This is a genomic window from Enterococcus sp. FDAARGOS_375 (genome assembly GCF_002393265.1).
Lineage (GTDB): Bacteria > Bacillota > Bacilli > Lactobacillales > Enterococcaceae > Enterococcus_D > Enterococcus_D innesii.
Map to the genome: position 1 here is coordinate 57,672 of NZ_CP023514.1, position 57,671 is coordinate 115,342.

54 protein-coding genes and 7 pseudogenes (1 of these 61 only partly in view) are annotated in these 57,671 nt (G+C 35.4%); 48 read left to right on the forward strand and 13 right to left on the reverse strand.

Annotated elements, in window-relative coordinates; translation table 11 throughout:
• Positions 1 to 181: 181 nt before the first annotated feature.
• A complete protein-coding gene (locus tag CO692_RS00460; RefSeq protein WP_016629602.1) occupies positions 182 to 553 on the reverse strand; it encodes a hypothetical protein in 372 nt (123 codons plus the stop codon).
• A 1-nt stretch (position 554) separates the two neighbouring features.
• Complete coding sequence (locus tag CO692_RS00465) at positions 555 to 1,466, reverse strand: ParA family protein (protein WP_007209347.1); 912 nt, start codon at positions 1,464 to 1,466, stop codon at positions 555 to 557.
• Positions 1,467 to 2,018: 552 nt separating this feature from the next.
• On the opposite strand from CO692_RS00465, the gene CO692_RS00470 reads away from it, so the two are divergent.
• From CO692_RS00470 to CO692_RS00495, 5 genes are all read left to right on the forward strand, one after another.
• Complete coding sequence (locus CO692_RS00470) at positions 2,019 to 3,518, forward strand: primase C-terminal domain-containing protein (protein ID WP_096741222.1); 1,500 nt, start codon at positions 2,019 to 2,021, stop codon at positions 3,516 to 3,518.
• Positions 3,519 to 3,654: 136 nt separating this feature from the next.
• Positions 3,655 to 3,942: a type III secretion system protein PrgN gene (locus CO692_RS00475; protein WP_096741223.1), complete on the forward strand. Its 288-nt coding sequence runs from the start codon at positions 3,655 to 3,657 to the stop codon at positions 3,940 to 3,942.
• Positions 3,943 to 3,945: 3 nt separating this feature from the next.
• Positions 3,946 to 4,260: a hypothetical protein gene (locus tag CO692_RS00480; RefSeq protein WP_096741224.1), complete on the forward strand. Its 315-nt coding sequence runs from the start codon at positions 3,946 to 3,948 to the stop codon at positions 4,258 to 4,260.
• 1,296 nt (positions 4,261 to 5,556) lie between these two features.
• Complete coding sequence (locus CO692_RS00490; RefSeq protein WP_029486047.1) at positions 5,557 to 5,991, forward strand: hypothetical protein; 435 nt, start codon at positions 5,557 to 5,559, stop codon at positions 5,989 to 5,991.
• A 344-nt stretch (positions 5,992 to 6,335) separates the two neighbouring features.
• A complete protein-coding gene (locus tag CO692_RS00495; RefSeq protein WP_096741225.1) occupies positions 6,336 to 6,689 on the forward strand; it encodes a nucleotidyltransferase family protein in 354 nt (117 codons plus the stop codon).
• A 573-nt stretch (positions 6,690 to 7,262) separates the two neighbouring features.
• Here CO692_RS00495 and CO692_RS17550 read toward each other — a convergent pair.
• Positions 7,263 to 7,349, reverse strand: coding sequence for a type I toxin-antitoxin system Fst family toxin (locus CO692_RS17550; protein WP_115224856.1), 87 nt, complete (start codon positions 7,347 to 7,349; stop codon positions 7,263 to 7,265).
• Between the two features lie 121 nt (positions 7,350 to 7,470).
• Between CO692_RS17550 and CO692_RS00500 the strand changes: the two genes are divergently transcribed.
• Entirely contained in the window at positions 7,471 to 7,695 is a 225-nt protein-coding gene (locus CO692_RS00500) for a hypothetical protein (protein WP_096741226.1), read from the forward strand.
• A gap of 535 nt (positions 7,696 to 8,230) precedes the next feature.
• Here CO692_RS00500 and CO692_RS00505 read toward each other — a convergent pair.
• Positions 8,231 to 9,187, reverse strand: a complete 957-nt coding sequence (locus tag CO692_RS00505) for a S41 family peptidase (RefSeq protein WP_029486046.1) — start codon at positions 9,185 to 9,187, stop codon at positions 8,231 to 8,233.
• Positions 9,188 to 9,472: 285 nt separating this feature from the next.
• On the opposite strand from CO692_RS00505, the gene CO692_RS00510 reads away from it, so the two are divergent.
• The 17 genes and pseudogenes from CO692_RS00510 to CO692_RS00595 all read left to right on the forward strand — a co-directional run bounded on the left by CO692_RS00510 (position 9,473) and on the right by CO692_RS00595 (position 23,305).
• The gene (locus tag CO692_RS00510) at positions 9,473 to 9,850 is read left to right on the forward strand and encodes a hypothetical protein (RefSeq protein ID WP_096741227.1); all 378 of its coding nucleotides are present in this window, start codon (positions 9,473 to 9,475) and stop codon (positions 9,848 to 9,850) included.
• Positions 9,851 to 10,043: 193 nt separating this feature from the next.
• Positions 10,044 to 10,382, forward strand: a complete 339-nt coding sequence (locus CO692_RS00515; protein WP_002337564.1) for a hypothetical protein — start codon at positions 10,044 to 10,046, stop codon at positions 10,380 to 10,382.
• A gap of 185 nt (positions 10,383 to 10,567) precedes the next feature.
• Positions 10,568 to 11,047: a phage transcriptional regulator, ArpU family gene (locus CO692_RS00520; RefSeq protein ID WP_016612331.1), complete on the forward strand. Its 480-nt coding sequence runs from the start codon at positions 10,568 to 10,570 to the stop codon at positions 11,045 to 11,047.
• Positions 11,048 to 12,145: 1,098 nt separating this feature from the next.
• Positions 12,146 to 12,809 (forward strand): annotated as a pseudogene (locus tag CO692_RS00530) (transposase); the annotation flags it as partial.
• A 262-nt stretch (positions 12,810 to 13,071) separates the two neighbouring features.
• Positions 13,072 to 13,350, forward strand: a complete 279-nt coding sequence (locus CO692_RS00535) for a hypothetical protein (protein ID WP_096741228.1) — start codon at positions 13,072 to 13,074, stop codon at positions 13,348 to 13,350.
• Positions 13,351 to 13,447: 97 nt separating this feature from the next.
• Positions 13,448 to 15,064 carry an ABC transporter transmembrane domain-containing protein gene (locus CO692_RS00540; protein WP_096741229.1) on the forward strand — a complete coding sequence of 539 codons (1,617 nt, stop codon included), beginning with the start codon at positions 13,448 to 13,450 and terminating at the stop codon, positions 15,062 to 15,064.
• Positions 15,065 to 15,067: 3 nt separating this feature from the next.
• Positions 15,068 to 15,919: an McbB family protein gene (locus tag CO692_RS00545; RefSeq protein WP_096741230.1), complete on the forward strand. Its 852-nt coding sequence runs from the start codon at positions 15,068 to 15,070 to the stop codon at positions 15,917 to 15,919.
• Positions 15,920 to 15,959: 40 nt separating this feature from the next.
• A complete protein-coding gene (locus tag CO692_RS00550) occupies positions 15,960 to 16,571 on the forward strand; it encodes a hypothetical protein (protein ID WP_123906403.1) in 612 nt (203 codons plus the stop codon).
• Entirely contained in the window at positions 16,571 to 17,575 is a 1,005-nt protein-coding gene (locus tag CO692_RS00555; protein ID WP_096741232.1) for a YcaO-like family protein, read from the forward strand. The genes CO692_RS00550 and CO692_RS00555 overlap by 1 nt, the downstream gene beginning before the upstream one ends.
• A 51-nt stretch (positions 17,576 to 17,626) precedes the next feature.
• The gene (locus CO692_RS00560) at positions 17,627 to 18,619 is read left to right on the forward strand and encodes a hypothetical protein (RefSeq protein WP_096741233.1); all 993 of its coding nucleotides are present in this window, start codon (positions 17,627 to 17,629) and stop codon (positions 18,617 to 18,619) included.
• A 13-nt stretch (positions 18,620 to 18,632) separates the two neighbouring features.
• Entirely contained in the window at positions 18,633 to 19,493 is an 861-nt protein-coding gene (locus CO692_RS00565) for a hypothetical protein (protein ID WP_096741234.1), read from the forward strand.
• On the forward strand, positions 19,490 to 20,296 hold the full coding sequence (locus tag CO692_RS00570; protein ID WP_096741235.1) for a SagB/ThcOx family dehydrogenase: 807 nt from the start codon (positions 19,490 to 19,492) through the stop codon (positions 20,294 to 20,296). The genes CO692_RS00565 and CO692_RS00570 overlap by 4 nt, the downstream gene beginning before the upstream one ends.
• A 31-nt stretch (positions 20,297 to 20,327) precedes the next feature.
• The gene (locus tag CO692_RS00575) at positions 20,328 to 21,008 is read left to right on the forward strand and encodes a TraX family protein (RefSeq protein WP_185932375.1); all 681 of its coding nucleotides are present in this window, start codon (positions 20,328 to 20,330) and stop codon (positions 21,006 to 21,008) included.
• A 189-nt stretch (positions 21,009 to 21,197) separates the two neighbouring features.
• Positions 21,198 to 21,320, forward strand: a pseudogene (locus CO692_RS18115) (recombinase family protein); the annotation flags it as partial.
• Positions 21,277 to 21,978 (forward strand): hypothetical protein, encoded by a 702-nt coding sequence (locus tag CO692_RS00585; RefSeq protein ID WP_226818080.1) that lies wholly within the window; start codon positions 21,277 to 21,279, stop codon positions 21,976 to 21,978. The pseudogene CO692_RS18115 and the gene CO692_RS00585, both read left to right, overlap by 44 nt.
• A complete protein-coding gene (locus tag CO692_RS00590; protein WP_096741238.1) occupies positions 21,975 to 22,409 on the forward strand; it encodes a hypothetical protein in 435 nt (144 codons plus the stop codon). The genes CO692_RS00585 and CO692_RS00590 overlap by 4 nt, the downstream gene beginning before the upstream one ends.
• A 272-nt stretch (positions 22,410 to 22,681) precedes the next feature.
• The gene (locus CO692_RS00595) at positions 22,682 to 23,305 is read left to right on the forward strand and encodes a recombinase family protein (RefSeq protein WP_010749141.1); all 624 of its coding nucleotides are present in this window, start codon (positions 22,682 to 22,684) and stop codon (positions 23,303 to 23,305) included.
• Positions 23,306 to 23,512: 207 nt separating this feature from the next.
• Here CO692_RS00595 and CO692_RS00600 read toward each other — a convergent pair whose 3' ends face one another.
• Positions 23,513 to 24,193 (reverse strand): IS6-like element IS1216 family transposase, encoded by a 681-nt coding sequence (locus tag CO692_RS00600; protein ID WP_001067799.1) that lies wholly within the window; start codon positions 24,191 to 24,193, stop codon positions 23,513 to 23,515.
• Positions 24,194 to 24,600: 407 nt separating this feature from the next.
• Here CO692_RS00600 and CO692_RS00605 point away from each other — a divergent pair, with 407 nt between their 5' ends.
• On the forward strand, positions 24,601 to 25,200 hold the full coding sequence (locus tag CO692_RS00605; RefSeq protein ID WP_096741239.1) for a tyrosine-type recombinase/integrase: 600 nt from the start codon (positions 24,601 to 24,603) through the stop codon (positions 25,198 to 25,200).
• Between the two features lie 48 nt (positions 25,201 to 25,248).
• Positions 25,249 to 25,563, forward strand: a pseudogene (locus CO692_RS00610) (hypothetical protein); the annotation flags it as partial.
• Positions 25,564 to 25,800: 237 nt separating this feature from the next.
• Here the strand turns inward: CO692_RS00610 and CO692_RS00615 are convergent.
• Together CO692_RS00615 and CO692_RS00620 are read right to left on the reverse strand one after the other, a co-directional pair.
• Complete coding sequence (locus CO692_RS00615; RefSeq protein WP_096741240.1) at positions 25,801 to 26,826, reverse strand: IS30 family transposase; 1,026 nt, start codon at positions 26,824 to 26,826, stop codon at positions 25,801 to 25,803.
• Positions 26,827 to 26,999: 173 nt separating this feature from the next.
• Entirely contained in the window at positions 27,000 to 27,773 is a 774-nt protein-coding gene (locus tag CO692_RS00620) for a DeoR/GlpR family DNA-binding transcription regulator (protein WP_192940699.1), read from the reverse strand.
• A gap of 160 nt (positions 27,774 to 27,933) precedes the next feature.
• On the opposite strand from CO692_RS00620, the gene CO692_RS17805 reads away from it, so the two are divergent.
• The gene (locus CO692_RS17805) at positions 27,934 to 28,131 is read left to right on the forward strand and encodes a hypothetical protein (protein WP_096741242.1); all 198 of its coding nucleotides are present in this window, start codon (positions 27,934 to 27,936) and stop codon (positions 28,129 to 28,131) included.
• Here CO692_RS17805 and CO692_RS00630 read toward each other — a convergent pair.
• Positions 28,047 to 28,667 (reverse strand): DUF3737 family protein, encoded by a 621-nt coding sequence (locus tag CO692_RS00630; protein WP_096741243.1) that lies wholly within the window; start codon positions 28,665 to 28,667, stop codon positions 28,047 to 28,049. The two genes, CO692_RS17805 and CO692_RS00630, sit on opposite strands and share 85 nt — an antisense overlap.
• Before the next feature lie 174 nt (positions 28,668 to 28,841).
• Here CO692_RS00630 and CO692_RS00635 point away from each other — a divergent pair, with 174 nt between their 5' ends.
• The 7 genes and pseudogenes from CO692_RS00635 (at position 28,842) to tnpA (ending at position 37,180) form a co-directional block, all read left to right on the forward strand.
• Positions 28,842 to 29,873, forward strand: coding sequence for a LacI family DNA-binding transcriptional regulator (locus CO692_RS00635; RefSeq protein ID WP_096741244.1), 1,032 nt, complete (start codon positions 28,842 to 28,844; stop codon positions 29,871 to 29,873).
• 345 nt (positions 29,874 to 30,218) lie between these two features.
• Positions 30,219 to 31,469 carry an extracellular solute-binding protein gene (locus CO692_RS00640; RefSeq protein WP_096741245.1) on the forward strand — a complete coding sequence of 417 codons (1,251 nt, stop codon included), beginning with the start codon at positions 30,219 to 30,221 and terminating at the stop codon, positions 31,467 to 31,469.
• 131 nt (positions 31,470 to 31,600) lie between these two features.
• Entirely contained in the window at positions 31,601 to 32,473 is an 873-nt protein-coding gene (locus tag CO692_RS00645; RefSeq protein ID WP_096741246.1) for a carbohydrate ABC transporter permease, read from the forward strand.
• A gap of 29 nt (positions 32,474 to 32,502) precedes the next feature.
• Positions 32,503 to 33,354, forward strand: coding sequence for an aldo/keto reductase (locus CO692_RS00650; RefSeq protein ID WP_096741283.1), 852 nt, complete (start codon positions 32,503 to 32,505; stop codon positions 33,352 to 33,354).
• A 68-nt stretch (positions 33,355 to 33,422) separates the two neighbouring features.
• Positions 33,423 to 34,247 (forward strand): carbohydrate ABC transporter permease, encoded by an 825-nt coding sequence (locus CO692_RS00655; protein WP_096741247.1) that lies wholly within the window; start codon positions 33,423 to 33,425, stop codon positions 34,245 to 34,247.
• Between the two features lie 23 nt (positions 34,248 to 34,270).
• Entirely contained in the window at positions 34,271 to 36,454 is a 2,184-nt protein-coding gene (locus CO692_RS00660) for an alpha-galactosidase (protein ID WP_096741248.1), read from the forward strand.
• A 253-nt stretch (positions 36,455 to 36,707) separates the two neighbouring features.
• Positions 36,708 to 37,180 (forward strand): annotated as a pseudogene (gene tnpA / locus CO692_RS00665) (IS200/IS605 family transposase).
• Positions 37,181 to 37,288: 108 nt separating this feature from the next.
• On the opposite strand, the gene CO692_RS00670 reads toward tnpA, so the two are convergent.
• On the reverse strand, positions 37,289 to 37,732 hold the full coding sequence (locus tag CO692_RS00670; protein ID WP_192940700.1) for a sensor histidine kinase: 444 nt from the start codon (positions 37,730 to 37,732) through the stop codon (positions 37,289 to 37,291).
• Positions 37,733 to 37,773: 41 nt separating this feature from the next.
• Here CO692_RS00670 and CO692_RS00675 point away from each other — a divergent pair, with 41 nt between their 5' ends.
• Positions 37,774 to 38,454, forward strand: a complete 681-nt coding sequence (locus CO692_RS00675) for an IS6-like element IS1216 family transposase (RefSeq protein ID WP_192940701.1) — start codon at positions 37,774 to 37,776, stop codon at positions 38,452 to 38,454.
• A 54-nt stretch (positions 38,455 to 38,508) separates the two neighbouring features.
• Here CO692_RS00675 and CO692_RS00680 read toward each other — a convergent pair.
• The 3 genes and pseudogenes from CO692_RS00680 to CO692_RS00690 all read right to left on the reverse strand — a co-directional run.
• Positions 38,509 to 38,592, reverse strand: a pseudogene (locus CO692_RS00680) (type I restriction-modification system subunit M N-terminal domain-containing protein); the annotation flags it as partial.
• Positions 38,593 to 39,617: 1,025 nt separating this feature from the next.
• Positions 39,618 to 39,974, reverse strand: a complete 357-nt coding sequence (locus tag CO692_RS00685; protein ID WP_010731559.1) for a hypothetical protein — start codon at positions 39,972 to 39,974, stop codon at positions 39,618 to 39,620.
• 1 nt (position 39,975) lies between these two features.
• The gene (locus CO692_RS00690) at positions 39,976 to 40,833 is read right to left on the reverse strand and encodes a ParA family protein (RefSeq protein WP_096741252.1); all 858 of its coding nucleotides are present in this window, start codon (positions 40,831 to 40,833) and stop codon (positions 39,976 to 39,978) included.
• Positions 40,834 to 41,487: 654 nt separating this feature from the next.
• Here CO692_RS00690 and CO692_RS00700 point away from each other — a divergent pair.
• Both CO692_RS00700 and CO692_RS00705 read left to right on the forward strand, forming a co-directional pair.
• The gene (locus tag CO692_RS00700; protein WP_096741254.1) at positions 41,488 to 42,987 is read left to right on the forward strand and encodes a primase C-terminal domain-containing protein; all 1,500 of its coding nucleotides are present in this window, start codon (positions 41,488 to 41,490) and stop codon (positions 42,985 to 42,987) included.
• Positions 42,988 to 43,124: 137 nt separating this feature from the next.
• Entirely contained in the window at positions 43,125 to 43,412 is a 288-nt protein-coding gene (locus CO692_RS00705) for a type III secretion system protein PrgN (RefSeq protein WP_096741255.1), read from the forward strand.
• A gap of 165 nt (positions 43,413 to 43,577) precedes the next feature.
• Here the strand turns inward: CO692_RS00705 and CO692_RS00710 are convergent, their stop codons facing one another.
• Positions 43,578 to 44,258 carry an IS6 family transposase gene (locus CO692_RS00710; protein ID WP_192940702.1) on the reverse strand — a complete coding sequence of 227 codons (681 nt, stop codon included), beginning with the start codon at positions 44,256 to 44,258 and terminating at the stop codon, positions 43,578 to 43,580.
• Between the two features lie 405 nt (positions 44,259 to 44,663).
• On the opposite strand from CO692_RS00710, the gene CO692_RS00715 reads away from it, so the two are divergent.
• The 12 genes and pseudogenes from CO692_RS00715 to topB all read left to right on the forward strand — a co-directional run.
• A complete protein-coding gene (locus CO692_RS00715; RefSeq protein ID WP_226818083.1) occupies positions 44,664 to 46,910 on the forward strand; it encodes an McrB family protein in 2,247 nt (748 codons plus the stop codon).
• Positions 46,897 to 48,228, forward strand: coding sequence for a 5-methylcytosine restriction system specificity protein McrC (locus CO692_RS00720; RefSeq protein WP_096741257.1), 1,332 nt, complete (start codon positions 46,897 to 46,899; stop codon positions 48,226 to 48,228). The genes CO692_RS00715 and CO692_RS00720 overlap by 14 nt, the downstream gene beginning before the upstream one ends.
• A 264-nt stretch (positions 48,229 to 48,492) precedes the next feature.
• Positions 48,493 to 49,506 carry a LacI family DNA-binding transcriptional regulator gene (locus tag CO692_RS00725; RefSeq protein ID WP_096741258.1) on the forward strand — a complete coding sequence of 338 codons (1,014 nt, stop codon included), beginning with the start codon at positions 48,493 to 48,495 and terminating at the stop codon, positions 49,504 to 49,506.
• An 85-nt stretch (positions 49,507 to 49,591) separates the two neighbouring features.
• Complete coding sequence (locus CO692_RS00730; RefSeq protein WP_096741259.1) at positions 49,592 to 49,888, forward strand: hypothetical protein; 297 nt, start codon at positions 49,592 to 49,594, stop codon at positions 49,886 to 49,888.
• Complete coding sequence (locus CO692_RS00735) at positions 49,860 to 50,852, forward strand: ABC transporter substrate-binding protein (protein ID WP_096741260.1); 993 nt, start codon at positions 49,860 to 49,862, stop codon at positions 50,850 to 50,852. The genes CO692_RS00730 and CO692_RS00735 overlap by 29 nt, the downstream gene beginning before the upstream one ends.
• A gap of 15 nt (positions 50,853 to 50,867) precedes the next feature.
• Entirely contained in the window at positions 50,868 to 51,734 is an 867-nt protein-coding gene (locus CO692_RS00740; RefSeq protein ID WP_096741261.1) for a carbohydrate ABC transporter permease, read from the forward strand.
• Positions 51,734 to 52,528 (forward strand): carbohydrate ABC transporter permease, encoded by a 795-nt coding sequence (locus tag CO692_RS00745; RefSeq protein ID WP_096741262.1) that lies wholly within the window; start codon positions 51,734 to 51,736, stop codon positions 52,526 to 52,528. Before CO692_RS00740 ends, CO692_RS00745 begins: the two co-directional genes overlap by 1 nt.
• A gap of 12 nt (positions 52,529 to 52,540) precedes the next feature.
• Positions 52,541 to 54,154 (forward strand): glycoside hydrolase family 66 protein, encoded by a 1,614-nt coding sequence (locus CO692_RS00750; protein WP_096741263.1) that lies wholly within the window; start codon positions 52,541 to 52,543, stop codon positions 54,152 to 54,154.
• 21 nt (positions 54,155 to 54,175) lie between these two features.
• Positions 54,176 to 55,795 carry a glycoside hydrolase family 13 protein gene (locus CO692_RS00755; RefSeq protein ID WP_096741264.1) on the forward strand — a complete coding sequence of 540 codons (1,620 nt, stop codon included), beginning with the start codon at positions 54,176 to 54,178 and terminating at the stop codon, positions 55,793 to 55,795.
• 145 nt (positions 55,796 to 55,940) lie between these two features.
• Positions 55,941 to 56,162, forward strand: a complete 222-nt coding sequence (locus CO692_RS00760; protein ID WP_096741265.1) for a hypothetical protein — start codon at positions 55,941 to 55,943, stop codon at positions 56,160 to 56,162.
• Positions 56,163 to 56,351: 189 nt separating this feature from the next.
• A pseudogene (locus CO692_RS00765) lies at positions 56,352 to 56,462 on the forward strand (recombinase family protein); the annotation flags it as partial.
• Positions 56,462 to 57,671, forward strand: a pseudogene (gene topB / locus CO692_RS00775) (DNA topoisomerase III) (it continues 922 nt past the right edge of the window). The pseudogenes CO692_RS00765 and topB, both read left to right, overlap by 1 nt.

Below are 57,671 nucleotides of genomic sequence, written 5' to 3' on the forward strand. Positions count from 1 at the left end.
ATTATGATTTAGTGTTTACTGATTATATTTATAAAATATAGAATATAAATTATAAAATAAAATTTACAAAAATCTATTATAGTGTTTAATTAATTGATTTTAAAGGCAAAATTGTATTTTACAAATTATATTTTATAAAATACAAATTATAAAATATAATTTGTAAATAAAAAAAGAAGATCTAAATCTTCTTCCTTTTTTCTTTCTTATATATACGTTCTCTTTCCTGATCTTTCTTCCGCTCTAATATTCGTTTGTAGGTTATTTCTTGATTGTGATCGAAACGTGCAGTTCTTTCGTGAATTAATTCTTCGAGTAGTTCATAGGTATAATCATTATCAGTTGTATCAAGCAAAGCCGTAAATTCGCACCAGACTATGGCTGGTACACCAAGAGACTTGTTGTTTATCTTTAATACATCTTCTTCAGGATGAATATTTTCTAGTAAATCTGTGTTGTCAGAAGTAAATGCTGATTTCGGTTTAGGGATCTCTTTATAAGAATTATCAGGTTTTTGCTTAGAAAAGAAACCTGGTTTTGCATTATCTGTCATGTTAGTTTTCTCCTTCGAATAATTTTATTCTATGAATGAAATCTTTTGCTAAAGGTACAAAAACTTCTTCGTAAGCAAGTTTGTCCCAATAAGTATCAGTATTTAGACCTGTCCTCGGTGTTGTTTGCACTCGCTTAACATGTGGTAAAATATTATCAAAAAGGTTTTGATCACCAAACTTTTCGATAGCATCGTTGACAACTTGGCGATCTATACTACCTTTACTCAACTGATTTGGAAGTATTCCAACTATTTCAGTTTTACAATCAAATTTTTCAACAAGAGGAGTGACTTCTTCTGATATATAATCTTCAACGCCATCTAAGCTGTCGGATTGTGTTTGAAAAGCCATAATAATATAGTCAGAAGCGTAAGCAGCATTCCTAGTGAAATCAGACATAGTAGGTGGAGTATCGATGAGAACAAAATCGTAATCCGGCTTGACTGGCTCAAGTAAATCTTTCAAGACTGAAATTCTGTTTTTTTCGACCTCGATATAATCAGCGTCTATTCCTTCTATAGCGTCCCCATAAAGCTTAGTTAAATATTTTGGAAAGTTTTTAAAATCTATATGTGATGGAATGCAATCCAAGTTTTCAATAATTGGAAGAACTAATTGTTTTAAATCTCGTTCAACGATTCCAGCTAGCATAGTTTTTTCAATAATGAAAATGTCATCGTCTTTAGAGTGATAATTTTTAGTCAACAACATTGTCTTTGTAGTATTTGATTGCGGATCGGCATCCACTACCAACACTTTAAATCCCATATTAGCAAGTACGTAGCTCAAGTATCTTATAATAGTAGTTTTACCTACTCCACCCTTGGAATTTGCTACAGTAATAGTTAGTGGTCTTCTAACGACATTTCTATATTCAAAAACAATTCTCAAGTTTTCTTGCGATAATTCCATTAAACAAACCTCCCGTTTATAAAATATAAAATATAAATTGCAAAATATAATATATATATCTTTCTAAGAACATTATACCAGAAGGAAATATGTTGTCAATTATAATTTATATTTTATAATTTATAAAATATAAATTATAAATAAGTCACTTAATAATCTTTACAAATGTTTAAAAATAGGGTAACTTTGTAGTATAAAAAAAAGGTTTACAGCATTAAAAAAAAGTTTACACTTTAAAAGAAAATTACATAAAAAAAAGAGACGGATAAAAAAGTGAAATTGCCCTCACTATTCTATCTGAATCACATAAAAAGCCTATGTGTTCTCGCTCGTCTCAGAAGTTATGTAAGTGGCTGACAACCACTTATGTAATTTTGATAAGTCTTTCGGACTGACAATCCGAACTTACAGATTTATTCTACCATTTTTTGACGAGCAACTCAATATATACACGCTTATTTTGTCATTCATTTAAGACTTCTAAGCTATTGGGAGAACACAAATCTTTAAGATTATTTGTGTTCTCTTTTAGTTTGGGAAGGAATAACAGTCATGGCAGCTTCTTTGGATGTCGTATATTCGACAGTATTACAAAATGGTATCCGTAAGTTTAAATATAAAAACAGCCACCTAAAACCGGTCTCTTTTAGTGATCAGTCGGGTAAGGGGGCTATTTTTGCTTACCGTTCAAAGGAACACATGATCGAGGGTATTGGACTAGTGATCACTTCAGAAGAAGGGGTGATCGAAAACAATAATCAATTCACTCATTGGACGCCAAATGTATTTCGCTATGGAACTTATGCTGATGAAGCCAGAATGTTTACAAAAGGTCATTCTGAGGACAATTTGCGTCAAATCAATACTTTCTTTGTTGATTTTGACACATTGGATCCAAACTTTGACTACGGAGAAATTATCTTAGCCAGTCACGAGATCGGCTTTATGCCTACAATGATTCTACGTACACCGCATGGATTTCAAGCTTTCTATGTACTAGACAAGCCTGCATACGTGACGAAGAAATCAAATTTTAAAGTGATCAATGTGGCCAAAATGATCTCAAAAAATCTAAGAAACAAATTTTCAAATGATTATCGGTTTCCAGTTGATGTAAATGCCAATCATTTTGGGATCACACGAATGCCTTCTGAAGAGAATGTTTTATTCTTTGAACCACAGTATCGTTATAGTTTCGAAGAATGGATCGACTGGTCAATGAGAGAAGATGCGGACAAAAAAGCGGAGATCAAGAACGTTTTTGTATTACCATCTACTCAAGAATTTCGTCAAGTCGATGAACCCTGGTTCCAGCTGTTGCTAAAAAGTCAAAAAATACAAGGTGAAAAGGGCGTATATGGTCGAAATAATGTCATATTCACCTTGTCTTTGGCATACTTTTCGTCAGGATACGAAGTAGAAGCATGTGAATTGACGATGTTAGAATTCAATGACCGCTTGGCTAACCCTTTATCTGATCGAGAATTAACCAGAATCATTCGTTCCGCTTACTCCGGAAAATATCAAGCAGCGCACAGGGAAAAAGTTGTCCTATTATGCCAAGAGTGGGTCGATGCCAATCTTTCTGAAGAGCAGCTATTCAATAAAAAACGGGGTTGGTGGAAATTCAAGAAAGAAAGAGCTGTTCGCAAGTATTCACATAGTCATGAATGGGCAGAAGATCTACTGTCCTATTTGAATGAGCAATCCTATGAAGAACAACCATATATTCTTTCTACAAAAAAAGAGTTAACTGAACGTTTAAAGATCCCAAAACGTTCCCTGGACAAAGTACTGAAGCAGTTAAAAGAAGAGAACAAAATTCATTTTCGTGTTCGTGCTGGTCGTAATGGAGGTATTATGCTAGCTTCGATACATGGATTGATGCGCTCCGTTATCCGGCTCAAAAAAGAAAGCCAGGGGGCTTATTTCGCTGCGATCTCAGAAGCTTTTGGAAGAGAATACACGTTTATCCAGACAGCACTGAAACGCTTGATAGAACCCAATAAGAACGGCGTGCAAACAAATCTGTTCATGATCGATACAGGTTGAAACTAAAAGGTGCAAATTGCCTATTACATTATATCTATGATACGTTCCCTCTTTTTCTCCGCCTTGCTTGCTGGTCTTAAGAAAGAGTAGTACTATTATTGCAAACGTAATAATATGGTGGGAGGTCTTTCTGACTATGAGTATCAATACCTTTGTATATCCCTACCCGATCAATGTGTTTATTATTTCGCGGTTAGGTCTGACAGTAGAGCAGTTTTGTGAGTTGCATGGTTATAAGCAGAGTACAGTAGCAAGCTGGGTAACAAGAAACCGTGCAGTAAAAACGTTACCTTGTGATTTTTTATATTGCCTTAGTCTTTCTTCAGGCTGGTCGATGGATGATGTTTATCGTCATTTATTGGTATTGGAGGAGAGGTTTTTAAAGAGTATTAATCCAAAAAAGAAGAAAGAACAGGTGGATTGATTGATGACGGAGGAGGAGTTATCTGTTCTTAATAGAATCAAAGAATGGGCTGTTCTTTTGAAGATTTATTATGGTATTCTGTTCTTTTCATTTGTTACAGTAGGCTTAGTTTCCCTTTTGTTGACTCTTTTATCGTTATGGACGAATATGATGTTATTTTTATATTTACTTTTACTGTTTTTTTTAGGATTAGGGGGAGTAGGTACTGCCATTCTTGATGATTATAAGTGGTCATTGTTTAGTAGAATTTGTAGGAGAATGAAAAAAAGTGCAACTGTTGAGTCTTATGAATGTTGGAAGAAGGAATTGAAGGTATAGATATATGTATCTATAAAAGCTGAGTAAAGAATACTAGGCTTTCTCTTATGTTTTTAAAATGTATACAGGTGGAATATGAGTATTATTTGGACAGGTAGTATTTTTGTCAGAAAAATGGTGTAAATCTTTATATAGGCCTTTATCAAAAGATTTAAGTGTAATAAATTGTGTTATTTAGAAACGTTTTAATTCAATTTAATGAATTTATTTTATTTTTCAGAGTAGATCTATAGTAAATTCCTAAAGGATTGCGGCCGCATTTTTAGTTTTCAAGAAACCAGGTGATTTACTGTGGCGATTAATTTATCTAACATAATTAAAAGTGTCTTTAACGTTGAAGTTGATCCATTTTCAAAATGTATTGCTATTTTATTTATAGTTGTTACAGTATATCTCTTAGTTTTTAATTATAGCGATTTACTTGACGCATATAATGTGTATGAATAATCATTAAAATTTAAATTATAATATCGGTTAACATAAAAAAAAGTTCCAAAATGATTTTCTCAAAGGAAGGATAAAAATTGTTGATCAAAATGCTACCACTTTTAATACTCATAGGGTTTTATATTTTTATTAGTATTAAGATAAGAAATGCGAATGATATTAGCAAAACGACTAAATATGTTTTCTACTTTTTTATTGTTTTGGGAGGGGGAATCCTCCTTTATATTGCATTTGTTTTCTTATTTTTTGGTATAAATTTTTGAGGATGGAGGAGATGTAATAGTTATGAAGAAGACACTTGTTTTCTTTAAAATACATTTATAATACTAATATCTAATCCAGCAAATTTGACAGTGGATAAATTAATATCTAGTGATTATGAACTATCTCAATTTATAATAGATTCGTTAGAGAAGAAGAATCTATGTGTTGTCAGTGATTGAAATCAGGATATATATTTGGTTTTAAAAAATGATTTTGTTAACCAAGATCGAGATTTATTAATACAATAGGTGAGGCGTTAAATAGAAGTAAAGAAGAGAATGAACTTCACTATACTAATAATTTAGACTATCTAGAATATCAAATGGAAAACAATATGGACTAGGGAATAAATAAGATAAATCCTATTGATCATTTAGATAAAGCTCGTAAAATGCATGACGGTTGTTACAAATAGAGGGGGATAATACAATATGAAGATTTATATAAAGTATTTAGCACAACCAAAACCCACTAACATTATGTGCACTGTTGTTTCTGAATATTTTAATTGCTTATATTTATTATACTTAAGAAGTAGCAAAATATACGACTAAAAAATAAACAGACTGAAAGAAGTGAAAACAAATGACAAAGGAACGGCTGCAAATTTATATTGATCCTGAACACAGAGAAGCATTAGAAGAATTAAAAGAATTGTTAGCAGTGGAAGATTCAGCAACGGATAGTGCCTTAATTCGCTATATTATTTTGGAATTGTATCGATTAAAGACAAAAGAAAATATCCAAATGCGGGCACTTTTAAACCGTTTGGATGAACTTTTAATTTATTCAAATAGTTTTGCGGAAACAATGGACGTCGATATTTTTGATCTCGAAAACTCTGAAAAATACAAAGAAGTAAAGGCACAACAAAGAGGAAAATGGGCAAATAGTCGGCGAAAAAAAGCAAAAAATAAATCACAAAAAAGACCCGTTAATAATCAAAAAGAGAAAGCAAAAGAAGAAAAAATAAATTCAGAATCGCTCACTTACAATGATCTGATTGCGAAGTATTTGTAAAAATTTGTCTTTCAAAAAGGACGATCGATGGTGGTACCTAGAGACTACTTTTCGCAAAAATGACTACTTGAGTAGTCTTTGAACAACTCCCTGACAACTGCTAAAAACTATGCTGTGGTATCACATTTATTTTCTTCAAAACGCAATAGGCACAGCCTATTTTCCCACTTTCAACATGAGTGTGGTGCGTTTACCTTATGCTCTTTCCCTTTTTGATCTAAAAGAAGCAATCGATTTACCTGTTCCTTCCCTTTTTTATCAATATTTTTTCCTAAACGGTGAGTATAATTGTCGCTTTTCATTTTTATTTTAATATTCAAATTGAAGACAAGGAGTTCGGTTAGTTGATTTATACAATTAGTGACATTCAAAAATTATGTACACCAATATTTTTAGAATGGAAAATAAAAAAAGCTTTTTTGTTTGGGTCATACGCTCGAAACGAAGCAACAGAAACCAGTGATTTAGATATTTTAATCGACGGTGAAGGGTCTTTGCTCCATAATATATTTGATGTGATTCGGTTAAAAAGTAAATTAAGTAGCGCATTAAAAAAAGAGATAGACCTTATTACACTACGTGCAATCAACGCAGAAACAAACAAAAAAAGAAACCCTCTTCTCAAAGAAAATATAGAAGCAGATTGTGTAATGATTTATGATTTTAAAACGAGCAACTCATTTAAAGTAAAGGGTTGAAGCGCAGATATCATTGATCAATTTTTACAAAACTTTTGATTAGCTAGAGAGAAAAAACTTTGCAAAATAGTTTACTTTCGTTATGATAAAAAAGAGAAATGGCGTACAGTGTTTGCTGTGCAGACGCTGTAGGATTTTTGCGCTAGCAAAAAATCCTTGTAGCCTTTCTGGTGTCACTTCAGCTTGCTGTGCGAGCTGAAGTGACCGTGAACCCCCATTTACTAATAGGGGGGTTAGGAAACAACTTCCTACATGTAACGAGGTCAGTAAAACGTTAGTGCTGCATGGGATTGGTCAATTTTAAGGTAGGTCACATTTTCGACCATAGAAAGTTGAAAATGTGACCTACCTTTTCGATATCAATTTCCAAATAATTTCAGAACGAAAAAATGACTGGTACTGATTGCTGCATTTTGATTTTTTCAAAATTTCTTGCTATAATAAATGTGCGAAGCGATATTAAAGAACAAGCATGTTTACACCAAAAAACCCTCCTACTGCGAATAGGAGGGCTTTTTTTGCGCTGTTGCGACTCCAGCGTTGGGGCCAGAAGGCAACTGCTTCGACTATCGGCTAATCGTCTAGCCAGCGATCAACTAGTAAGAGTACTAGACCCACGAATAGTGGAGCGATAATCAGCGATATTAAAGTTTCTAGCATATTTACACCCCCTCACGGGGCAGTTGCCATTAACGAGTATAACATGAACAATTCAAGTGATCAGTTGTTTCTTTATTTCCTATTGCCTTTATAATAATCCATAAAAAGAGGAGTTGATCTTGTGCACGGTGAAGAGGATTCTCGGCTAACCTATGAACTTTCCCGCTACTTGACCAATACAGAATGGGATCGAATCGAGCGAACCAAAAAAATTTATGAAAGGATCAAGAGTGAGGAAGAACTGAACCGACTCGGTAAATCCACAAAAATCCCTTTCGACCATTTACTGCTGATCATGCAAGGTGAGATCATAGCGGACGACTATACACTAAAATTACTAGAATAAAACATGTAGTTTTCTTACTGCATGTTCCTCTACTTTGATTGCTGCATTCAATCGGTTTCGCTTGGCAAAGCGAATTCCTGTATACTAAAAGAAAAACAAACGAGGTGGCACCCTTGTGACAACGGACAGATAACCAAAACAAATGTTGACAGTAAAAGAACTTGCTGAATTTTTTGGTATCAGCAGACAAGCTAGGTCGTCCCGATTTGCTTGAAGCGTTCGAAGTTCCTGACACAGCAGCTGCACGTATACTAAGACTAAAAACTGATAGACCAACATTAAGAAAAGAGAATATATTATAGAAAATATAACTTTAAGGTGGAATAGTTATGGGTAAATTCTTTTCAAAATATGATTATTTTTTATATTTTATTGTCGTTATTTTAAGTTTAATCGTATTTCTAGCAAGACATAGTACAATTTGGTTAGTGTTATTTTTCGGGTGGTTAAGTATTGGATTTACTCATGTTGCAAGAAAAAAGCACAAGTAGCAAAGTAAAAAAAAACTTGCAAAGATTTTTCTTTGCAAGTTTTTTTACTTTAATTGAGATCTTATCCATTCTATTGCAGAACTTTTGCTATTATTTGTTCGAACATCTGGATTAATAGGAACATTTTTATAAATTTTATTTGTTCTGTCTTTTACAAAAGCAGAAGTTATTTGTAATGTCGATCCATCGTATAAATAGACAGTTTGATTGGCAGAAGTGTAACCTGCTGAATCAGACCCAAAAAATTTAACATTAGGGATCCCCTTAAAGCACAAAGCGGTTAATTCGCCAGAACTCCCTGTATTACTGTCTATTAATATGGCAATCGGCACTTTTTTTATTTTTTTGTTATCACTTATTTTTATTGTTGAGATGTTACTGTTTAATTCGCCACTTTTAAGAGTTACAGGCTCTAAATCGTTGTTTTTATCTACATAACTAAATAATTTACCATCTGGTAATATGGCAGATAGACCTAATATCATAGGAGCCATATCTCCTCCTGTATTTCCACATAAATCAACAATTACGGACTTATAAATTTTCTTATGCAATGCCGTTTCTAAAATAGTAGTATACTCTTCGGCTTCTTTATCACTTCCAGTAAATGCAGGAATAGTTAATACTAAAATATCATTTTCGACTTCTGCCTTGGGTTTTACATATTCTTCAATACTTTTTTTTGACATATTTTCTTCATCTTCAATAAACGAATGCTTGCCTCCTGCAACTTTAATCGCCTTTTTTAAATTAGGGATTGTTTCTGCATAATCTTTAGCATTTGATGTTTCTTGTATCGTATTTTTTTTAGTTTCTACCCATTCTTTTGAGTCAGTGAACAGCCCAAGTTCGTCCATGTTATTTAGGGCAACTTGTACATACTTCTGAGGAGATGGTGGTACTAAATATATGTTTAATTTATACCCCCAAAAATAGATAATCCCTAAAAATAAAACACATATTGTCACTACAGCTAATAAAATACGCTTCACTATTTTCATACTAAGTATTCTCCATAAATGATTTTAATATTATTAAAACATAATTTGGATGGAAAACCATGGACCTTACGACCGATTAGTGATAAAAACTATTAGCGTTCATTTTTCTCTCTAATCTCTAAATAGTTGCTTATTATATTTTTTTCATATGCATTTTTGAAAAATATTTTCTAATTGATTAGAAAGGATCTTATTGAAATTCGTTTATTAGATCGGATTCCTGTATACTAAAAGAAAAACAAACGAGGTGACACCCTTGTGACAACGGATAGATAACCAAAACAAATGTTGACAGTAAAAGAACTTGCTGAACTTTTTGGTATCAGCAGACAAGCTATGAGGAAACATGCTGACAACCTAGAGCCAACATACCTTGCCAAAAACAGCCAAGGGTATAAGACAGTTCTGTGGTCGGGAGTGTTGCACCTTGCTGACAAGCTAGGACGTGCTGAGTTGCTTGAAGCGTTCGAACTTCCTGACGCAGCAAGCTCTGACAGTATAGAAACGAAGTTGTTTGCACAGTTGCAACAAAAGGACGCACAAATTGAGCAGCTGCAGTCGTTATTAGCCCAACAACAAAAACTTCTTGATCAGCAACAACAACTAACTTTGCAAGTGAACAAACAAATACTGCTTCTGACGTCGCAGGAACACTTCTCATAAGATTTAAACAAAGAATCCAACAAAATGATACCAAAAATTTTAAAACGTCTCAAAGTGGTTATGAGACCCCCTCAGAACATAGGGGGAAATTTACTCCTGAAAATGAAGTCGTGCGACTGAAACAAGAAAGACAGAAGAAGTGGTGGCACTTTTTCCGTGAAACCTAAGATAGCGTTGAAAGGATGAATGGTGTATGTCGTTTTCAGCTTATGTTGACAGCTATCCGATTACTGCGTATATCGTGGGGCACCTTGGTTTGTCGGTGAGTGATTTTTGTCGGCGGTATGAATTTGATCCCACGATCGTCAGCGGCTGGCAGACAGCGAATCGTTCCGTTTTCTCCTTGCCTGCTGACTTTGTGGAATGCCTGGCTATTACGTCCGACAAAACAGCGGATCAAGTCCGCTGCATTTTACGCTTGTTAGAAAAGCAACATTTCGCTTATCTTGCGACGAGTCCAGCTTGGAACATAACACCGTTCCAACTCGTCCCCCCGATTTCTTCAAAAAAGATCCAAAGAGAAGAAGCTTGATTTACCGACGTTTTAGGCTCTCAACATAGCTAGACCAATTGAAAATCACAAAGAACGCCCGTCAATCGTTGCCATTTTGAGAAACAAAGACGAAAAAAGACCTGGAAACTCCAGGTCTTTTTTGATATAAAATTCAGGTTCAAACAACAACTGTTTGTATCACCTATCATGAAAAGAGGAATAATGTGCGATTATTTGATGTTCACCAATTTGAATTACCTGAAAAAGAGGTGATCGATTGGGAAAAAACCAAAGGAGAGATCGGATCGATGCTCTCTAGTTATCTTGTTTCAAGAGAAAGGATGGGATTGACGAGAATGCCGCCGATCCATTCAACGTATTCGCTTTTAGACCAAGATATACCAGAAATCAAACACTCTAGCTTTGTTCAAGAAAATCAGCAGTTCAAACAAGAGTTTCTTTATTTTCACCACTTGTTTTCTTTGGGTCTGACGGCCATTAGCCATCCATATAAACCAGAAATTACCGATCGGAGACGAAAGATTTTTTTGATGCGTTTTGTCTACGGATTATCAATCAATCATGTGAGCGATCGGATCCATTATCAGAAAAATGTGATCGTCGATGATTCTCAATCAGGCTTACTGCAGTTTGCGAACGCTTTGTCTATTTTGGCTTTAAAAGAACAAGAGATCTCTGCCTGATCCTGGTATTTTTTTCTACCGATTACTTCGGGTTGTGTCAGCAACACGGTTTCTGAAGGAGCGGTGGTGGTGGCTGGAGCGACTGAAGGAACAAGCATTTCACTCGGATTTAGACATAAAAAAAACGCTAAAAGCCTTGATAAATATAGGTTTTTAGCGTGAGTTATGGTATAATATGAGTACAGTAAAGTTTGTGACGGTGGCGCTTTTTTTGAAAGTGAGGTGGTGCATTATGAATGTACTATCGAAATCTGAAGAAAGGGTAGCCTTTTGCAAGATGTGGATATAATCGGCATTTTGTTAGCAATAGCGCCTGTTTTGTTAGCCTTCATTGGTTTAATCGAAGCATGTGTGAAACTAGCAGATACGATTATAAACACTCGTTCTTCTAAGCGTAAAAGCAAGAAGAAACGAAAAAAGAATGCAAAAAAATAACCGTCAGCTTTAGCCAGAGGACGATTATTTTTTAACAATTAATTAAACTGGCCACCGTCTTAAACGGTGCTGTAGGGGAGTTGTTAGCGCAACTCCTCTTTACATAGTAAGTATAGCAAGATTTCAGTGAAATATCAACCTTTTGCTCTACAGACGTGCCTTGCACGTCTATTTTTTTTGCCCTCCTAAGTGGTGGAGGCGGCTGGAACGTGGAGGGCAAAAAAGATCGCTTTTCTTTCTTAAAAAAGGTCTAAGTACCACCATTATTTTAAATCTTTTCTATTTGTAAATTCAAAGTGTCCCAAAACTTTACAGCGATAAATTGACCTATTGTTCGTGCTATTCTACTATCGCACTGTTTCGCACGGATGTTCCATGTTCCCCACATATCATGCAGTTAAGTTTTGAAAAAAACTATAGACGTCAGTTAAATTCGCATTACACACTATTTTTTAAACCAAATAAGTTAATATTTGATTCGTTTTATATAGTTATCTAATTAAATGGTTAAAGAGAGATAGGACTGTGAGCGGTTGGTGGTTATTTAAAAGCCCCTTTTAAGGGGCTTGCGAGTGGTGATCCCTTTTAGGGCTGTTAAAAAGCCACCCGTTTTCACGGGTGGATATTTACTTTAGGTATTAAAAAACATATCGTTCTCTAGGCTGTCAGGTATCTTTGACCACCATTATTCGTACATTGAAAGAGTTTAAAAGCTATTTACCAAAGCAATCTAAGAAGATTCTCCCAAGAGTATTAATGGTTGATGAATTTCGTTCGCATGCTTCTATAGAAGATAAAATGAGCTTTATTTGCGCAGATGGTGAAACAGGAAAATTAATAGATGTTTCGCCTACGTGTAAATTACCTCAATTAACAAGCTATTTCTTAGGGTGTACCAATCCAGAAGAAGTAGAATTCTTTGTGACAGATATGAACGTCGCCTACTTCCAGCTCGCTAAACGTGTTCTGCCAAAAGCGAAAATAGTGATTGATCGATTGCTTGAGTTTTCTGCGCACCTAGAAGGAGGCGTATCCCTTTTTTCATGAATTAGTTGAAGCCTTTCGAGACAAAGACCCTGACTTATTTTTCTCCTTATTGACAGAACTTCCCGAAACGTTAGATGACAGCTTTCGGGAAAAGCTTCAAAACCTTCTTACCCATGAAGAAGGCATCACCAACACAATGATCTATCCTTATTCCAATGGAAAAATAGAAGCGAAGAATACCCATATAAAGACAATGAAACGAGTATCCTACGGATTTAAATCATTCGAGAACATGAGAATTAGAATCTTTTTGATCAATCAATTAATCAAAGTGAGATAACAAAAAATCTGAGCCAGAATGTGGTTCATTCTGACCCAGATTTGATTTCGCACAACTTATTACAATAAAGCCAAAAAAAATTTTTTTGGTATTGATTATAAATAAAAAGCATTAAGATTTTCGGGTTATAACAATTTAAATAGACCAAGTTAAGTTAATTAAATATTGACATGTGTGATTAGAAATAATATCATTATTTTAATCCAGAGAAATCTGTGATTTATATACTGCTGCGAGAGAACTTTTCGGAAAGAAGGTAATTATGGGTGCTGCAAAAAATTTTAAAGAAATAAACGTTAAAGATATTATGGAAGATGAATTCGGTGTTTCTGACTTTCAATTGTCTGAAAATTCTATACAATTGAGTTCTCTTTGTGCTAGTCAATGTAGTTCTAAATGTTCGTCTAATTGTGGTAGTACATGTGCTAGTGCATGCAGTTCAAAATGCAGTAGTGCCTGCGCAGGTCTATGTATTGGTGGAGGCGTATCCGATGCAATGGATTTGTCTGAGGTAGTTTCGAAAATCGATATTATTTTATAAAGAAAATCTCTCGTTGCGGTATATATTTTCTTCTTTTAGCAAGAATATAAAAAAAGAGTATACCTTTTAAACGTCGTGATACTAAAGGAGATACGAAATGAGCATTAAAGAAAGTATATCAGCATATAAAGCCAAAATTTTATTGTTATATGTATCGACCATAGGACTCGCTATAATAATGGTAACTATCCCATTTATTGAAGGGCGTTTGATAGATAGCCTAGTGTACATAAAAAATAAAAACCTTTTTATTTTTTATTGCTTGATATTATTAGGATTAGGAATAGGCAGGATAATATTTTCATACTTTACTACTAAAGTCACAATTGTTGTAAAACAGCAAGTGACAGTAGATATTAACAAAAAAATACTTCATAAAATTTTGAGAAAAGATTCCAGTCAGATGGTGAAAATGGATCTAAACTATCTCAATTTTAGAGTTAATGATGATCTTGAGCAAGTATTAACCTTTTTCTTTGATCAGTTGCCTTTGTTAGTAACTAATGTAATCACTGTTGCTACTATAGTTGTATTCTTCTTTTTTGTTAATAAGATAATTTTATTATCTTTAGTTATTATAATACCTTTATATTTTATTTTGTTTATTATTTATAACAAAAAAATTTACATATCCACCTATTTTTTATCTGAGAAACAAACTATATATAATTCCATTCTAAATTCTATCTATAACAGATATGTAAATATCAAATCGAATGAAACAATAGATAAAGAGATAAAGAGATTAGAAAAAACAGAAAAAGAGTTGTTAAATGAAAAAAAGATAAACTATCATTTATTCTTTAACTTATCGTCAATAAAAATAACTCTAACTTTGATTTTTCAAATAGTTTTTTTTATTTTGGGAGGATTTGCTATTTTAAATGGATACTTAACGATTGGTTTGTTTACAGTTACTATCCAATATTTCTCATTTTTACTAAATACTGTTGATGAAATGTTCTCAATTTATTCAGATGTGCAAAAATCTAAAGTTTCTTGGAACAGATTATCAGATATAAACAAGCTACCTAATGATATTGATGGATTCTATAGTTTGGATAAGATTCGTATGATTGAGGTTAGAGATTACAATTTTTCTTATGACGGAGAAAAGTATTTATTCCCCCAAAATCTCAATTTTAAGTTTGAGACTAACAATATTTATGGGATTACAGGAAAAAATGGAGCTGGAAAAACTACTTTTTTATTATGTTTAATTGGTTTATTGAAGAATTTTACAAAAGGCGAAATTTATTATAATAAGAATAAATTGAGCGATATTAATATGAAAAAAGTTAGGGAAGAATCGACGTCGGTTTTCCTAAATTCAATGTTTGTTGATAATCTAGATGTTAAATCTTATCTAACATCAATTAGAGAAATGGATGAGATTTACTCAATATTAGAAAAAGATGTAATGAAAGATTTTTTTGATTCGAAATATTTTTCAATATACGATAATTTAAGCAAAAATATTGATGTTCTGTCTTCAGGAGAGAGACAGATGGTATATATTCTAGGAACAATATTGAAGAAAAATACAAAACTATATGTTTTCGATGAACCATCATCAAATTTGTTTGATGATCTAATTCCAGTACTAAGAAGACTGTTAGACTTTATTTCAAAGGATAAAATAGTCATTGTAATAACGCATGAACCTAAACTTCTAAAAGGAATGAAAGAAATATGTCTAGAAAGTAGGGATTAAAAAATGAAATTATACAGATTTGATCAATTTATCATGATGAATTTATCTGATAAAGAGTCAATAATTCAAAATACATCTGGTATTACTAAAATCAATCACCCCCAGGTTATTGAATTTTTAAAAATAATTGATCGCGAAAATGTGCTGACCGTTGAACATAAATATATAGAAGATTTTTTTAAAGAACTGACTCCTCGGGTAATCGAATTTTTTGAAAAATCAAGCATTATTAATGAGGTCAAGAAAAAAGAAGAATATAGCCAAATTCTGTTTTTTTCAAATGATAAAACAATAAATAAAAGTTTAAATTTCAACTTAGAAGGATCTTCAATAGAGTTTAGAATAGAGTGTATAAAATCAGCTGAAAGTATAGATAGTAAAATTTTGGAAATTTCAAACATTGAAGATTTTTTAATTATAGTGGTACTAAATCCCTTTGATTATAATATGTTTGTAAAGAGTAATGACTTAATAAGAAAAAGAAATTTAAAGGTTGTTTATTGTATAGGATATAATTCAAAATTTTATATTACAAATATTTTTAAAAGAGAATGGCATAATCCATGTCCAAAATGTTTTTTTTCGCAACTCGAAGCCAGCTTACGAGCAAAAAATAGAAATAGTCATAGTGTGACATTCCAAACAATTGTGGATTTAATTTATAGCAAGAATATAAAATATACTCCTGAATTACCTGTATCTAATAGAAATGTGATTGGTCTGGTACAAAAACTATTATCCTTTGATGAATTAGATGTAGAGAGGCATGCTAACGAGATTATCGAAATTGATCTTAAAGGTGAGACTCAGTATGATCAACCGATACATTGGGAATTATGTGATTGTATATACTGAAAATGCTTCCAAAATAAAACGTTCGCTAGGTGAGGTTATAATGACAAACAAAATTATAATAAAAAAAATTCATCAGTATTTCTTTGGGTATTTAACGTATCCACAAATTGAAGATAATTATAAATTAATTGAAGTAGCCGAGAATCGTGATACCGAGAATGATGAGGATTTTAATATTGAAGTATATCCTAAAATACCAATTAAAAATATTTCTATGGAACTTTATAATTATTTTAATCAATTAAATAAATTTATTTACTCTCATGAAAAGATAACCTCAATTCAAGTATTGGTTTGCGAAGACTATTTTTCGTTAAAGCGTGGCAGCTATAATTTAAAGTTCCCCTACTTATTGCTCACAGATAAATTTGAAGAAGAAAGAACCGGTCAACTTACTGAGAAGGATTGTCAGATGATTTTTTTTGTATACACAGAACTAGAATGGATAGAGCATTTCCATAAAGTTGGTTTATCAGAGAGTTTAAAGCAGGCTGGAGAAATTAGATATTTTTCTAAAAAATTCTGGAGAGAGAACGGGAGAAGGAGCAAAAAAATTAAAACAAGCCCAAATAAATTAACTAACATGGCTGGTTTAAATGTAAATAAAGTATTATTTTTGGATGCCATTGGTATTTTAGGGAAGGAACTGTAATGCTATTTGATACTTACGACATGAACTATGTCACATCTAATGAAAAATTCTTATCGAGAGGTTTTATCACTTTAGGGTCTATCAACACATTGTATATTGACAATAAATTAATGCCATATACTGCTTCTTCATACGATAAAAGATTGAGTATTTCTCTTTCTAAATTTTACAGTGAGTACTTAGAGCGTTCATCAATTGCCTTTTTATTCAATGATAAATCATCTATCAGTAGTTTGAATTTACTGAGCGGAAAATATAAAAAAGTTACTGCCTCAGAGTTTTCTTATGGACCTAATAAAACCAATGGACACGTTGATTCGACAGGAAGCGCATCAGGGAATATGGAATCCAAAAAAATAATAGAAAAGGCATTATCTGAATTGATTGAAAAAAATGAGTTATTCCTTTTTTGGTATAAAAAATTGGGGACTAGAATAAGATTAAATATTACTATAGAAAATGATTTAAAGAATAACGGCTTGGAAAATTTTGATAATAAATTTTTTTTAATTAAGAATATCAGCAGCTGGCCTACGGTTCTACATATAGTGTTTAAAGATAGAAAATTAGTGTCTTATGGAATATCATGTGATCCTGACTTAAATAAGGCTATTAAAAATGCTATCGAGGAAGCTAGAATTTTGAGAATGCTTAACATGTATGCTCGAAAATCATACTTTAATTTAAGTGAAGAAGATCATGAATGGTTATATCAATGGACTAATAGTCTTCCTACCTTTTTAAGTGATGTTAAAACGGAAGAACAAAATTATATTAAGTACTTAGATATATATTTGACTTCTAAGATAAAAAATTTAGATGTGATATTTTTAAACAAGGTACCTTACAATTACTCAGGTAAAACATTGTCGATCACGTCGGATTATCTAATCAAATGTGTGCCTGCCATAAATAATTTGAAAAATTGTATGCATATTCCAATAGTCAAAGAAAATGGAGGTATATCTTTGTTGCAAATGAAAGATTGCCTAATTGAAGTTTAGTGTACTAATGGGTTACTTAACAAAAGGTTAACAGTAGGGGGGAAATGTTTTTTGGAATACTCAAATGGGTATACATTTATTATAGATATTCCCAAATTTATAGGTCAGAATAGTGAAGGCAATTTACTGTCTTTAAATGTTGGAAACAGTTTTTCCGGTTCGTCAAATAGTGACTTCAGAAAAGCACTTCTAGGAACTATTGGTGAAGGAATGGAAAGGCAAATTCTATATGATTCTAATGTCGAAAATAATTTAAATTTAAATTGTATCAATCTCTTTACAAAGAAAATAGAGTCTATACCAGTAAATCAGCATACGAAGAAGTTCTTTTTTGATACCTGCGGACTGGCTACGCATCTTAGTACCTCAAACGCACTGGAAAATGCTCTAGGAGAATTTATTGAAAGGCAATCTTTTATATTCACCTATCTCTCAAAAAGAAAAGTTAAGAAGGTTATTAAAAATAACTTTTTCAAAGAAATAATACCTGACTTTCTTCATGATTTGAAATTTTACGAAATATCATTAATTTCGTCATACAAAGTTTTTTTTTCGATAGGGCTATTGAATACCTCTATAGTGATAGGGTTGGGAGCGGGATATACGGATGAAGAAGCACTGTCAAAATTAGCAAAAGAAATTTCCTCTTTTTCACCACATGGTAGCATAAAGGCAATAGATGGGGAAAGATATGACTATATACATCTATTTCATATGCTACCAATCGAAAATATAATCAGAGCATATCAGTTTTTAGAAACGAGTATAAACATCTACGAACCTAAAAAAGAAAAAGTTCCAAAACAAGATGAGGTCTTAGATGAATTGAATCGACTATGGGGAATGGAGCCTATGTGTACTGCTTTAATGAATGATCATTACAATACTTCAAGGTATACCTATAGTAAAAACATTAAAGTATTTGATTTGACCTGGTTTCCGTCGTTAAATTTACCAACATTTACAGATGAAATATATGATAGTGTTGAAACCAAAGGTAATTGTATTTTAGATAGGTCAGCAAACTTTATTCCGTTTCCTTAAAATAGGAGGTAAAATGTTAGAAATTCGAAAAAATCCGGAAGCAATTTATAACCGAGTGGATGATGAAAAATTTATAGTAAAAATGTATGGAAAAGAAATTATTTTAAGAGGTGTAAATGTTGAAAAGTATTTTATTCCTATATTTGATTATTTTATAGCACCTTCAAGTTTGGAAAAGTTAACGCTTCATTTGAAAAAAACGCTCATGTTTGAACCAGACTACGATAAAATTCACTCAATTGTCCTTACTTTGATTAAAGAACGGATTTTATTGTGTCAAATTTTAAGAAGAGAAATAGAAGATAGCGATGAAATAAACATTTTGCTAATTGATTTTTCTAAGAAAAAATTGGGCAGAAAAATTAAAAATATCTTTGATAATTCAGATGATTTAATCGCCCATAATTATGAGACTACACTTGCTGAATACGAAACTTTTGACGATCTTAAATTTGAGGTTCTCCTTGAAAAAGAATATCACATTGTTATTCCTATTTTTTGGGAGGTTGAACCAGAGGTCATTGAAACAATAGGTCAATTTGGATTAAATTGTATTCTCCCAATAATTTCAAATTATAATTATTTTTCAATTGGACCCCAAATAAGTCCATTATCAAGCTTAGCAAATGCAATATTCAGCTTGAGAAAAGAGATGTCTAGATACTATTATGTAAATAATCAAATAAAATGTTCTAACTTTTCAATTTGTTTGGGACATGTTATTACAGAGATCATTGAGATTACAAACTTATTTTATAGTAATACACAAGAAAATAATTCCATGACTATCAAAGACATGATTACTTTTAACTATAATTCATTTTGTCTGACAGTCAAAAGATACAGAAATATTGAAAGAGGTGATTATATATGAATTATGAAGAAAAATGTATCAGGTGTAATGACTCCACACTATTTGAATATTTTCATAATGAAACATCCCTATCCTTAAAAGATAAACATGTTTTTGATCGGTCTATTTCAGAAGCTTTTGATAATAATTTGTTTTTAAATGAGCTTTTAAACGTTAAAAAAAGGAAATTTAAAAATAACGAGAATAAAATAAATTTAGATAATTTTATGGAAGATATAGAAATTGAAAAAATTTTTTCTAAAAGAAAAAGTTGTAGAGTATTTAAGAATCAAATTATTGATATTGGTATTTTTTCAGGAATATTTAAGATGGGATATAGTATGAATAGTGACAATAGGATAACTATTCCCTCCGCTGGTGGATTATACCCTATAAAGTTGATGGTCATTGTTAATAACATAAGTGAAATAGATTCAGGAATTTATGAGTATGATCCTATTAATTGTTCCTTATACCCATTATCAAAAATGTTCGCAATGCAAGATTATAAAAAAATAACTTCATCTGGAACTCTAACAGAAAATGCAGCTTTTTCAATTCATTTTCTAGGCGATCCTAGACTAACCTGTTATAAATATCAAGATAGAGGATACAGGTTTTTGAATATAGAGTGTGGTCATATTGCCCAAAATATATCTCTAGCATCTACTTACCTAAATGTTGGATCTATTTGTTCAGGAGGGTTTTTGGATGGTCAATTTATAGATTTTTTAGATTCTAAATTAGGAATTGACTATAGCCCATACCTTTATCTGTATGAAATGTTTTTTGGATATGAATCTGAGGTGCATTCTACTGTCTAGAGAAGCCCTAAAAGTTATAGGTATTATTACAATGTTTATCAATCATTTTGGTAAAACTTTTGAGATATATCAATATTCAAGTATTGCCTTTTTTTTAACAGAAATATTAGGCAAGCTTACGTTTCCAATCATGGCCTTTCTATTAGTTGAAGGATTCACACATACAAAAAATATTAAAAAATATTTATTCAGGATGTTCATAGGATGGATTATTTCTATATATCCATTCTATCTATTTACAAAGCACGATTATACTTTTGAATCCATAAATATATTTGGAAATGTTTTTTTCACCCTAATGATGGGACTGATACTATTGGTCCTTTTGAAAAAACTTAAAAATAATATCGTGAAATTTATTCTATCTGTTATGGCTTGTTTGATTACTATTTCATCTGATTGGGGAATAATAGGTATTTTATTAATAATTGGTTTTTTTATTACAAAAGAGAATAATAAAACACATCTTCCAATTATATGTACTACGATTTATGTTTTTTTATTGTTCTTTTTTGAATATATTAAAAATCCGATACAGATCCCTGTTTACGAAATTTTTACATCACTTGGTATTCTGTTTTCATTGCCTATATTAAAAAGTTATAAAAATATTGAGTATCATGGCAGAAAATCTTTTAATCTTTTTTTTTACTTTTTTTATCCAGCCCATTTAATTTTGTTAGTAGGTGTTAAACATTTATTAACATCATAAATAACCCTTTAAAGTTAAGGGCATAAAATGGGTGAAGAATTTTGAATGAATGGTAATCTTTCGTTTCATTAAAGATTATTAAAAAAAGAAAGGGTCAGAAACTTTTAAGCTTTTGACCCCTTTATTTTTCCTTGATATACTTGACTTTGAAAGGTGTCAGAACCTTATTCCCAGCAAGTGTGAGAAAAAATGGCAATTTATTGGTATTCACGAGTCAATACCAGCAATCAAGATTACAAAACTCAAATTTTGAAATTAGAAGATACTGTTGCTGAAAAAATCTTTAGTGAAAAATACACCGGCACAAAAAAATACTAAGAAAGACTTAAAATGGAGGGTGTTTCCAATAGTACAAGCGGAGAAAAAGAAAAAATGGACAGATAAAAAATTAGATAGTCTAGGTGAGTTGATTTTGAAGCATAAATTCTGGACTATTGTTGTAGTAGTTGTTATTCCAATCCTAATTTTAATTGCTTTAAGCTATAAATTCAAAAATATAAATATTATTGATTGGTATTCATTTATTTTAGGTATATCTAGTTTTCTTGTTGGAATTTTAGTGTTAGAATCAATCACCGAGAAAGAAAGATTGTTGGACGCCATGCAAAATAAGAGGAAATCTGACACAATTCAAAATCTTTACAACGAATCTATAATAATAATGGAACAATTTTTGAATTATGACAAAGACTTCGAAGAATTTCAAAAGCAGGAAGAATTGGGTATGGAACAACATAGGGAACTTAAACAGAATTTAACGAAACTTACTCAAAATTACAAAATCAATATTGATAGTTTTTCAGACTTTAATAGCTACAGTAATGAAAGTGAAGTTAATTGGTTTAAAAAGAAAATTACTTTTTTGTCCTATATGAAAATTGTCAATTCACTTTATAGTGATTTAACAATTTTGAAAGAAGAAAATGATTTCACAGAAGAACTGAAAATCTGGGAGGATAAATTGAAATGAATAAAGAAGACGTTGCAATGAAGTTAATAAATTTAATTGAAGAAAAATTAGAAAGTATGCAATGGGATACTATTAGAGGAGGCGTAGTAGAAACAGGAGTGTTTATCAGTGATGAACCAGAAACAAGGTTTCTAAATGGTTATCTATCTCAAGGCGTTAGTAACAATTTTATGGTTATCGGACAATACATGGATCGTTTTTATACTGATAGCGATAAATTCCATGATAATTTAGATTATTTTATTTCATTTGGAGATTTAGAAGTCGAAGATAACGACATACCTGTACCTATAAATGTGAGTACCATCTTAAGAAAAGATTTAAAGTCTGCCTCATTTAAAATCAAATTAAAAGATTTATACGAGAAAATAGCTATTACAGTTTCCGGTGCTGATAATACGGAAGAATTTTTCAATTCTTTCATAAAATAATTATATTAAGTTATAAAGATAAGAGACACAATCTGCTTGAGTCTCTTATTTTTGTATCCCAAAATTCCATAATAAATCCATAGTTCGCTTTCTTCACTCTTTCAGTAGCCTAATTTAATTAGGTTACATAACATATTATGAGGCCACCAGAGTATACCCTGTTGGTCTTTTTTTGTATTCATGATATACTTGGTTTTCTAAGAGGTCAACAGAGTTGGGCAACAGGATTTTTAAAATGATCCAAATTTTGAATTTTCAAAGGAGTTTTTTCTATGGCCAAAATTGGATATGCACGAGTAAGTAGTACAGATCAAAATTTAGATCGACAATTAGAGCTTTTATCTGACTGTGATAAAATTTTTACTGACAAGTTGAGTGGAAAGGATACAAATCGAGAAGCATTTCAAGAAATGATGAATTTTATTCGTGAAGACGATATTGTGGTAGTCACCGAACTTAAACGTCTTGGTCGTAATAATAAAGAATTAACGGAAACAATGAATTTAATTCAATTGAAGAAAGCCACGCTTGAAGTATTAAATTTACCAGCGTTAACAGGTATTACTGATGATAACCTACGCCGATTACTTAATAACTTGATTATTGAATTATATAAGTACCAGGCTGAAGATGAACGTAAATATATACTTGAAACACAGAAGCAAGGTATTGCGCTTGCTAAAGCAAAAGGTAAGTATAAGGGTGGAAAGCCAAAGTATCGAGAAGATGATAAGCGTCTGCAATTAGCATTTAAATTATTTTTGGAAGGATCTACAGACAAAGAAGTTGAAGAACAGACAGGTATAAATCGAAGAACATTTAGAAGGTACAGAATGAAGTATGGTGTTACTAATGAAAGTAGGAAGAAAATAAAGAAGGGTGATAGTGATGTATGATTGCTCCAAAGAATTAGAAAAATTCTATAGAAAAAAAGTTGTACTTTCAGCAAAAGAATAAAATGAATTGAGAGAAAAACGTAAACTTAATATTAAAAGATTAAAAGAGGGTGCAAGAATTGTTTCTAGTCGATGGTAGGGAGTTGTGCAAAGGGTTCTGTTGCAAAGTTTTAAATAAAGAATAAAATCCCTTACGGTATCTATGATTTAAGCTGGGATTCCCAATAATACCTTGATTTCAGTACAGACCGAAAACCCGAAGAGAGTGCCTTCTTTTCGGGTTTTCTTATATAATCCTCGAATGGCTTCCATGCCTTTAATCGTGGTAGAGGCAGTGCGTAAACTTCGATAGAATTTATTGCGTCTCTTTACTGGACGATGGTCTTGTTCAATCAAATTATTCAGGTATTTAATGGTACGATGTTCTGTCCCTTGATAAAAGCCGTATTCTTTTAGTTTCTTAAAGGCACTTGTAATAGAGGGGGCTTTATCTGTGACTACAACCTTCGGTTCATCAAACTGCTTCACTAACCGCTTAAGAAAAGCATAGGCTGCTTGTGTGTCCCGTTTTTTACGTAACCAAATATCCAAGGTTAAACCATCTGCATCGATGGCTCGATACAAATAATGCCATTTTCCTTTAATTTTGATGTACGTTTCATCCATTTTCCATGAATAAAAGGATTTTTTATTTTTCTTTTTCCAAATTTGATAGAGTAGTTTACCATATTCTTGCACCCAACGATAAATAGTCGTATGAGAAACGTTAATGCCACGATCATATAAGATTTCTTGAACTTCACGATAGCTAAGGTTATAACGAAGATAGTAGCCCACGGCTACAATAATCACATCCTGCTGAAATTGCTTTCCTTTAAAAGGATTCATCGTCATTCCTCCTGCTATCTTTTTCTATTATTCTACCTTATTTGATAGTAGATTTAAAACTTTGCAACAGAACCATTCTACAGAAGGGACTTCCTTTTTTCTATTTACACAAAATATTTTACACTCTCTTTATGTTCACTTGTCATTTAAAAAGTGTATAAATTTTTTTATATTTTTAAATTAAGTTTAATGCCTTTTCGCTAGTTTAATAGTTTGAAGGTTCTATGTAAATCTTTTGAAACAAATGTGACACAAACTGATTCTGTCACATTCATCAAAATCGCTCCATCCTTAGAGGCTCTAAGAGAAAATCACTTTTCTTTTAGGGCCTTTTTTCTATAGCTTGTTTAAATGTGACTTATTATCTGTTATAATCATATTAAGTAACATTTGAGAGGGGGCTAAAAATGAAGAGCGTGGAACCGATTCGCGACAAAAAAAAGATCGATGCCATGAAGGCAATTTTGGCTTCCGGAAAATATGGGCAACGGAATTTGGTGCTTTTTTCAGTCGGGATCAATACAGCCTATCGAATCTCCGATTTAAGACAGTTAAAATTAAGTGATGTATTAGAAATTTCTCGTGGACGGGTGATTGTTAAGGAACGTCTGGCCATGAAGGAACAAAAAACGGCCAAACACAATTCGGTCTTCATTTCGAATAAATTACGAAAAGTGATTCTCGACTATGTTCAATCTGAATTTACTGAGCAGCTACAAGTACATGACTTCAGCAATTATTTGTTTCCAAGCCGAAAGGGAGCAGATACGCCTTTGACCCGACAAAGCCTTTGGCGGATCATTCATGAAGCAGGAACGGCGGTTGGGTTGAAAGAAATTGGCCCCCATTCGATGCGCAAGACCTTCGGCTATTTTTTGTATAAGCAAGGGACCAAAACAGAAATCATTCAGTCGCTGCTCAACCATTCTTCACAACGGGAGACTTTACGCTATATTGGGATCACCCAGGAAGACAAAGATACCGCAGTAAAGAGTTTGGATCTATGACAGAATAATATCTTATATAATAGAAGGAAAAATTCAAGAGGTGAGAAAATGAATGAAGAAAAACGGTCTAAATTTCCCGATAAATACCATTTATCTCGCAAAGAGTCTGAAGAAAAATATTGTGGAACTAGTGTATAATACGGGGAAATTTGAAGGATTGAATACAACGCTATTACAAACAGAAGAGATTATTAAGTATAATCGGGCCAAGAATGTGGCTGTAGATGATGTCCTGACCGTCGTTAACTTAAAAAGAGGCTTTGAAATACTTTTAAATGACGTACAGGAGCCCTGTTAGAGACAAGTAAGAGGATTAATCGAGTAATCATGGTTAGGAGGCACTTTTTTCCTATGAGGTATAGGGATATAAGTCTCAATAATTTGTTAAAGAAGTAATATACTTATAAGTACTGAAGCCGAGATTGGAAATTGATATGACAAGATAACAAAGTAAACTATATCAGACACGGAAAAAAACATTGCGAATTTTTTTATTGATTTTAAAAATAAAGGAGTAGTATATGAAAACTATAAATCTCCCAAATTTCAAGTGCAAGTTAGCCACTTATTGAAATTCATTGGTTATTTAGTTTTTGATGGTTATCTAGCGGCTAAGGATAGCTCCGATAGCTCGTTCAATAAACACTCACGCGGAGTGGCGTAACCCAATATTCTTCTCGGCAAATTGTTCATCCAATCCTGTACACGACGAATGGTAGTCAACGCTACATCTTCCATACGTGTTCCTTTCGGTATAAAACGGCGAATCATCCCATTATGATTTTCGTTGGTCCCTCGTTCCCATGAAGAATAGGGATGGGTGAAATAAACTTCCGTAATATCTTTAAGAAGTGTGGTTAGACCAGCGAATTCAGCACCATTATCTGAAGTAATCGTTTTGAAAAGCACTTCGAAATCGTTGCCCGCAGCTTCTTTTAAAGCAGTCAGTGCACGATCAACTGGATTAGCTGCTTTTCCATCGATTTTGATGATTATTTCGTAACGTGTTTTACGTTCGGTCAATGTAAGCAATGCTTGGTCTTTGCCAACGCGCAGTCCGTTCACCGTATCAATTTCCCAATCACTTTTTTTATTCTTCCTACTCTGTGATCGCTTGGTGTTTCGTCGAACCTTGAGATGCAGATCAATATTTTTTGTTTCCAGCCAGCCGAGATCAATATAGGTGTAAAGGGTTGTGGTACAAGGGATTGTCTCATTTGGAAACAAGCCGAGTTTCTTTGCACGACCAACAACGACATCAGGCGCTTGTTTTTCTGTCTTCATTTGATGATCGGCATACGCCATGAACTTTGGCGAAGAAACCCATTTCAGTTGTTTTCGAGAATTTGTTCGTGCGTTTTCGTAAGCGGCTTGACCAGCATCTGCGGAATAAACAAACGATTCATATTCGTAGGTTTTACCATTTTGGACTTGGCGCCTGATTTGGCGAACCGTACCGTCTTTTACTTCGCTATGAATGGTTTGAGGGGCACGTCCGAGTAATTTTGCGATCGCACGATTCGACAAAGGGCGATCGATTTGTTTCCAAGCTTCAATTTTATTTCGTTCTTCATAATCAAGGTGTTTGCCTTTGCGTAAAAATGTGGTATTCTCAGTTTGCGTCATTGTCATTTCATCCTTTATTGATTGTGTAGGAACTTCAATAATACATGAAATTGGGCAATGATGTTTTTTTATTTTATGAAGTGGCTAAGTTCATTTTAAAATTCGCCAAGACTTAATCATGACAAATTCTGTATCTAAGATTGTTCCATCTACGTCAAATAATACCGTTTTAATCATGTTTGCACCCACTTTGAATTTATTATAGAAACATTACTATCTGATATTGTTCTTTCTAAATCATCTGGTAGACGACTTTCTACAACAAGAAAATCAATATCTTCGAAATCTAAACCTTCATAGTTATGACTTAATCCGATTTTTGTATTATCAATTAGTAAAACTACAAGTTTGGATTGTTTTCTTATCTTCTTTTTGAAATCTATATCTTCATCGTAGGCGTAATAAATGCCTGAGGTTGTGATTCCAGCGGCACTCATAAAAGCAACATCAAAGATAAATGAATCCAGCTCAAGCATCGGTTTCGTTCCAGCGACATTTCGTTTGATAGGATCGACGGTTCCACCTAAAATCTTAGTTTTACACTTAGTATTTCTCAATAGTTGATCGGTAATATCTAATGAATTTGTCGTTACTACGACATTGTCATAAGGTCTTATATGTCTTGGAATGCAACTGACCGTTGTCGAAATATCTAAAAAAATATGGGAATTATCTTTTACTAAATTACTAGCAGTTTTTGCTAGAATATCTTTTTCAGCACTGAGATCTTCAGTACGTTCAAGATATTCATCTAAACGACTAAATGTATTGGGCAAACTAATTCCACCATATGTGCGATCGATAGCATTATTTTGTGCTAATTTGACAATATCTCTTCTTGCTGTATCTCTTGAAGAACCTGTTAAGGTAACAATTTCCTTCAAACTAAGAGTTCCGCGCGTCTTCAATTCCTCTAAAATTAACTCAAGCCGTTTCTTTTGAATCATAAACATGCCTCCTTTTAAGCCGGTATAAGTATATTTAAATTTTAGCTTAAAATAGCTTATTCGTTAATGTTAACCCCTGGTATATAACTAAAACACCCAACAGAGAATTGCTGGATGTTGCACTTTATTCTAGTATTCGGGAGTTATATATTTTTGGCGAATGTTAAGTTTAACTGCAACTATTGAACAAAGAGCAAGGTACCATAATCTAATGTCCTCTTACCGTAATATTGATTGGACTTACAAAGAAAAGAAGTACTTGCTTTGGTTATGTCAGTTAGATGTAAATACCTTTGAAACATTTGAAGTGATTCTAGATAAGATTAAAAACAGCAATGAAAAAAGAGCTGATCTATAATGGTTCGCTCTTTTTATTTTATTAACTCTTTGGTTACTATATGTAAAATACAGCTTCATAATAGTCGCGCATTTACATTTTTTGATGGGATTGACTTGTGATTGTTCCAAAATTAGCTCTTTGATCTCACTAGCGCTAATAGAACCTGAATACGTGTTCTTAACATTACTGATTGCTGATGTGACATTGATGTCCACTGTGGAGTACTCAAAAACTAAATCGGTATTGATGATTTTAGCGCCATCGATTACTAGATATTCGATGTGACACATACCTTGTTCCCTTTCTATATAACAGTTCACGAAACGCAAATTCTTACTATTCCAACCAAGATATTCGGCGATGATCGTTGAATCATAGACAGTAACATCTTCACAATTCCAGAAGGCGTCTTTTGATAACAATTTTGAATTTTTAATGATGATATTTTTGTCTCCATCACTTGTTACGACAGATGAAATAAGGTAAATATAACATGGCTTGATTATTTCGTTTCGGGAATACTGATGCGGTTCTAGTAGGTGAGCTCGCCACATTGACTATTATCGCTGTGATTAATGCTAGCACTTGAAAAGATGACGCGAATGAATTTAGTGCGATTGTTGTTTGCTTTTCTGTAGCCACAGAGATCGGTAATTCTGTAGGTAAACATTGCATTGTTAACTTAAAACAGTTATAGTGTACATGAATACATACTTGAGGTGAGAAAAATGGTTGGAATTAGAACTGTGGCAAAGCGGGCGGGTGTTTCAGCAGCGACTGTGTCTAGAGTCTTGAATGAGGATAAGACTCTATCTGTCACCAAAGAAACCAAAGAGCGAATTTTAGAAGCAGTAGCCTATTTTAATTATGAGAAAAAAGAACGGGTGACCAAGAGTAAACACGTATTGAGCTTGATTACGACTGTTTCCGAAATCAAAGAGTTGGAAGATCCGTATTTTCGCTCGATTCGGATCGGAATCCAGCAACAGTCTGAGTTGAGTAAGATCGCCACAAAAAAAGTGATCCGCTTGGGAGAGCAGACTTTAGACTATCAAGACCTGCGCTCTAGCGCCGCAATCTTGGTGATCGGCCAAGTACCGGTGGCAGTAATCCGTAAAATCAGGGAGGTCAATCCTCATGTGATGGTGGTGGATGATTCACGTCCTGAATTGTTAGAAATCGGGGCCGACACAGTCGCCACCGATTTTCCTGGTGCGACGGTCCGTCAACTGGATCGCTTATATGGTAAAGGTCACCGCCGAATTTTTTTTATCGGTGCGCAGCGGACCATCACAGATGAAGCTGGTCAAGAGATGAAAGAAAACAACGATGTGCGACATTTGGCCTACCAACAGTGGATGTTGGCCCATGAATTACAGGCTGAAATGAAAGTCTATTTAGGTGATTGGAGTACAATCGATGGTTTGAAGGTCACTGAAAAGTTGATCAGAGAAAATCAGGGAAAGATGCCTACTGCTGTGATGGTGGCCAGTGACCCTATTGCCGTGGGAGTCTATCGCGGTTTGCAAAAGCATGGTTACCGCGTGCCAGAGGATGTCTCGGTGGTGAGCTTTGATAATATCGAGATATCGGAATATCTCACCCCGCCTTTGAGTACGGTCAATATTGAGACAGAAGAGCTGGGAAAAATCGCGGTGCGCCTCGCCATGGAACGAATCCAAGGTCAGCGGAAAGTAGCCGTTCAGGTCACCTTATCCAATGAGATCATTCAGCGGGATAGTGAAACAACGGTCTCTTGATAAAAAAACGGACACGAAAAGAGTTAGGAAAGACGGCTATAAAAATCGCCTTTGGTGATGTCTCAAAAACCGAACAAATGATGAACCACTTCACTTTTGAAGTGGTTTCTTTGTAGATTTTTCAAGTTTTTTTGCTTGATTGGGATGCTCTTCGGAAATTTACTGAAGGTGAAGTCGAACTAGTTTCAATTACACGTAACAATAGTTACGTAACAAAAGTAAAATCCATCGAAAACAAATAAATAAACATATAGATTTTTTTGTAATAAACAGTTGACAAAACATTTAGTGAGCATTATGATGAGAGTGCAGAAAGAAAGCGCATACTATTTAGGAGGGGTTATTATGAAGGGAAAAGGAAAATGGATTACAGCGGCAGTTTGCGGAGTGAGCCTATTGGTTTTGGCGGCCTGTGGCGGAGGGAAAGACACAGCCAGTGGCAAAACTGAGATCGAGTTTTTCAGTCAGAAAAAGGAAATGCAGCCGACTTTGCAAGAAATCATCAATGATTTTGAAAAAGCCAATCCTGATATCAAAGTCAAATTCACCAATGTACCTGATGCAGGAACGGTCTTGAAGACGCGGATCTCCAGCGATGACACACCGGATGTGGTGAATGTTTTTCCACAAAATGCTGATTTTCAAGAATGGGCCAAAGCAGGTATCTGGGAAGATCTAACTGGCAAAGACTATCTGAAAAATCTAAAAGAAGGGGCGGCTGAGACTTACGCCATCAATGATAAAGTCTATAACGTGCCATTGACGAGTAACGCCTGGGGCTTCTTCTTCAACCAAGATAAGTTTGACGAATTAGGCTTACAACCACCAAAAACTTGGGCTGAATTTGAAAAACTCGTCGCAGATATCAAAGCAAAAGGGGAGACACCTTTCGCCTTATCATTGACCCAAGCGGATGCTTGGACATTGAACGGTTACCACCAATTAGCTTGGGCAACAGTAGATGGTGGCTTTGAGGGTGCCAACAATGCGTTGGTGCATAGTCCTAAAGGCGCCATCAAGACCAGCAATCCCGATTTCCAAGAAGTCACCAAAGAATTGGATCTTCTTCATGGGAACGGCCAAAAAAATGCCAACGGGGCTACTTATGACGATGCCATCGCGGCTTTTGCAAAGGGCAACGCACTGATCTTCCCTAATGGTATCTGGGCGTTACCAGCGATCCAAAACCAAAAACCAGAATTCAAGATTGCTTCATTTGCTTACCCTGGTTTGAAAGACGGTGAAGAAATGACCGTGGGGGCAGCCGATTTAGCCTTGTCCATCTCTGCGAAGTCAAAACATAAAGAAGCAGCTGAGAAATTCGTGGAATATATGACCACCAAAGAAGCGATGCAAAAATACTATGACAAAGATGGTGCCCCAACTTCTGTAACTGCCGTGGATCAGGAAGGCAAGTTCCCAGAGACCCAAGGGATTACGCAATATGTCTTTACTGATCGCCAAATCGTTTGGTTGCAAAAAGAATGGACTTCTGAAGAAACCTTCCACCATATGACTGTTGAATATGTCAATTCACAAGACAAGCAGCAATTAGCGGACAATCTGAATAATTTCTTCGACACGATGAAGAAATGATCGTCTCTATGATATTCCGGTCGTATCTACAATCGCAACGAAGTAAATAAACATTGTGGGCACGATAAGAGACCTCGACAAATTTTTGCTTCACGTCGAGCTTACGTGCCCTTTCTAATTGGAGGTAAATCATGAATATTAAAAAACGTCACAACTTGACCTGGGCCTATCTCTTCGTCTTAGTGCCCATCGTGTTACAACTGATCTTCTTTTATATCCCCATGATCCAAGGGTTTTTCTATAGCTTGACGGACTGGACTGGTTTGACCTCGAACTACAACTTTATCGGCTTGAAAAACTTTACAGCGGTCTTTGCCGATCAGAAATTTGCCAAATCAGTGGGCTTCACCATTAATTTCACATTAGGACTTATTGTTGGTGAGATCGTACTGGGGATCGTTATTGCCCGTTTCTTGAATAAAAAATTAAAAGGCGTGGGCTTCTTTCGCACAGCCTATTTCTTCCCAGCAGTTTTGAGTACCGTGACCCTAGGGTTGATCTTTAAACAGATTTTCAACTATGGTCTTCCTCAACTAGGAGAAAAACTGGGCATCAGCTGGTTGCAAAGCAATCTGATCGCCGATGAAAAGACTGTCTTTTGGGGTGTTTTGTTTGTCGCATTATGGCAAGGGGTGGCAATGCCCATTGTGATCTTCTTATCCGGTCTTCAAAGTATCCCCAGTGAGATCTTAGAGGCAGCTGCGATGGATGGGGCCAACAATTGGCAAAAATTCTTGAAGATAGAGATCCCTTATTTGATCCCTTCCTTGAGTATGGTTTTTATCATGGCACTAAAAGCTGGTTTGACGGCTTTTGATTTGATCTACGCACTGACTGGTGGCGGTCCTAGTGATAAGACCACCACGATGGGGCTATTGGTCTACAATTATGCCTTCAAGAGTAACCAATACGGTTATGCCAATGCCATCGCTGTCTTGTTATTCTTGGCAGTAGCGGTGATCTCATTGATCCAGATCAAAACATCAAAACGCTTTGAAGCATAGTAGATAGGAGGAACTTCCTAATGATAGAAATGAAAGATTTGACTGCGACTTATACCTTAGCAAATGGTGTCAAGATCCCAGTTTTAGGTTTAGGAACGGGGCAGGCTCCCGATAGTGAAGCCACCATCAAGGCTGTCAAAACCGCCATAGAGATCGGCTATCGGCATATCGATACCGCCCAAGTCTATGAAAATGAAACTAGTATCGGCGGGGCGATCCAGCAAAGTGGCGTTTCACGAAAAGAATTGTTTGTCACGACTAAGATTTGGAACGATCAACATACCTATGATAAAGCACTGGCTAGTTTTGAAGAATCTCTGGAAAAATTGGCCACCGACTATGTGGATCTATTATTGATCCATTGGCCGAATCCACCAGAATTCCGTGACCATTGGCAACAAGCTAATAAGGAGACGTGGCGGGGTTTAGAAGCCTTATATCGAGCAGGGAAAGCCCGCGCTATCGGGGTATCGAATTTTCGGCAACATCATCTGGAAGCGTTGCTGCAGACAGCAGAGATCAAGCCGATGGTCAACCAGATGTTTTTAGCGCCTGGGGAGTTACAACCGGCAGAGGTCGCCTATTGTCAAGAGCAGCAGATTTTATTAGAGGCTTATTCCCCACTGGGGACTGGGCGGATCTTCCAAGTGCCAGAGATCATGGCATTAGCTGACAAGTATCACAAGACCATCGCGCAAGTGGTGTTGAGATGGTCCTTGCAACATGGCTTTTTACCATTACCCAAATCGATCACCCCTAGTCGGATCAAGGAAAATACGGAAGTCTTTGATTTCCAACTCAGCGCCGAAGATATGCAGATCATCGACAGCTTAGGTGGTGTCGTAGGCAAGGCCGAAGATCCGGATACCACCGACTTCTAAACAACTATCAGGATCTTTCATTGAAAGGATCAGCTGATAAGCAGGCTGCAAAATATAGGAGGTTTACCATGAAAACAAAAAGTAGTCCCTTAAATTATCTCTTCTTGATCTTAGGTTTTATCTTGATCTTGGTTCCTTTATATTTGACCGTTGTCAGTTCTTTTAAAGAGACCTCTCAGATCACCAATAATTTCTTTGGCTTACCGAATCCTTTTTCCACGGATAATTATCAACGGTTGGTTTCAGATGGTATCGGTCATTATTTCTTCAATTCAGCTACTATTTCAGTAGTGACGATCGTATTGATCACGATCTTTGTGCCGATGGCGGCTTTTGCCATCGCCCGTAATATTTCCCGTAAAAAAGCCTTTGCCTTGATGTATTCATTCTTGATCTTGGGGATCTTCGTTCCTTTCCAAGTGATCATGATCCCGATCACTTCCATGATGACTAAATTAGGACTGTCAAATATCGGCGGTTTGATCATTTTGTATCTGGCTTATTCCGTCCCGCAAACATTGTTCTTATATGTAGGGTATATCAAACAAGCGATCCCTGTGGAACTGGATGAAGCGGCCGAGATCGATGGTTGTAGCAAATTAAGGATGTATTTCCAGATCGCTTTTCCATTGATGAAACCAATGCATGCCACCACCTTGATCATCAATGCCCTATGGTTGTGGAATGACTTCTTGTTGCCGTTGTTGATCTTGAACAAAGATTCTTCCAACTGGACATTGCCTTTGTTCCAATACAATTATCAAGGTCAATATTTCAGCGATTACGGCCCATCTTTTGCTTCTTATGTGGTGGGGATCGTAGTGATCTTGATCGTGTACCTGATCTTCCAGAAGAATATCATTTCCGGTATGACCAGCGGATCTGTTAAATAAACGTGAAAGAAAGGATTTTTCCCATGATTCAATACGATGCTACCCACAAAGTTTTCCATCTAAGCAATGAGCGCTTTAGCTATTTGATCCAAGTCGAGGAATATGGTTATCTGTCCCATCTTTATTATGGCAAGGCGATCAGCAATTACCACGGTCTTTTAGCTTATCCACGAACTGACCGTTCCTTTTCTCCTAACCCACCACAACATCCTGACCGGCTGTTTTCCATCGATACGTTACTGATGGAGTATCCTGGCTATGGTTATGGCGATTTTCGGGAACCGGCTTATAATTTCAAACATACCAATGGCAGTCGGGAAACCGATTTTCGCTATGAGTCTTATGAGATCTTAGATAGTAAACCTTCACTAAAGGGACTGCCTGCCACCTATGCTGCAAATGGTGCCCAGACATTAAAGATCCATTTGGTGGATGAAGTCGCTGCCCTGCGTCTGACGCTGAACTATAGCTTGTTTCCAGATAGTGATGTTCTAGTGCGTTCCACCGCAGTGGAAAATCGGGGGTCTCAAGTGGTGGCGATTGATCATTTGGCTAGCATGTCGATGGATTTCCCGCAACAGTCCCTTGAACTGATCCAATTGAATGGTACTTGGGCACGGGAAAGACAAATCACCCGAGAAGCTTTGCATACTGGCATCAAGAGTATTGACAGTAAAAGAGGATCTAGCTCTCACCAACAAAATCCTTTTGCCGTCTTAGTTGCGCCAAATACGACAGAATTTGCCGGGGATGCCTATGGTTATTGCTTGATCTATAGCGGCAATCACCGCACCACCGTACAAGTGGACCCTTATCAGCAAACGCGCATCATGATGGGGATCAATCCCTTTAACTTTACTTGGCAGCTGGCGCCAACAGAGACTTTTGAAACACCAGAAGTCATGATGACTTATGCCGCCAACGGTTTGAACCAGATGTCCCAGTCTTTCCATCATTTTATCAATCAACATTTGGTAAGAGGGAAGTATCAACAGCAAGAACGGCCCACTTTAGTCAACAACTGGGAAGCGACCTATTTTGATTTTGATTCGGAAAAACTGTTGGCTTTATTAGATGAAGCAGCTGATCTGGGGATTGAGATGTTCGTTCTCGATGATGGCTGGTTTGGCGCCCGAGAAAGTGACTTCACCTCTCTAGGGGATTGGTATGAAAATGAAGGCAAGATCACAGGAGGATTGAAGCGGATCTCTGATGAAGCCCACCAAAGAGGGTTGCAGTTTGGGCTGTGGTTTGAGCCGGAGATGGTCTCAGAAGATAGTGATCTCTTTAGAGCCCATCCTGATTGGATCTTGCAAGTCCCTCAGCGAGGCCGCTCTCTTGGTCGTAACCAATATGTCTTAGATTTTTCCAGACAAGATGTTCGAGATTATATCTATGGACAAATGCGCCAGATTTTTAAGACTGTCAATATCGATTATGTCAAATGGGATATGAATCGTAATATGACTGAAATCTACTCTACTTTATTGGCACCAGAACAACAAGGAGAAGTCAGTCACCGCTACATGCTGGGGTTATATGACTTCTTGGAAAAAATGATCACAGAATTTCCGGATATTTTGTTTGAAAGTTGCTCAGGTGGTGGTGGCCGTTTTGATGCGGGGATGCTGCATTATATGCCACAAACTTGGACCAGTGACAATACCGATGCCGTCGCGCGTTTGAAGATTCAATATGGGACGAGCTTGGCTTATCCGCTATCCACTATGGGAGCCCATGTCTCAGCCGTGCCTAACCATCAAACAGGACGAATCACAAGTCTTGAGACCCGCGGCGATACGGCATTTGCCGGAATTTTTGGTTACGAGCTAGACTTGACTGCCTTGTCTCTAGCTGAAAAAGAAGCCATTAAGCTGCAAGTGGCCGAGTATAAAAAATACCGTCACTTGTTGCAATTTGGGAAATTCACCCGCCTAGTGAGTCCTTTTGAAAGTAACGATGTGGCGTGGATGGTGACCGCCCCTGATCAAAGCGAGGCGCTAGTTTTTTATTTCCGCGTGCTGGCTGAAGCTTCTTATCCTTTATTTAATTTGAAACTGGCCGATTTGGATCCTAAGGGGTCCTATCAGTTCAATGATGATATCTATTATGGTGATGAGCTGATGAATATCGGTTTTTATATTGACCCTGAATTAACTGGGGATTATGTATCGCAACGTTTTTATTTGAAAAAGCTTCAAGACTAAAGCTACGTTGAGAAAAAGAGGCTGGGACAAAATCGCCTCTACGCACTAAAAAAAGATTTGACGAACACTCTTCATGGATGTCCGTGAAATTTCTTTTTATTAATGACTTTAGTCAGTTTCGTGCGTAAAGCGTGCGAAACAAGAAAACCGCGCGTTCCTACGCGTGGGTGAAGTAACTTTAGCGATAAAAAACTCCTTTCGATATATTAGTGAGTTGCTACCAACCGCTCATCGTATCGAAAGGATTTTTTTCATGTCAAATGACGATAAAAGTTTAGCGCATACTCGTTGGAATTGTAAGTATCACATTGTCTTTACACCAAAGTATAGACGGAAGTCATTTATGGACAATGATTAAAAGACATTGGAAAGATACTAAGGAAGTTACGTGAAATGAAAGATGTGGAAATCATCGAAGCACGTGCAATGCCAGACTATATTCATATGCTAGTTCGGGTGCCGCCTAAAATGAGTATATCCAGTTTCATGGGATATCTGAAAGGTTGGAGTGTCGTGCTAATCCATGAACAACATGCAAATCTCAAATATAAATATGGAAACAAATCTTTTTGGTCAAAGGAATACTAATACTATGTAAGTAAAATAGGATTGAGTCAAAAGACAATTGAGAACTATTTTCGTGAACAAGAAGCGGATGATCGTATTCGGGATAGTATAAGGAAAAGAGAGTACGTAGACCCATTTAAAATAAAGAGAAGTAAATGAGCGAAGGTGAGAGGGTGGCAGTCTTTTAAAAAGCCCCTTTTAAGGGGCCGCGAGTGTAGGCCCCTTCTAATGGTATTAAAAAGTCATCCGTTTTCACGGGTGGCTGGGTTACTTTATAGGTTTTTTTACTTCAAACCAGAAACAATTGATGCCATTTTTAGATCTGATACCAAAATTCATTTGATGAGTTTCAAGTATAGTCCGCACAATAGCCAGTCCAACACCAGTCCCCTCTTTGTGGCCACCTTGATGCTGGATTTGTTGATACCTTTCCCAGATTAATTCCTTCATCTCATCGGGAATCTCAGGACCAGGATTTTCGACCGAAACTAGGACAGTATCTCCCTTTTCATTGATAGAAATATCATTTTCACGACCATTCTCAGAATGATTAATAGCATTACTCAGTAAATTTTGAATAACCTGGCTGATTTTTATAGGATCAATATCTACTATAATCTGGATGCTAGAAGAGTAAAACCGTAACTTTTGATCATATTGAGCCGCATTAATTTTTTCGGTTCTGTTGCAAAGTTTTAAATCTACTATCAAATAAGGTAGAATAATAGAAAAAGATAGCAGGAGGAATGACGATGAATCATTTTAAAGGAAAGCAATTTCAGCAGGATGTGATTATTGTAGCCGTGGGCTACTATCTTCGTTATAACCTTAGCTATCGTGAAGTTCAAGAAATCTTATATGATCGTGGCATTAACGTTTCTCATACGACGATTTATCGTTGGGTGCAAGAATATGGCAAACTACTCTATCAAATTTGGAAAAAGAAAAATAAAAAATCCTTTTATTCATGGAAAATGGATGAAACGTACATCAAAATTAAAGGAAAATGGCATTATTTGTATCGAGCCATCGATGCAGATGGTTTAACCTTGGATATTTGGTTACGTAAAAAATGGGACACACAAGCAGCCTATGCTTTTCTTAAGCGGTTAGTGAAGCAGTTTGATGAACCGAAGGTTGTAGTCACAGATAAAGCCCCCTCTATTACAAGTGCCTTTAAGAAACTAAAAGAATACGGCTTTTATCAAGGGACAGAACATCGTACCATTAAATACCTGAATAATTTGATTGAACAAGACCATCGTCCAGTAAAGAGACGCAATAAATTCTATCGAAGTTTACGCACTGCCTCTACCACGATTAAAGGCATGGAAGCCATTCGAGGATTATATAAGAAAACCCGAAAAGAAGGCACTCTCTTCGGGTTTTCGGTCTGTACTGAAATCAAGGTATTATTGGGAATCCCAGCTTAAATCATAGATACCGTAAGGGATTTTATTCTTTATTTAAAACTTTGCAACAGAACCATAATTTTTATATTCTGACGCATCCATTTTGCTACGGAGATTATCTGCCGCACTAAATAATTTTTGATTTAATTCTGCACCCAAAAAGATACACTCCTATCTCTTAATTAAATTGCTATATACCCTCTTATTTTAGCATACTCCCTCTTAGAAAAAGAAAAAACTTATTCTTGCTAATAAACCACGTGAGAGGAGACTAACGTTGTTTGACATAACTTAAACTAGATCGTTAATTTGTTTATATTTCTACATAGTTATCTTTAGAAACATTCAGATACATATGAAACAATTACATATGATTTTTTCCATAAAAAAACAGTACTATCTAGTAGTATAAAATATACAAATTTCCTAAAAATTTTTTCACTAAAACTACTACCTGAAACAGTATGAAACACTAATATATAAACGTTTAATGAAACTATCTCCGTTTTATTTCAGATACAAATAAAGATAGTCGGACTCCAAACCCGAAAAAAAACACACCCCAAGTAGCTTATCCTAAGTTACTGGAGGTGTACAAACACGGTCATATAACAACGAGGTAGGGTAATCAATAAAAAGATGGAAAAACCGTTATTCAATAACTTTCTCAAATATTTCGTTGTGATCAATTGCCTTCCGTTCTTAAATACCACAGAATAATCTTTTTTTCCATTTTCAAGTAACCTAAGTGGATGTTCGCTGATTAAGTCAAGAGAACAGATCAAAATTCTATCATTGCGGTTTTAATGGTTAAGTGTCAAAATACCAAAGTGTCAAAATGTTTAAATAGGTGGACGTTCCACCGTTTGGATAATAATAACAATATACTCCGTAAGTCCCAAAGATCTTAAGAGTTTTAATTATAAAGTACTTAAACACTTAAATATTAAAGACCCTGAATACAATAAGAAGCTGCGGAGTCCCCCTAAAATTAATCCAAAAAATAAAGATTACGAAGTTTCGATTGCCTTCGTCGAAAGAAGTCAGTAGCAAAACGTTTTAATGGTTAAGCACTTAAACGGTTAAGTACTTTAATACTAAAAAGTTCGTGTTATGATGATAGTATGAAAAAGACACTTTAGCACTAAACAATAAAAATGTTTTAGTACTAAAGTGTCTCATGTCTACTTGCTATCTTCCTCTAATTTATCAACGTATGAACGGTAGGCTTCTTTAATTTCTGACTCAGTTAGATAGTTATCGAGAATTAAATCTTTCATTACGTCTTTCATATTTCGATCGTCTTGTGCGGCTTTCATTTTAACCATTCGATGAATCTCTTCAGGCAAGTATATCGAAACTTGTTTACCGCCTTTAAAATTTTTGTAATATGAAATTATATCTTCAATTTTTCTAAGAATATTAATTTTCTTTTTAGTTCCATTTTGATTGGAAGTTTGTGGTTTTGAAGTAGGAAATAGTGTGTCGATATCATTTGTTTTAGCTATATTTTTGTCTTTAATAGATACACGTTTAGCCATTTTATACAACTCCTTCTGATACTATTTTCTGTAGAACTGTCACCGCAAGATTATAGTATGCAATGCCAGCTTTATTATTTGAATCAAACTCGTAAGCTGACATGTTAGCAACGCCAGCGTCGGAAACTACGATGCTTCTATCGATGATAGAAATAACTTCCGCTTTATCGTCAGATTTAACTTCCTCAATAATTTCGTCACTGTGGTTTGTATTAGTTGCCATAGTGACTACATAGCCAAGTTCCTTTAGATTAGGATTAATTGAATTTTTTACTTTATTGATTGTAGAAAAAAGCAACTCTATACTTACTAGAGCTTGGTACTCGGACTGAACAGGAATTAAGATGTAATCTGATGCACTAAGAGCATTTACAGTAAGCAGTCCTCTTGAAGGAGGGCAATCAATCAAAATGATATCAAATTTTGTCTCAAGGCTCTCTATGTTCTTCTTCAGAATCAGTTCTCTTAATGTAGCGTTAACTAGGTTAAGTTCGGCATCTGATAGACGCAAGGTTGTTGGGGAAATAAATAGATTATTCTTAATCTGATAAGTAATGTTCTCTAATGTTTCTTCCTCTAGCATTACTTGAGTCATTTCTGGTAGATTTTCATCGATGATATTTCTAAGATCAGTTTTTAGGTTAGTTATACTTGACTGTGCGTCTATGTCTATGATATCTGTTATAAGATCGAAACTAGCAAACAGTTCAGCCAGATTATCTACGGTAGCACTTTTCCCAACACCACCTTTTTGATTTGCAACAGAAATTACAATGGGACCACCTTTTTCAGCAACGAGATCTTTGACTTGTTTAACTAGCGAAATAATTTCTGCTGAATTCGATCGATTTTTTTTCATTTTCCTACCTCCTTAAGTTAAGTACTAAAGTGTTAAAATACTTGTATGCAATATAATAATACCACCTAGAAAGTTACGAGTCAATAGCACCTTTAGTATTTAAGTACTTTTAATTCGGCTATGTTTAGAATGTGATTTATCAGCAATTAAATGCAACTTTAAAACGTCATAGTACTTAAGTACTAAAAAAAGGCATTAAAACACTTAAGTACTTAAGTGTTTTAATGCCTGATGTAATTGTTGGTATTAATAGGTTTGTGCGACAATAACTATATTAAATTATAAAAAATAAGAGTTTACAAGATGGAAAAAGTAAGATATGCTAGGTTTGTATTTATAGAACTGAAAAAAAAAATAAAAAAAGAGACGGATAAAAAAGTGAATTGGGTCACTCTTTCATCTGAATCACATACAACAACTATGTGTTCTCGCTCGTCTCAGGGATTATGTAAGCGGCTGGAGACCACTTATGTAATTTTGATAAGTCTTTCGGACTGACAATCCGAACTTACAGACTTATTCTACCATTTTTTGACGAGCAACTCAATATATATACGCTTATTTTGTCATTCCTTTGAGACTTCTAAGCCATTGAGAGAACACAAATCTTTAAGATTATTTGTGTTCTCTTTTAGTTTGGGAAGGAATAAAGTCATGGCAGCTTCTTTGGATGTCGTATATTCGACGGTATTACAAAATGGTATTCGTAAATTTAAATATAAAAACAGCCACCTAAAACCGGTCTCTTTTAGTGATCAGTCGGGAAAGGGGGCTATTTTTGCGTACCGTTCAAAGGAACACATGATCGAGGGGATTGGACTAGTGATCACTTCAGAAGAAGGGGTGATCGAAAACAATAATCGATTCACTCATTGGACACCAAATGTATTTCGCTATGGAACGTATGCTGATGAAGCCAGAATGTTTACAAAAGGCCATTCGGAGGACAATTTACGTCAAATCAATACATTCTTTGTTGATTTTGACACATTGGATCCAAACTTTGACTACGGAGAAATTATCTTAGCCAGTCACGAGATCGGCTTTATGCCTACAATGATTTTACGTACACCGCATGGATTTCAAGCTTTCTATGTACTAGACAAGCCTGCATACGTGACGAAGAAATCAAATTTTAAAGTGATCAATGTGGCTAAAATGATCTCAAAAAATCTAAGAAACAAATTTTCAAATGATTATCGGTTTCCTGTTGATGTAAATGCCAATCATTTTGGGATCACACGAATGCCTTCTGAAGAGAATGTTTTATTCTTTGAACCACATTATCGTTATAGTTTCGAAGAATGGATCGACTGGTCAATGAGAGAAGATGCGGACAAAAAAGCGGAGATCAAGAACGTTTTTGTATTGCCATCTACTCAAGAATTTCGTCAAGTTGATGAACCTTGGTTCCAGCTGTTGCTAAAAAGTCAAAAAATACAAGGTGAAAAGGGCGTATATGGTCGAAATAATGTGATATTCACCTTGTCTTTGGCATACTTTTCGTCAGGATACGAAGTAGAAGCATGTGAATTGACGATGTTAGAATTCAATGACCGCTTGGCTAACCCTTTATCTGATCGAGAATTAACCAGAATCATTCGATCCGCTTACTCTGGAAAATATCAAGCAGCGCACAGAGAAAAAATTGTCCTATTATGCCAAGAGTGGGTCGATGCCAATCTTTCTGAAGAGCAGCTATTCAACAAAAAACGGGGTTGGTGGAAATTCAAGAAAGAAAGAGCTGTTCGCAAATATTCACATAGTCATGAATGGGCAGAAGATCTAGTGTCCTATTTGAATGAGCAATCCTATGAAGAACAACCATACATTCTTTCTACAAAAAAAGAGTTAACTGAACGTTTAAAGATCCCAAAACGTTCCCTGGACAAAGTGCTGAAGCAGTTGAGAGAAGAGAACAAAATTCATTTTCGTGTTCGTGCTGGTCGTAAAGGAGGTATTATGCTAGCTTCGATACATGGATTGATGTGCTCCGTTATTCGGCTAAAAAAAGAAAGCCAGGGGGCTTATTTCGCTGCGATCTCAGAAGCTTTTGGAAGAGAATACACGTTTATCCAGACAGCACTGAAACGCTTGATAGATCCCAATAAGATCGGCGTGCAAACAGATCTGTTCATGATCGATACAGGCTGAAATTAAAAGGTGCAAATTGCCTATTACATTATATCTATGATACGTTCCTACTTTTTCTTCCGCCTTGCTTGCTGGTCTTAAGAAAGAGTAGTACTATTATCGCAAACGTAATAATATCGTGGGAGGTCTTTCTGACTATGAGTATCAATACCTTTGTATATCCCTACCCGATCAATGTGTTTATTATTTCGCGGTTAGGTCTTACGGTAGAGCAATTTTGTGAGTTACATGGATATAAGCAGAGTACGGTAGCAAGCTGGGTAACAAGAAACCGTGCAGTAAAAACGTTACCTTGTGATTTTTTATATTGCCTTAGTCTTTCTTCAGGCTGGTCGATGGATGATGTTTATCGTCATTTATTGGTATTGGAGGAGAAGTTCTTAAAGAGTATGGATCCAAAAAAGAAGAAAGAACAGGTGAATTGATTGATGACGGAGGAGGAGATAGCTGTTCTTAATAGGATCAAAGAATGGTCTGTTCTTTTGAAAATTTATTATGGGATTTTGACTTTATCTTTTATTACTGTTGGATTATTCGGTTCTGTTGTAAAGTTTTAAATAAAGAATAAAATCCCTTACGGTATCTATGATTTAAGCTGGGATTCCCAATAATACCTTGATTTCAGTACAGACCGAAAACCCGAAGAGAGTGCCTTCTTTTCGGGTTTTCTTATATAATCCTCGAATGGCTCCCATGCCTTTAATCGTGGTAGAGGCAGTGCGTAAACTTCGATAGAATTTATTGCGTCTCTTTACTGGACGATGGTCTTGTTCAATCAAATTATTCAGGTATTTAATGGTACGATGTTCTGTTCCTTGATAAAAGCCGTATTCTTTTAGTTTCTTAAAGGCACTTGTAAAAGAGGGGGCTTTATCTGTGACTACAACCTTCGGTTCATCAAACTGCTTCACTAACCGCTTAAGAAAAGCATAGGCTGCTTGTGTGTCCCGTTTTTTACGTAACCAAATATCCAAGGTTAAACCATCTGCATCGATGGCTCGATACAAATAATGCCATTTTCCTTTAATTTTGATGTACGTTTCATCCATTTTCCATGAATAAAAGGATTTTTTATTTTTCTTTTTCCAAATTTGATAGAGTAGTTTGCCATATTCTTGCACCCAACGATAAATCGTCGTATGAGAAACGTTAATGCCACGATCATATAAGATTTCTTGAACTTCACGATAGCTAAGGTTATAACGAAGATAGTAGCCCACGGCTGCAATAATCAAATCCTGCTGAAATTGCTTTCCTTTAAAATGACTCATCGTCATTCCTCCTGCTATCTTTTTCTATTATTCTACCTTATCTGATAGTAGATTTAAAACTTTGCAACAGAACCATATAAAGCGGTTTGGAGTTTCTATTTTAGCTTTTCTCAAGCGATTTTTAGAAGCTAAAATTTTGTTAGTAGAAATTAATCTGAGAATTCATCGGGAAGTAATCGTCAACTCTTCAAAGAGTAAAGATGATTACTTTCTTTTTTTGTTATTTATAATTAAATGTTTTATTCTAGAACCAATGCGAGAATTAGATTAATAAAACTCCTATAATTAATAACCTAATTCAACCAATATTTATTAAAAAAATTGGTTTGATAACGTTTACTTCAAAGGAGCTAGTGTGTGTTAAAATCTAATTATTGAGTGATTATCAGAAATGAGGGAAGACAAGTGGTAAGTCAGAAGAATTATTATTTCGTTGGGGCTAATATTGATGGGAATGATCAAACGGATCAGTTCGTCAAAGAAGGAAAATGGGTGCTTGGTTGGCTTGGAGAAGAAGAAAATACACAATATAAAAAGATGCGCTCAAAGCTTGATGCAATGAGTCCGGGCGATAAAATTATTATTAAGTCAACTTATACAAAAAAGAATGGACTTCCTTTTGAGAATCCGTCTGGTGAATATTTATCAGTAATGAATCTAAAGGCTTCCGGAACAGTCCAACGAAATCTTAATGATGGGCATACCATCCTAGTAGACTGGGATCGGGAGTTTAAGCCGAAAGAATGGTACTTTTTCACAGGTCGCGAGACAATTTGGAACGTTTCATCTTCGCCTTTTGAAGAGGCAAAAAAATTAATTGAGTATGTCGAGAGTGACAACATCCAAGATTATTCGTGGTTTCTAAGTCAACCAGATTGGTCGAAGTATCTGAAGCCAAGAGAAGAAGTTATCTCTAGTGAAGATCTTATGGTATTTCGAGAATATCTCGATAGTTTTATTGAAGTTGTCAACAATAGTCGAGGAAATATTGGGATAGATAAAAACGGAAAAGAAATAGAAAATTATGTAGTTGGTGGTTCCAGAGAGCGAGCAAAGTTGTCTACTGGGCTTCCGCTAGGCAGAAAATTCGCTGGCACTGGCAATAGACTGTATAGGTATCCGTATGTCAATAATGATAATTGGACGAATTTATATTTTGACTGGAAACCAGAGTATTTTGATAAGCCCACTTTATTTGTGTCGATTCCGAATAAGCCGTCGAAGTATTTTAGTCATCCTTTGGAAGAAGGAATCAATGTAACGTTTGGTAAAAATCCGAATGAAGTATTTGGGTATGAAGCTGTGTCTTCAGTCGATGCAATCGACTATGAAGAATTACTAAAGGCAATGATTAAGCTTACGAACCATGAGAAATTTGATGAATCTAGTGAGGAGGAGAGCGAGTCCATGAGAGAAGAGTATTGTAATCCTCACACGAAAGAACTGCTAATCGCCAAGAATCTAATTTTTAGAGGAGCACCGGGAACGGGGAAAACGTTTCTTGCACAGCAGATTGCTGCAGATCTAATTTCTGGTGGACGGACTGCCACATTAGAGGAGCTTACACCGGAAGAACTGAATCAAATGGCTTTTGTTCAATTTCATCCAAGCTATGACTATACTGATTTTGTAGAAGGGTTGCGACCTGTTACGGATGATGAAACGGGTCAAATTGGTTTTGAATTATGTCCTGGTGTCTTCAAAGAGTTTTGTACATTAGCTAGGAAATCAAAGAAGATAGGGGGCATAGATAATTTTGATGAAGCGTGGGAGAAGTTTTTCGAGGCGGTAAATGAAGCTCAAGACAAAACAGGTGACATAACTGCGACATACAACATTAAGACAATCACTTACGAAAAAGATATGCATTTACAAAGTTATGTACGTGGGGATATGGAAGGTGTTTGGGAATATGGAAAAAGAGGAAGGTATTATAATAAAGAGCAGTGTCGCAATATCTATCAAGGAAAACCGGGAGTTCCACAGGGGGGATTAGATAGTTATCGTAAGGCTATTGTCGCACATCTAAAAGAAGCGTTTGGTCTTAAAGACTATGTTCCTGCTTCTGATAGTACTGATGCAAAACCATATATTTTTATCATTGATGAAATCAATCGCGGTGAGATTTCGAAAATATTTGGGGAACTCTTCTTTTCGGTAGATCCAGGTTATCGCGGTCCGTTGGGGGCAGTCGCAACGCAGTATGAAAATTTACACGAGAGTTCGGAAGAAAAATTTTATATTCCTGATAATGTTTATATCATTGGAACTATGAACGATATTGATCGTTCGGTAGACAGTTTTGACTTTGCGATGCGTCGACGTTTTAGATTTATTGAAATCACGGCAGAGCAAAGTTGTGATATGTTAATGTATCTTGGAGAAAAAGAGCAGATTGCTCGAAAAAGGCTGACCTCTTTAAATGTTGCTATTTCAAATGTTAGTGAATTGAATCCTAATTATCATATAGGAGCGGCATATTTTCTGAAATTGAAAGATTTGGACGAAGAACAACTGTGGAACGATTATTTGAAGCCTCTTCTTCAAGACTATATCCGGGGAATGTATGAAGAAGATAAAATAATGGATTCTTTCTATCAAGCATACAAACTGGTTAGTAGCGACGAAGGCGACGATTATGAAACTAATTGATAATTGTAAAAATCACTTAGTAGATAGCGTTCGACGCGAGATTCCTCGACTAGCGGCTCTTTTAGAAGACAAGACTCTTTTTAATCTTGAACAGAAGGGAATATTTGTCTTTCCAGAGTTAATAAAAGACGCCGAGGACTTAACAGGTGATCAAATAGTCTTACAAAAAGTCGATGATTACTATTGTACGGGCAACGTCATGGGTTATTTGGGTTGTGGCAGTGAACAGATGACTATTAGCTCACGTTTTTCTGAAGGGGAGACCGATTTTTTATTTCAGTATTTATTAGAGAAAGTACTAGATATTCCAAATATTTTTAATCTTCATGTGCAAATAAATCAAAAAGAAAGAGTACAGGACTTACTAATCTTTTTGTTTCCGATGTACTTAAGAAAAGCTATGCGTAAAGGTATATACAAAACATATATTAATAGAAATTATAATAGTGCTAACGTAAGAGGGCGGATTAATGTGGAGTGTCATATTAAACAAAATACTCCATTTACAGGTAAAGTGGCATATAGTCAAAGAGAATTTTCTTATGATAATAATCTTATGGAATTAATCAGGCATACTATAGAGTTTGTTAAAACAAAATCCTATCATTTGGCCATTGCTTCAAAAATACGTGAAGAAGCTTCAAGTGTGATTGAAGTGACAAAGGGCTATAATTTCTATGACCGGCGCAAGATCGTCCTAGAAAATAAGCAGAACCCGGTTCGACATGCTTATTATCGTGAGTATAGACAGTTACAGCTTCTTTGTATAATGATTCTGCAATACGACCGACATCAATTTGGTGAAGGGTCTAAAGAAGTAAATGGAATACTATTTGATGGCGCATGGCTGTGGGAGGAATATATCAACTTATTGATTAAGGATTCTTTTTATCATCCGCAAAATAAAGGTGGTAAAGGTGCACAACGTTTGTTCTTATCTGCTAGTAGTGGACGGCAATTAGGATTAATCTATCCTGATTTTATCAGTAGAGATTGTACAAACCGAATCATAGCGGATGCGAAGTACAAACCAATTGAAAATATTGGAAATCGGGACTATTTACAAGTTTTAGCTTACATGTTTCGTTTCGACGCATCGAGAGGTTTCTATCTTTATCCTGAAAACGGTGAGAAACATATCGAGAAATTTAATTTACAAAAAGGAACAACTTACGAAAAAAATGTAACCACTCGGGAAGAAATTGAAGTTAAAAAAATAGGATTACTTATACCACGTAATTGTGAAAGATACTCGGAGTTTGTTGACTTAATAAAAGTAAATGAAAAAATTTTTATTTCAGAAATTCTTGATGAGTAGGTGTAAGATCACAATTTTTTTGAAAATGTAACATTCCAGCATTAATCTATTCAATTGTTAATGTTCATCTATGTCGTTTTCGATAATTCGAATCTATGACTAAGCAGTGGATTCAAACTATTTGATTGAAAGTTGCGGCGAAATTACTAGTAATTCGTCGCATTTTTCTTGGTCTTGCTAATTTGATACGTTCTTGGTGTTGATATTTACAAGAAAACGCTTATAATAGGTGTTACCGAACACCTTAAAGGAGATGTTTCTATAGTGGTAACTATTAAAGACTTAGCAAAGGTAGCTGGAGTTAGTCCGACGACGGTATCTAACGTTCTTCACGGACGTGTAAATAAAGTTTCTGAAGAAACTTTGGAAAAGGTTCAAAGTGCCATCGACGAGATGAACTATGTATCGAACATGGGAGGGCGTCTATTAGCTCGTCGTGGGTCAAAAATCATCGGTGTGATTATGACTTACGCCCGAAGAGAAGAAAATAATGCCACGGAATTTCCTTTTTATAGTGAAATTATCGGTGCCTTAGAGGATACGATTCGAGAGAGTGGTTATTATATGATGCTCTATACTTCAGCAAGTATAGACGAGAGTATGAAACTTGCTCAAGCTTGGGATATTGAAGGGCTTATAGTTCTTGGGAATACTCCGGATGAAGCAAAACTATTCTATGAGAGTAGCAGTGTACCAGTAGTATTTATTGATACGTACGGTAGTGAAATACCCAACGTTGGTATTGATGATAAACATTCCATGAAAGGGTTGGTTGAGTATTTAATTGATTTGGGTCACAAAAAAATTGCTTTTCTATCAGATTCTGAGGTGTTGATTGGGGTTGATGAGGCTAGGTTTGCTGGCTACTGTGAGGCTATGTTAGGAAACGGTTTAGAGGCTGGTGAGAAGAGTCTTTTTCATTTGAGTTTTAGAGACTCTATCCGTAGAGCCATGTTGAAAGAGTTATATGTTAATAAGTTTTATGGTTACACGGCGCTTTGTTTTTCATCTGATTACTATGCCGTCGATGCGATCAGTTTCTTATCTGAACTTGGCGCAAGAATACCGGAAGATATTTCGATTACAGGATTTGACAACAATGTTTTAGCGAAGTTTTCTAACCCGAGACTTACAACGGTCAATCAAAATGTGAGTGAAAAGGGGACAGTGGCAGTTACTGAATTAGTAAAGATGATAAAAAAGGGAGAAAAAGAAATTGTTGAGCGAAACCTTGATACATTCATAGTTGAAGGTCAGTCGACGAAATTTATTTTTTAAAATACTTGAAAACGGTATCAGCGTGTGATATATTTCTTTGTGTAATTTAGTGTTACGAAACACCAAAAATATTGGAGGTTATATCATGAAAAGATTGGTTAAGATTTCAGTATTAACAGGAGTTGCTCTCTTGGCATTGAGTTTGACTGGGTGTGGTGCTACGGGAAACAAAAATTCTTCCAAAGAAGTGAAGTTCTTCAATGGTAAAACAGAGTCTGTAGAGCTAATGGATGATTTGATTGAAGAGTTTAACTCAAAAAATAAAGATTTTAAAGTCGTTCAAGAGTTCCAAAAGGATGCAAGTAGCGCATTGCAAACCAAGTTTGCTTCTGGGGATGTTCCAGATATTGTAAGTGCTGATATCACGCGATTACATCGATAATGATCTTTTCTTAGATCTATCAAAAGAAGATTTTTGGGATAACGTAGATCCTTCAATCAAGGAAATGGTGACTGATGTTAAGAGCAACAAGCAGTTCAAAGTAGCTCTTGCTAAAAGTATTGGAGGTGTCTTTTACAATAAAGATATTATTTCAGAAGTAAAAACGGATACGTGGGAGAATTTCGTGTCATCAATTAAAACGAACAAAAAAGACGTAACACCTATGTTCCTTGGTGGTAAAGATTCATGGACTCTTGGTCAACTCATGGAATTCTGGGGACATGGTTTAGTTAAACAAGATTATTCGATTGTCGAAGCGAAAAAGTATTTTATTGATAATGATCAAGACGTTTTGAAATTCGCTAAAAATGATGGTCCTATTGGTGTGTTTGCTCAAAGAATTGAATCAATGAAAAAAGATGGAATAATCAATGAAAATGCAGCAACAGCTTCTTATGACGACCAAATTGCTAACTTTGCTTCCGGAAAAGTAGCATGTATCCCTCAAGGTATTTGGGCGGTTAGTTTAATCAAAGAGAAGAATCCTGACATGAATATCGGTTTTGCGGCGTTTGCTCCAATGGAGGATGGTAAAAAGCCAGTTGTGTTGTCAGCAGAGGACTCAACGCTTGGTATTCCAGCAAAAAGTAAAAACCAAGATGGTGCTAAAGCGTTTATCAAGTTCCTGTTAGAAAAAGAAAATTTAAAAAAATACAGTGAAACATTACATTTGCCATCAGCTTACAGTGATGTAGATTCTAAATGGATTGATAATCCAGAAGAATACGAGTCAGTAATCAAAGATAGTGTACCTGTAGGATTTACTGTTTTCCCATCAGGATTTTCCGGTGATGATAGCGGTCGTTATGTCCAAGCATTCCTTTCAGGTCAATACAAAACTGCAAACGATTTCGTTAAAGCGTACTCGGATGCGTGGAATAAAGCTTGGGACGATTCTAAGTGAAAGCGGTGAGACAAAGTGCGTAAAAAAAGAATAGATTATTTATTCGCACTTCCTGCGTTTATAGTATTTTTTATCTTCTTTATTTATCCTTTCCTAAATGGATTTTGGTTGAGTTTGACTAAATGGAACGGATACACTGATCCGATTTTTATTGGATTGGAAAATTTCAAAAATATCCTGAAAGACCCTCGTGCATTGAGTGCTATTAAAAATACAGTTGTATTTGCCTTATTCAGCACGCCACTACTAAATCTTTTCGGGCTGATGTATGCCTTATTGCTAGAGAACTCAAAGTCAAAAATGGTAAAACTTACAAGAATTTTCGTATACGTTCCAGCGATTATTTCACCATTAATTATGGGGTATGTTTGGTTCTTCATTATGAAGAGTGGTGGTACCGCGCAAGAGTTATTTGCTCAATTGGGTATGAATGGATTGGTCTTTGACTGGTTAGCTGATCCTAAATTGGCTTTAGCGTTGATAATTCTAGTTAATACTTGGCAATTCTCGGGAATGACTATGATTATCTATCTTTCTGCATTACAGGCGATTCCAGAAGAGCTTTACGAAGCAGCGGATATTGATGGTGCGAATTATTGGAATAAATTGATCGATGTAAAATTGCCGAATATTACTTCGGCAATTACGGTCAACATTCTAACTAATATCATTGGTTCTTTAGCAATTTTTGATGCGATTGTAGCTCTGACGGATGGCGGACCTGGTTATGCAACAGAATCACTGAGTATGTATATCATGAGAATGTCATATGGTGGTTCTACCGGCTATGCGGTAGCAGTTGCAATCATCATGTTCTTTATCACACTAATTCCTGTAATGGCGTATATCTTGGCAACTAAGAAGAAGGGACTGGCGATTTAATGAGCAAGAAATTTTTGATTGGTATTCACCGAGTTGTCTTGGTCCTTCTATGTCTTATTGCAATGATTCCATTTATTGTTCTGATTAAACTGGCTTTTTTCAATAATCAATCGGAATTTACATTGGAAAATTTTAGTGAGGTCATGAATAAGTTTGATATTTTTCGGGCTTTTGGAAATTCAGCTGTGATAACGGTTGGTGCAGTCGTTATTTTGCTCTTTTGTTCGAGTCTTGCTGGCTATTCAATTTCGAGAAATAAGATAGTGGTTAATAAGCTCATTTACTATACCTTTCTGTTTTGTATGATGATACCGGCAGTTATTAATAGTGTTCCGCTGTACAAAGTAATGCAAGCAATTGGTGGTATCAATTCACGTGTTGCGATGATGTTTTTGTTAGCTGCAAACAGTATGCCATTTGCAACTTTTCTAATTGCGGGTTACATGTCTAACATTCCGATTGAATTAGAAGAAGCGGCAGCAATTGATGGTGCATCAGTTATCCAGCGATTTAGCAGAATTATTTTGCCTATGCTAAAGCCTGTATTTATGAGCGTTGTTATCATTCAAGGAATCGGGATTTGGAACAACTATGCTCAAGTAGTTTTCTATTTACAAGATGCGAAGGTACAGACAATTCCTTTGGCAATGCAGTTGTTCTTCCAACAGTTTGGAGCTCAATGGCATCTTATGTCTTCTGCAACTATTATCGCAATGGTGCCAGCATTGATTACATTTATCTTTGGACAAAAATACTTTATGAGCGGATTAAATTCCGGATCAGTGAAAGGGTAGAGAGAAAATATAATGATAGTATTATTTCCAGTAAAAGCACAATTTAGAGAAGGTGAGCCTATCTCGTTTCATATAGAGAATTGTGTAGATGAAACAGTTAATTTACAAATTTTTTCAGTAGGTAAACCTGTTTTTAACAAAACGGTCGAGATCAAAGAGGGAATAATTGAACTTCCAGAATTTGAAGCGCGTCGTGGTGGCTATTTAGTTGAAGTAACTTCCTCAGATAAAGTGGTCGTACAGACTGCTTTTGATGTTGATTCAGATATGATTCGTTACGGCTTTCTGAGTGATTTTTTTCAAGGTGGAGAAAATGAGAATCAATCAATTCGTTGGATGAATAAATTACATCTTAACTATATTCAATATTATGATTGGATGTATCGCCATGATGATTTGATTCCGCAAACTGAGATTTTCGAAGATTTGTTAGGACGTAAATTGTCCAGTAATACGATTCAAAGTAGAATCAAACAGGCCCGAGAAGCCGGAATGGTAAACATTGCCTATGGTGCAATTTACGGAGGAACGAATGATTTCGCAGCTGCTAATCCTGATTGGAGAATGTATGATAAGAACGGACAACCAATTGGCTTCTTTGACTTCTTGTCAATCATGAATGTTAATAAAGAGAGCGGTTGGCATGACCATATAATCAATGAGTATAAAAAAGCTGTTGAATATGGTTTCGATGGAATTCATATGGATACTTACGGGTTTCCTAAGGAAGCTCGCAACGCAAAAGGAGAAATACTAGATTTACCCGAAGATTTTGGTCAATTGATTGATGACTCAAAGGCTGTATTAAAAGAAGTTAATGAAGATGTTAAGTTGATATTCAATAATGTTGGGAACTGGCCTGTATATTCTGTTGCCAATAGGGATCAAGAAGCTATCTACATTGAAGTTTGGGATCCATATTCAACCTATCAAGGAATTGAAGAGATTATCACTAACGCTCGTCGTGAAAATAAGGAAAAGCAGATAATTTTGGCTGCTTATCTGAAACCTTTCGAATATGAAGTGACAGAGAAAACATACAATTCGCTGTGGTTATTAACTGCAATTATTACTAGTCTAGGTGCAAGTCATCTGATTCATGGAGAAAATGGTGGGATAATCACAGAAGGTTACTACGCTAAATACTTCCATGTAGAAGAATCAAGCAAAAAAGAACAGATTAGAAGATATTACGACTACATTACTTTCTTGGCAGAATTTTGGAGAATTAATGCGTTAAGCGATGCTTCCCGTACTCATTTCTTAGGTGATAATAGAGAATATGTATCTGACTGTGAATATTTAACACCAAATTTGGAGGCAGGAAAAATTTGGACGAATATCCGTCAAAATGATATGATGAAATTCATTAACTTTGTGAACCTTACTGGGGCTCAGGATACCATTTGGAATCATCAAAAGGATATTCAAGAAAGTGATGTATTTAGTCTTAAGATTTTAATGAATCGAGAAATTAAGGCAGTCACTTATCTTACTCCAGATGGAGACGTTATCAAATTTGATAGTTTAGCTTATAATATTGAAGAGAGTGAATTTGGTCCATACCTAGTAGTGGAAATACCTAGACTTCTAGTTTGGGGAACGCTAATTATTGAGATGGACTGAGTTTGAATTGAGGTAGAGACAATGGAGAAAAAATGGTGGCAAAACTCGGTGGTATACCAAGTATATCCCCGCAGTTTTCAAGATACAGATGGTGATGGTGTCGGTGATTTAAAAGGGATCATCCAACGTTTGGACTATCTGGAAAATTTAGGAATTGATGCGATTTGGTTATCACCAGTCTATAAATCGCCAAATGATGATAATGGGTACGATATCAGCGATTATCAAGATATCATGGATGAATTTGGCACGATGACGGACATGGATCAGTTGATTGCGGAAGGGAAGAAACGCAATATCCGGATTATTATGGATTTAGTTGTCAATCACACGTCTGACGAGCATAAATGGTTTGTTGAAGCTAAAAAAAGCAAAGACAATGAATACCGAGACTACTATATCTGGCGTGATGGCGTAGATGGTGATGTGCCCAGCGGACTACGTTCAACTTTTAGTGGAACGGCCTGGGAGTTTGATGAAACCACTGGACAATATTTCCTTCATTTATTCAGTAAACGCCAACCAGATTTGAATTGGGAAAATGAAAAGGTTCGTCAAGAGGTCTACGATATGATGAACTTTTGGATCGATAAAGGCGTTGGTGGCTTCCGGATGGACGTGATTGATTTGATTGGCAAAATTCCCGATCAAAAAATCACGGGCAACGGCCCTAAGTTACACGATTATCTACAAGAAATGAATCAAGCAACGTTTGGTGACAAAGACTTGATGACGGTTGGTGAAACGTGGGGTGCGACACCTGAAATCGCCAAAATGTACTCTGATCCAAAACGCCAAGAACTTTCAATGGTGTTTCAATTTGAACATGTGGGGCTTGACCAACAAGATGGCAAAGAAAAATGGGATTTAAAACCTTTGGCAATCAAAGATTTAAAAGTGGCCTTGTCAAAATGGCAAAATTCCTTAGGCAATGAAGGGTGGAACAGTCTTTTTTGGAACAACCATGACTTGCCACGAATTGTCTCCCGTTGGGGCAATGACACAAAATACCATAAGCAAAGCGCGAAATTATTCGCGATTCTGTTACACATGATGAAGGGGACGCCCTACATCTACCAAGGGGAAGAAATCGGGATGACCAATTATCCGATTTCTGATATTTCCGAAGCAGAAGATATTGAAACCATTAATATGTACAACGAACGGATTGCACAGGGGTATGCTAAGGAAGATATTATTGCATCCATCAATGCCAAGGGTCGAGACAACGCGCGGACGCCAATGCAGTGGGATGATAGTGAAAATGGTGGCTTTACCACTGGAACTCCTTGGTTGCACGTAAATCCCAATTACAAGACCATCAATGTCAAAGCGGAATTAGCTGACCCTGATTCAATTTTCTACACCTATAAGAAGTTGATCGAATTGCGTAAGCAAAACGAGATTGTGGTTTGGGGTAGCTATCACTTGTTGGAAGAGACGGCAGATGAAGTCTTTGCCTATATTCGTGAGCTGGATGGCGAAAGATGGTTAGTTGTGACAAATATTAGCGAAGAGAACAATACGTTCGAAATGCCGAGTGATGGTAAGGAAGTCATCATTTCTAATTATGAAGGAAGTAATCGTTTAAGTGGTGAAGTGGAATTGAAACCTTATGAGGCATTTGTGGTGAAAATTTGAAACATAAGATACCGTAGAGTCGACAGTATGTGCTGTCGACTTACTATATTATCTATCTTTGATATCTCACTATTACATCAGCAAATATTTGAAAGCGGTATCAAAAAATCTGGTATAATTGATAAAAAGAAATGGAGGAGTAGGTATGAGAACTCTATATGTAACAAATGAATGGGATGGATATGGAAAACAAAACTATTATTGGCATGAATATCGAATGGAAGGTGATTTAATAGTTAAGTACAAGTGTAATAGACAGAAGTTTTTTGATGGAAATGAAAATGGATGGGAAGAAAGTGAAAAGGAAGTCGAAAGTTGGAATATTGATGACTCAGATCTTCCCGACTGGTTAAGACAATATATATAAATCTAATTAATTAGTTACTGTACTAGTAGATAAATATGATTCCAATTATACTAAACTAGAAAGCCCCTAAAATCGATTTTGGGGGCTTTATTTAAATATAAAATTTTATAGCTTATAATTAAATGGAATTGGAGGAGTTCTATTATCAAAAAGGAAGAATTTCTTAAAGCAGGATCGCTATTCTTAATTAAAGAAGTTGAAGAAAAAACTGGAATCAATCGCCGAACGTTTAGAAGGTATCGAGCAAGATATAACGTGACAGTAGATCAAAGAAAAAACAATGAAAAGAGGGATAGTTAATGAGTACGGTTATTTTAGCTGAAAAACCAAGCCAGGCATTAGCCTACGCAAGTGCTTTAAAACAAAGCACCAAAAAAGACGGTTATTTTGAGATCAAAGACCCACTATTTACAGATGAAACGTTTATCACCTTTGGTTTTGGGCATTTGGTGGAATTAGCAGAACCAGGTCATTATGACGAAAAGTGGCAAAATTGGAAACTTGAATCTTTGCCGATTTTTCCTGATCGATACGATTTTGAAGTTGCAACAGATAAAAAAAAGCAGTTTAAAATTGTTGCTGAACTTCTCAAAAAGGCAAATACAATTATAGCGACAGAGAAGGTGAAAATATCGCCTGGTCGATTATCCATAAAGCAAATGCCTTTTCAAAAGATAAAACATTTAAAAGACTATGGATCAATAGCTTAGAAAAAGATGTGATCCGAAGCGGTTTTCAAAATTTGCAACCAGGAATGAATTACTATCCCTTTTATCAAGAAGCGCAAACACGCCAAATTGCCGATTGGTTGATCGGCATGAACGCAAGCCCTTTGTATACGTTAAATTTACAACAGAAGGGCGTACAAGGTACATTTTCACTAGGACGTGTTCAAACGCCCACCTTATACCTCATTTATCAACGCCAGGAAGCAATAGAAAACTTTAAAAAAGAATCTTTTTTCGAGGTGGAAGCTAGTATAAAAGTAAACCAAGGGTCATTTAAGGGCGTTCTAAGCCCCACACAGCGTTTTAAGAGCCAAGAGGAACTTTTATCCTTTGTTTCTTCTAAACAAGCTAAAATAGGCAATCAAGAGGGCAGAATCGCTGACGTGCAAACTAAAGAGAAAAAAACGAATAGTCCTAGTCTGTTTTCTTTAAGTAGTTTGCAATCAAAAGTCAATCAGCTTTATAAAGCGACAGCGAGCCAAACTTTAAAAGCTATGCAAGGGCTGTATGAAGCAAAATTATTGAGTTATCCAAGAACAGATACACCATTTATTACAGAGAACGAATTTGCTTATTTAAAAGCGAATTTTGGCAAATATAGCGGTTTTTTAGGACTTGATCTTGAAATGGTTCAAACAGAGCCTAGAAAGCGTTATGTGGACGGTAGTAAGGTACAGGAACACCACGCCATTATCCCAACAAAACAAGTACCTACCGAATCTGCATTAGCGAAAATGGACGATTTACAACGAAAAATTTATGCTTTAGTCGTTAAAACGAC

Coding starts and splice junctions, on each gene's coding strand:
- CO692_RS00460 (WP_016629602.1), bottom strand. CDS start 553: ATGACAGATAATGCAAAACCAGGTTTCTTTTCTAAGCAAAAACCTGAT.
- CO692_RS00465 (WP_007209347.1), bottom strand. CDS start 1,466: ATGGAATTATCGCAAGAAAACTTGAGAATTGTTTTTGAATATAGAAAT.
- CO692_RS00470 (WP_096741222.1), top strand. CDS start 2,019: ATGGCAGCTTCTTTGGATGTCGTATATTCGACAGTATTACAAAATGGT.
- CO692_RS00475 (WP_096741223.1), top strand. CDS start 3,655: ATGAGTATCAATACCTTTGTATATCCCTACCCGATCAATGTGTTTATT.
- CO692_RS00480 (WP_096741224.1), top strand. CDS start 3,946: ATGACGGAGGAGGAGTTATCTGTTCTTAATAGAATCAAAGAATGGGCT.
- CO692_RS00490 (WP_029486047.1), top strand. CDS start 5,557: ATGACAAAGGAACGGCTGCAAATTTATATTGATCCTGAACACAGAGAA.
- CO692_RS17550 (WP_115224856.1), bottom strand. CDS start 7,349: ATGCTAGAAACTTTAATATCGCTGATTATCGCTCCACTATTCGTGGGT.
- CO692_RS00505 (WP_029486046.1), bottom strand. CDS start 9,187: ATGAAAATAGTGAAGCGTATTTTATTAGCTGTAGTGACAATATGTGTT.
- CO692_RS00510 (WP_096741227.1), top strand. CDS start 9,473: ATGTTGACAGTAAAAGAACTTGCTGAACTTTTTGGTATCAGCAGACAA.
- CO692_RS00515 (WP_002337564.1), top strand. CDS start 10,044: ATGTCGTTTTCAGCTTATGTTGACAGCTATCCGATTACTGCGTATATC.
- CO692_RS00535 (WP_096741228.1), top strand. CDS start 13,072: ATGGGTGCTGCAAAAAATTTTAAAGAAATAAACGTTAAAGATATTATG.
- CO692_RS00540 (WP_096741229.1), top strand. CDS start 13,448: ATGAGCATTAAAGAAAGTATATCAGCATATAAAGCCAAAATTTTATTG.
- CO692_RS00545 (WP_096741230.1), top strand. CDS start 15,068: ATGAAATTATACAGATTTGATCAATTTATCATGATGAATTTATCTGAT.
- CO692_RS00550 (WP_123906403.1), top strand. CDS start 15,960: ATGACAAACAAAATTATAATAAAAAAAATTCATCAGTATTTCTTTGGG.
- CO692_RS00555 (WP_096741232.1), top strand. CDS start 16,571: ATGCTATTTGATACTTACGACATGAACTATGTCACATCTAATGAAAAA.
- CO692_RS00565 (WP_096741234.1), top strand. CDS start 18,633: ATGTTAGAAATTCGAAAAAATCCGGAAGCAATTTATAACCGAGTGGAT.
- CO692_RS00570 (WP_096741235.1), top strand. CDS start 19,490: ATGAATTATGAAGAAAAATGTATCAGGTGTAATGACTCCACACTATTT.
- CO692_RS00575 (WP_185932375.1), top strand. CDS start 20,328: ATGTTTATCAATCATTTTGGTAAAACTTTTGAGATATATCAATATTCA.
- CO692_RS00590 (WP_096741238.1), top strand. CDS start 21,975: ATGAATAAAGAAGACGTTGCAATGAAGTTAATAAATTTAATTGAAGAA.
- CO692_RS00595 (WP_010749141.1), top strand. CDS start 22,682: ATGGCCAAAATTGGATATGCACGAGTAAGTAGTACAGATCAAAATTTA.
- CO692_RS00600 (WP_001067799.1), bottom strand. CDS start 24,193: ATGAATCCTTTTAAAGGAAAGCAATTTCAGCAGGATGTGATTATTGTA.
- CO692_RS00605 (WP_096741239.1), top strand. CDS start 24,601: ATGAAGAGCGTGGAACCGATTCGCGACAAAAAAAAGATCGATGCCATG.
- CO692_RS00615 (WP_096741240.1), bottom strand. CDS start 26,826: ATGACGCAAACTGAGAATACCACATTTTTACGCAAAGGCAAACACCTT.
- CO692_RS00620 (WP_192940699.1), bottom strand. CDS start 27,773: ATGATTCAAAAGAAACGGCTTGAGTTAATTTTAGAGGAATTGAAGACG.
- CO692_RS17805 (WP_096741242.1), top strand. CDS start 27,934: ATGTTAAGTTTAACTGCAACTATTGAACAAAGAGCAAGGTACCATAAT.
- CO692_RS00630 (WP_096741243.1), bottom strand. CDS start 28,667: ATGTGGCGAGCTCACCTACTAGAACCGCATCAGTATTCCCGAAACGAA.
- CO692_RS00635 (WP_096741244.1), top strand. CDS start 28,842: ATGGTTGGAATTAGAACTGTGGCAAAGCGGGCGGGTGTTTCAGCAGCG.
- CO692_RS00640 (WP_096741245.1), top strand. CDS start 30,219: ATGAAGGGAAAAGGAAAATGGATTACAGCGGCAGTTTGCGGAGTGAGC.
- CO692_RS00645 (WP_096741246.1), top strand. CDS start 31,601: ATGAATATTAAAAAACGTCACAACTTGACCTGGGCCTATCTCTTCGTC.
- CO692_RS00650 (WP_096741283.1), top strand. CDS start 32,503: ATGAAAGATTTGACTGCGACTTATACCTTAGCAAATGGTGTCAAGATC.
- CO692_RS00655 (WP_096741247.1), top strand. CDS start 33,423: ATGAAAACAAAAAGTAGTCCCTTAAATTATCTCTTCTTGATCTTAGGT.
- CO692_RS00660 (WP_096741248.1), top strand. CDS start 34,271: ATGATTCAATACGATGCTACCCACAAAGTTTTCCATCTAAGCAATGAG.
- CO692_RS00675 (WP_192940701.1), top strand. CDS start 37,774: ATGAATCATTTTAAAGGAAAGCAATTTCAGCAGGATGTGATTATTGTA.
- CO692_RS00685 (WP_010731559.1), bottom strand. CDS start 39,974: ATGGCTAAACGTGTATCTATTAAAGACAAAAATATAGCTAAAACAAAT.
- CO692_RS00690 (WP_096741252.1), bottom strand. CDS start 40,833: ATGAAAAAAAATCGATCGAATTCAGCAGAAATTATTTCGCTAGTTAAA.
- CO692_RS00700 (WP_096741254.1), top strand. CDS start 41,488: ATGGCAGCTTCTTTGGATGTCGTATATTCGACGGTATTACAAAATGGT.
- CO692_RS00705 (WP_096741255.1), top strand. CDS start 43,125: ATGAGTATCAATACCTTTGTATATCCCTACCCGATCAATGTGTTTATT.
- CO692_RS00710 (WP_192940702.1), bottom strand. CDS start 44,258: ATGAGTCATTTTAAAGGAAAGCAATTTCAGCAGGATTTGATTATTGCA.
- CO692_RS00720 (WP_096741257.1), top strand. CDS start 46,897: ATGAAACTAATTGATAATTGTAAAAATCACTTAGTAGATAGCGTTCGA.
- CO692_RS00730 (WP_096741259.1), top strand. CDS start 49,592: ATGAAAAGATTGGTTAAGATTTCAGTATTAACAGGAGTTGCTCTCTTG.
- CO692_RS00745 (WP_096741262.1), top strand. CDS start 51,734: ATGAGCAAGAAATTTTTGATTGGTATTCACCGAGTTGTCTTGGTCCTT.
- CO692_RS00750 (WP_096741263.1), top strand. CDS start 52,541: ATGATAGTATTATTTCCAGTAAAAGCACAATTTAGAGAAGGTGAGCCT.
- CO692_RS00755 (WP_096741264.1), top strand. CDS start 54,176: ATGGAGAAAAAATGGTGGCAAAACTCGGTGGTATACCAAGTATATCCC.
- CO692_RS00760 (WP_096741265.1), top strand. CDS start 55,941: ATGAGAACTCTATATGTAACAAATGAATGGGATGGATATGGAAAACAA.